Raw genomic sequence first — 53,691 nt, 5'->3', positions numbered from 1 at the left:
CGTCCTGCGGACGCGCCTTTGGGCCGCCGTCCCGCCGCGCGCCCTCGCCCGCCGCACCACCCGGAACACCGGCACCCTGCGTACCGCCGGCCACCGGACCGTTGCCCACCCCCGCAGCCGGTGCGCCCGCGGCTGCGTTCACTGAGTTCTCTGCGTTCTGTTCCGCGCCCGCGCCCGCGCGCCGGGCCCGCCGACGACCGGTCGGCTGCGCGAGGGGCTCACCGGCCCCGCCCGTGGCACCGTCACCCTGCGCCCGGCCCTCGGCGCCCGCGCCCTGGCCCCCGGGCACCTGGCCACCGTCCGCCGCATCGCCCTGCGTGCCGCGCGCACGGGCCGCCGGAACCGGCATCACCGTCGTCTCGTTGCCGACCGGCCCGTCCGCCCGGTCCACGCCGGCCGTCGCCGTGCCGTCCGCCGACACCGGCAGCTCCAGCACATACGCGCTGCCGCCCGCACCGGGCCCACCGCCCTGCGCCCCCGGCACCTCGTGTGTCTGCATCAGCCCGCCGTGCTGCCGCACGATCCCGCGCACGATCGGCTCATGGACCGGGTCACCGCCGTCGAACGGCCCGCGCACCTCGATCCGTACGACATCGCCGCGCTTGGCCGCCGCCACCACGATCGTCGAGTCGCCGGGGATCGCCCCCATGCGCCCGCCCGCGCCGGGCCCGGCCTCACCGACCGGCATCCGGCCCGTGGAGTCCACCCCCGCGACATCCGCGATCAGGTGCGACAGCGCCTGCGCGATCCGCTCCGGGTCCACCACCGCCTCTATCGGCGGCGCATGCACCGCGAACTGCGCCCGGCCCGGCCCGATCAGCTCGACCGCGCCCTCCACACCCGCGGCGACCACCGCGTCCAGCGACACCTTGGTGCGGTTGAGCTTCTCCTTGCCCGAGTCCAGCCGCTGGTAGCTCAGCACGTTGTCCACCAGCGTCGTCATCCGGGCGTGACCGGCCGCGAGGTGGTGCAGGATCTGGTTCGCCTCGGGCCACAGCTGGCCGGCCGGATCGGACGCGAGCGTGCCCAGCTCGCCCTTGAGCTCCTCCAGCGGCCCGCGCAGCGCCTGGTCGAGTACGGCGAGCAGCTGGGCGTGCCGGGCCGCCAGCGAGTCGAGGGCGCGCCGGTCGGTGAAGGTCATCACCGCGCCGACCAGCTGATCGCCGTCCCGCACCGGCGCCGTCGTCAGATCGACGGCCACCGCGCGCCCGTCCTTCGCCCACAGCGCCTGACCGCGCACCCGGTGCTTGCGCCCGGACTTGAGCGTGTCGGCCAGCGGCGTGTCCTCCCACGGCAGCGCACTGCCGTCCGCCCGCGAGTGGTGAATGAGCGGGTGCAGCTCCTTCCCGCCCAGCTCACTCGCCCGATAGCCGAGGATCTGCGCGGCAGACGGATTGACGAGGACGACCTTCCCCTCCGCGTCGACCCCGACCACGCCCTCGGCCGCGGCCCGCAGGATCATCTCGGTCTGCCGCTGCTGGCGGGCCAGCTCGGTCTCGGTGTCCAGCGTGCCGGTGAGATCCCGTACGACCAGCATCAGCAGCTCGTCGCCCGTGTAGCCGTTGCGGTGATCGGCGTACGCGGCCTCGAAGGCGCTCTCGTACGGGGTCCGCCCGTCCTCCAGGTTGGCGCTGGTCACCTCGACCAGCAGCTCCGTGCCGTCGGTACGCCGCGCGACCATCCGCGTCGGCTTCGTCCGCGGCCCTTCGATCTCCTCGTCCCGGCGCCGCATGGAACCCGGGATGCGCTTGGAGTCGAAGGACGGCAGCAGATCGAGCAGCCCGCGCCCCACCAGGGCCGTACCGGGTGCCTCGAAGGTCTCCAGGGCGATGGTGTTGGCGTTGACGACCGTGCCGTTGCAGTTGACGAGCAACAGCGCGTCGGGGAGGGCGTCGAGTATGGCTGCGAGGCGAGCAGCGCCTCGGGATGGCCTGCTGCTCACGAGACGCTTCCCTCCTGTTACCGCACCGTGCCGACCCACCGTGGCGGATCGCTGGGATGGAGTCTACGGGCACTTGCCCGCGAAGCGGAGGCGGATGACGAGGAGGTAATGGCACGGCCGTGGGCGACTCACCGCACGCCCGACATGTGCCCCTCGTCCTGACCTGGCGCGCTACTGCGGCACGAAACAGGTCACAAAGTGGTCCGGGGGAGCAGAGGTTCGAAGCGGCTCCAGCGGCTGATCTCACATCCGTCGGTGCGCTTGAAGTCGGCGTCGACCGGACGCCCCGCCCAGGTTCCGGACACATGCGCGGTGGCCGGACCGCCGTACATCATCGTGCACTGCGCGCTCTGCGGAACGGGCGCGAACGGGTCTTTGCCCCACTTCGTCATCTCGTCCAGCTTGTCGCAGGCGCGCCTGGCGTCGAGGTGGCTGCCGCGGCCGGGGTGGCAGTACAGCTCGAAGGTGCCGTCGGTACGGACCGAGCCGGAGCCGTGGACGGTGACGGTGAGGTGGTCACTGGGCGCGCGATGGCGGCCCGCGCCGTGAACGGGACCCCGTCGCTTGACGATCCCCTGCTGCCCGTGCCGTCCAAGGTGCCCATGCTGTCCGTGCTGATCGACAACGCCGAGGTCGCCGATGCCGTCCGCGATGCGGGTGATGTCAGCGACGTTGGTGATGTTGTTGATGCTGCCGATTCCGGTGCCGTTGGTGATGTCGACGGGCGTCGGGTGGCCATCGTGCCCGCGGTGGCTCGCACCGCTCGCGCCGCCACCGGACCGGTGGTGCGGCAGCGGGATCGGGGCGGCCGACGCGGCGGACGACGCCAGGGCCAGTGCGGCGGTGGCGGCGGTGGCGGCCGCGGCGATGAGGGAGGGGGTCCGGCGGTGCGGCATCACAGGCTCCAGAGAGGCGAGTGCGGGGCGGTACGCGGTACGTACGCGCCGGGGGCGCACGACACGCGTGTCGCCACGGCCCCCACACTCCTAACGCGCCGCCGCCCCCGACGTTGCGCTGCAGGAACGTCTTTGCCGGGTGGCCCGCGCGCCTAGTACCGTAGGGGGCGATTGGTGACAGCCCTTGGAGCTGTGCCATCATCTGGACACACCACAGCGTGCGTGCGCGCATGTGGGGTGTGTGGAGGCGTCGCCTAGTCCGGTCTATGGCGCCGCACTGCTAATGCGGTTTGGGGCTTACCCCCCATCGAGGGTTCAAATCCCTCCGCCTCCGCTCTTCTTCGCTCAGGCCCCGGTCACTCCGACCGGGGCCTGAGCGCTTTTGCGTACGGGGGCGGGCGCGATGCCCGGGTGCGCGAGCGGGACGGGCTGGGTGGGCGCGATGCCCGGGTGCGCGAGCGGAGCGGGCCGGGCGGGCGCGCGAGGGGGGCGGGGCGGGTGCGGGGCACGGCGGGCACGGGGCCGACATCCCGCGCCGCACCACATGATCACCGTCGCCTGACACCGACACCCCGGACCGGCACCCCGGACCGGCACCCCGCACCGATACGCCCGCACCGATACGCCCGCACCGCGCGCACTACGAGTCCTGGCCTCTGGCACCTGAGACCTGACACCCGACGCCCTCGGGAGGCGCAACGTGATCACTGACTTCCGACGTCCCGGGCCGGGCGCTACGACCCCTGCCGCCCCGGACCGCCTCGAAGAGGACTACACCCGCCCGAACTTCGTCCGGATCATCGAGAACGCCCTCCGGCCCCCGCAGTCCCCAGCAGCCACCGCGAGCACATTTCCGCAGGTCAGAGGGGCTGCACCTAATGGATTTCGCCTCACGGCGCAGGTCATGTAATGTTGTTCCCGCAACGCCGACCGGCAAGAAAAACCGCCGGAAAGCCAAGCGCTCGTAGCTTAACGGATAGAGCATCTGACTACGGATCAGAAGGTTGCAGGTTCGAATCCTGCCGAGCGCACAGCAGATCAAAGCCCCCGCCGGGTCACTCGGACGGGGGCTTTGTCGTGCCGTACAGCAACGAAGTACAGCAACCAGGTCAGCCGGTCCACCCATCGCCTCGGAGAGCTGGCCCAGGGCGGAGCGCGCCTCTTCCTCACTCGCCTCCGCGTAGACCTCCATCGTCATCGCGATCTGTGAGTGCCGCAGGATGCGCTGAGCGACCTTGGGGTGGACCTTCAGGGCGACCGGGAGCGGAGCTGCAGGTGTGCCGGGTATTCCGCAGCGGGATGACCCGGAGGCCGGCCCCGCGAGCACGGAGAGCGAACATCCGGGTGAGGTTCCCCGGCTCGATCGGGGTGCCGTGCTTCGTCGTGAAGACCAGCCCGTGACTGTCCTGCCAGAGATCACCAGCAGGGGCGTCGGCGGTGCCGGTGGTCTCGGCGGCTTTGGTGGCGTACTTGGCGACGAAGGAGGCGACGGCTTGTTCGGTGATGTCTTCGCCGTCGCCGAAGGTGCCGACGGCTGGGACTCCGACCTCGACGCGGGCTGCGGCGGCGCGGAGAGCGTCGGCAATTAGGTCGTGGGTGGCCCAGCCCGGAGGCGGGGTGTCGGGGCCGTCGGGCCCGTCGAAGCGGATGGCGACAGCAGTGAACGCCGGGGGACGCGAGGGATCTTCGGTGGCGTAGACAGGCCACCATCTTGGCGCCACCTCGGTTGCCTGGCTGAACTTGTAAGGCGGTGGTCGAGTCTGTCATGTCAGCCGCACCTGAACTCAGAGCCGAGCGTTGAGGGTCATGAACGACCGTCACTCGATGAAGCGGTAAAAGGCCGGCCGCACGTCGGACGCCGTCCAGCGCCAGTGAGCGGTGGGGTAGGTCTCGCCAGTCGATCCCGCTGCCTGCCCACGGGAGCGCGCTGAGGTAGGCATCAAACTGGGCCCGACAAGAGCACGGGCTGCGGGATCGCATCATGCTCATGGAGCCAGGGGCCGATCTGATCTATACGCATGCTCCAGAGGCCAGGCCGCCGGATCACACCGCACTTTGCCCTCCGGTAGTGGATCACCTTCGGTTGCTGGGCCGGTAGCGGGCTGCGGGGCAGTGGTTGCTGTACAGCAGCTGAGTACAGCCACCACTGCAACCCATCGCGGCTGTCGATGCAGATGGTGTGGGTGTCGGGGGGAGTTGGGGGGTGGTTCGGGGGCGTGCTGGGGGTGGGGTGAGGGTGGGGTGGGGGAAACGATTAGGCGTTGGGGCCGGAGTCGCGTAGTGTTCGGGGAACCGACGCGGGGTGGAGCAGCTCGGTAGCTCGCTGGGCTCATAACCCAGAGGTCGCAGGTTCAAATCCTGTCCCCGCTACTGATGCCGTAGGCCCAGTGGATTTGTATCCGCTGGGCCTACGGCCTTTTTGCGTTCAGTCGTGGGTCGGGGGTGGTGCGGAGGTGTAGTGGGCGGCCGGGCCGGTGGGGGTCGGGGCCAGGTGGGGGTGGAGAAGGAGGTCGTCGTCGTAGTCGCCGGTGTTCTGGTGCCGGAAGGGGAGCGGCTCGGTGGTGGGGAGGGTGTGCAGCCGCTCCCGTAGGCGGGTGGCGGCGGTCCCGTAGGCGGTGGGGGTGGCGCGGTCCGCGCCCGGGATCAGGAGGGGTGGGACGACGGAGATCCCCGTGTACCAGAGGGTGCCGTGCTGGAGGGGGAAGAGGAGGTCGTTGAGGTCGCCGTTGACGCCGCGCGGGCCGAGGGTCGCGGCGCGGGCGCCGGCGGTGGTGATGACCATGGCGCGCTTGCCGGTGAGTCTGCCGTCGCCGTAGCGGCGCGGGCGGCCGGTGGCGGGGTCGCTGAGGCCGAAGGCGAAGCCCTTGACGAAGACGCGGTCGAACCAGCCCTTGAGGATGGCCGGCATTCCGTACCACCAGAGGGGGAACTGGACGATCAGGGTGTCCGCCCAGGTGAGTTTGCGCTGTTCGGAGGCGATGTCGGGGCTCAAGTGGCCGTTGGTGTAGGCGCGTTCGGAGGCCTCGCCGACCAGGAGGCGGTCGGACGGGTCGTGGTCGTAGTCGGCGGCGTCGACCACCGGGTTCCACTTCATGGCGTACAGGTCGGAGACGCGGTACTGGTGGCCGTGGGCTTCGAGGGTGCGCAGGCCCTCCGTCTTGAGGGCGCCGCTCAGGGAGCGCTGGTCGGGGTGTGCGAACAGCCAGAGGACCTTCATGGCGTCCACTGTCCGGGGTGGGCGGGACGGCACACGAGTGGCCGGATGGTCATAGAGTGCAAGGATCGGGCCATGGGGGATCGGGGCATGGGGTGGAGGAGGCGGCGAGGGGTGTGGTGGGTGTGCGGGATGTGAGGGGCGTGAGTGGTGTGAGTGGTGTGAGGCGTATGCGTGGGGTGGTCGAGGGGCGTGGTGGGGGTTCGGAGGGGGCGGCGGGTGGTGAGGGGCGGCGGCACCGGGTGGCCGTGCTGGTGCGGGACGGGATGCTGCCGATCGAGGTGGGGATCGTGCACCGGATCTTCGGGGAGGCCCGGTCGGCTGCCGGGGAGCCGCTGTACGAGCTGGTGACCTGCGCGCTGGAGCCGGGCGAGGTGCGTACGGACACCGACTTCACGGTGAACGTCGCGCACGGTCCGGAGGCGCTGGCGGAGGCCGACACCGTGGTCGTGCCGGCGGCCAACGCGGACTACGGCCCGGGGGAGGAGCAGCGTGCCGGGCGGCTGGGCGCGGCGATGGCCGACGCGCTGCGGCGGATCCGGCCTGGGACCCGGGTCGCGTCGATCTGCACGGGGGCGTTCGTGCTGGCCGCGGCCGGGTTGCTGGACGGGCGGCGGGCGACCACGCACTGGCGGTCGGTGGACGACTTCCGCCGGCTGTTCCCGGCCGTCGAGCTGGACGCGGATGTGCTGTACACGGACGAAGGGGATGTGCTGACGGCGGCCGGGGTCGCGTCGGGGATCGATCTGTGTCTGCACATGGTCCGGTGTGACCACGGGGCGGCGGTGGCCAATGACGTCGCGCGGCGGACGGTCGTGCCGCCGCACCGGGAGGGCGGTCAGGCGCAGTACATCCGGCGGCCGATTCCGGAGCCGCAGGTGTCCTCCACGGGGGCGGCGCGGGCCTGGGCGCTGGAGCACCTGGACCGGCCGCTGAGCCTGCGGGAGCTGGCGGCGCGGGAGTCGATGAGCGTACGGACCTTCACCCGGCGCTTCCGGGAAGAGGTCGGGGTTTCGCCGCTGCAGTGGCTGACCCAGCAACGGATCGAGAGGGCACGGCAGTTGCTGGAGGAGACGGAGCTGACGGTGGACCGGATCGCGGCGGAGGCGGGGTTCGGGACGGCGGCCTCGCTGCGCGCGCATCTCCAGTCGGCGTTGGGGGTGTCGCCGCGGGCGTATCGGAGCACGTTTCGGGGGGCTGGGGACGGAGCCGCCGGTGGCGGCAGCGGCGGTGGTGGTGGGTTGGTGGCGTGAACCTGGGGGGGACCCGGCGCGGTCCGGGGCGGCGGGGGGGCAGGGGCTGGTCGGACGGGGTGAGGTGCGGTGGCGGGGCGCTGTCAGTGGGCGGTCGTACGCTGGCGATGTGTGGCGGTGTACGGGACCACGCTGGTCGGGCGGCGGGTCGGGCAGGGTGACGGGGTCGGTGCCGGGGCCGGAGGGGCCGTTCGGGCAGCGGCTCGGCTGGTACTGCGCCGAGCGGGGCGAGGAGCGGGTCAGCATGCTCCCCGCGGGCAAACGGCTGGCGTTCGCCGCGCAGGGTGAGCGGCGTTGCCTGGGGGTGCGGCGGGCCGGGGGCTGGATCGTCTGCCCGTATGCGGCGGTGCTCGACGGTGCGAGCGCCAAGGACCAGTGCGCGCGCTGTGCCCAGCTGGACCGTTCGCGGTCGGTGGCCGCCGACACCATGGCCGACGATCCGCGCCCGTACGGCGTCTATCTCGCGTACTTCGGTCCCGGGCTGCTCAAGGTGGGGATCACGGCCGCCGAGCGCGGCTCGGCGCGCCTGGTGGAGCAGGGCGCGGTGGCGTATGCCTGGCTGGGGCGTGGGCCCTTGATGGCGGCGCGGCGGGCGGAGGCGCTGCTGGGGAGCGCGCTGGCGGTGCCCGACCGGTTCGCGAAGGCGGCGAAGCGGGCGGCGCGCGGGGCGCTGCCGCCGGTGGCGGAGCGGGCCGCTGAACTGGCCCAACTGCATGGAAGGGCAAGGGGGTTGGCGGGCTGGCCGGAAGCGCTGGAGCCGGTGGCGTTCGCCTGTACGGACCATTCGGAGCTGTTCGGGCTCGACCGTATTCCGCACGAGGTGGCGGAGCTGGGCGGGATGACGGCGGGCGCGGAGATCGTGGGGGAGGTGCTGGCCGGTGTGGGCTCGGATGTGTATGTGCGGCTGGCCGGGGAGGTCGAGGGGGAGGCGGCCGGGGCGGTCGGGGTGGTCGGGGGAGAAGCCGGTGGGGTTGTCGGCGGAGCGGCCGGTGGGGTGGTTGCGGTGCTGGATGCCAGGGGGTTGTCGGGGTGGGTGCTGGGGGCGGCTTCGGGGCGGGTGACGACCGTTCCGGTCCGGGCGGCGGCGTCCCGGATGAGGGAGCGGGAGGGGGAGCAGGAGGGATTGTTCTGATCCGCGGGAGGGGACGGGCAGGGTGCAGGGACTTTCCGGTGTCTGGTGGACCCAGTCGGCCTGATGGGCCGAGTGGGATGGGCTAGACCGAGTGGGGCTGGCTACGCCGAGCTGGACTGGCTTCGTCGAGTGGGACTGGTGGGCCTGGTGGTGGGCCTGGTAGGTCTGGGGCGTGGGCGGCCTGCGAGAGGGTCGGGAGCGTCGGGGAGGGGTCCTCAGTGGCGGACGGCGATGAGCGGGTCGGTGCGTTCTGGCGCGGGTTGGGGCTGCCGGGGCTGATCGATGTGCATACCCACTTCATGCCCGAGCGGGTGATGGCGAAGGTCTGGGCGTACTTCGACGCCGCCGGGCCGTTGGTGGGCCGCCGATGGCCGATCGAGTACCGCTTCGAGGAGGACGAGCGGCTGGAGGTGCTGCGCGGCTTCGGCGTACGGGCGTTCACGTCGATGGTCTACCCCCACAAGCCGGGGATGGCGCGGTGGCTCAACGGATGGGCTGCCGACTTCGCGGCCCGTACGCCCGACTGCCTGCGGACCGCGACGTTCTTCCCGGAGGACGCTGCCGCGGCCTATGTCCGCGACGAACTGGCCGACGGCGTGCGGGTCTTCAAGGCGCATGTGCAGGTGGGGGCGTACGACCCGGCCGACGCGCTGCTCGACCCGGTGTGGGGCGCCGTGGCGGAGTCGGGTGTGCCGGTGGTCGTCCACTGCGGGTCGGGGCCCGTGCCGGGGAAGCACACCGGGCCCGAGCCGATCGCGCGGCTGCTGGCCCGGCACCCTCGGCTGCGGTTGATCATCGCGCACATGGGGATGCCGGAGTACGCCGACTTCCTGGACCTCGCGCAGCGCTATCCGGGTGTGCACCTGGATACGACGATGGCCTTCACGGATTTCTCCGAGCGGGACGCGCCCTTTCCGCGGGCGGAGCGCGGCCGGCTCGCGGACCTCGGCGACCGGGTGCTGTTCGGCAGCGACTTCCCCAATATCCCCTACGGGTACGCCCATGCGCTGGAGGCGCTGACCCGGCTGGAGATGGGGGACGAGTGGCTGCGAGGGGTCTGTTACGGGAACGCGGCGCGGCTGTTCGGCGTGTGAGGGGCGGGCGGGCAGGGTCCGCTGCTTCGGCGCCCGATCACCCGAAGCGTCAGGCTGGAGCAGAGGCGGACGGGGCGGTGACGGCCGCGGCGAGTTGAGCCATGGCTGTCGCCAGGTCGGCGAGGGTGGGCTCGTCGGTGACCCGTTCGGTGGCGGCGTCGATCTTCGGGCCGATGGCGGGGATTTCGCGGCAGGCGGCTGTGACGACCTCACCGGTCATCATGCGCAGGGTCTCGCGGAGTTGGGCGTTGGCATGGTCGCCGCCGGTGGGAAACGGGGAGGCGGTGAGCACCGCGACCGGCTTGTTGACGCATTCGCCGCTGCTGACCAGCCAGTCGAGCGCGTTCTTGAGGACGCCGGGGACCCCGTGTGCGTACTCGGGGCTGACGAGGAGCAGCGCATCGGCACCCGCAACGGCCCCCCGCAGGGCGGCGACGGGGGCGGGGGGAGTGGCGTCCTCGCCGTCCAGGTCGGGGTTGAAGTGCGGCAGCACGCCGATGTCCGCGGTGGTGGCCGGCCCGTCCCAGAAGCCGAGGGCGGAACGCAGTACCGCCCCGTTGGAGGAGCGGGCTCGCAGGCTGCCGGAGAGGGCGAGGAGTCTCATGGGGTGACGGTACGGGGCGCGGCGGAGCGCGGACGGGGAGGGGCCTCGGATGAGGGGAAAGCGCAGGTCAGGGGGATTGTCAGTGGTGGGTGCGAAGCTTGGGAAGTGGTGATCGACCTGGACCGCGCGGGGGGCGGCCCAGGTCCGTTGCGGCGGGGGACAGGGTGACGGGGAGACAGGGGACTGACAGGGGAGAGGGGGGCCGACGGGGGAGAGGGACGCGGGGAGGAACAGGGGGAGGAACACGAGCGAGTTGGTTTCTCAGGAGATTCACAGAAAGGGGAAAGGAAGCTCTCACGAGGGTGCGTCACGCTCGGGGACATGACCGTGACTTCGTCGTCCTCAGCTCCCCTTCGTGCGCCGGCAGCGGCCTCGTCTTCCAGGGGCGCGCCCGGCAAGCAGCGGGAGCTGTTGCGGGCCGACGGCAGCCCCGTACGGGTGCTGGTCGTGGACGACGAGTCATCGCTCGCCGACCTGCTGTCCCTCGCGCTGCGCTACGAGGGCTGGGACATCCGCTCGGAGGGGGACGGCGCGGGTGCGCTGCGCTGCGCGCGCAGCTGGCGGCCGGACGCGGTGCTGCTCGACGTGATGCTGCCCGACATGGACGGGCTGACGGTGCTGGGGCGACTGCGACGCGAGCTGCCGGACGTGCCGGTGTTGTTCCTGACCGCCAAGGACGCGGTCGAGGACCGGATCGCCGGGCTCACGGCGGGCGGCGACGACTACGTCACCAAGCCCTTCAGCCTGGAAGAGGTGGTGGCCCGGCTGCGGGGGCTGCTGCGGCGGGCCGGGGCGGCCGCCGCACGCAGCGACTCGCGGCTGGCCGTGGGCGATCTGGTACTCGACGAGGACAGCCACGAGGTGTGGCGGGACGGCCAGGAGATCCACCTGACGGCCACCGAGTTCGAGCTGCTGCGATACCTGATGCGCAATCCGCGGCGGGTGCTGAGCAAGACGCAGATCCTCGACCGGGTCTGGAGCTATGACTTCGGCGGCCAGGCGAACGTCGTGGAGCTGTACATCTCGTATCTGCGGCGGAAGATCGACGCGGGGCGGGAGCCGATGATCCACACCCGGCGGGGTGCGGGCTATCTGATCAAGCCGGCTGGGTAAGGCGGGTGGTGAGCGGCACGTCCCGTCCCCGGCGCCGTTGGTCGCTACGGGCGCGGCTCGTGGTGTCGGCCGTGGCGCTGATCGCCGTCGTCGGGGCCGTCATCGGGGTGGTGACGACGATTGCGCTGCACTCCTATCTGCAGGGGGAGCTGGACAAGCAGCTGGGCGAATCCGTCGGGCGGGCGCAGGGGTTTCGGCTGCATGCTCCGCCACGCGGCGGGCCGCTGGACTTCGTGGCGATGGGGGGCCAGCCGCTGGGGACGGTGGGGGCGCTGGTCGGACCCGACGGCACGGTCGACCTCGCGGCGAAGCTGAGCGATTCGACGAGCCGGGAGCCGGGCGAGCGATTGGCGGGGCTGACCCGGGGCCAGGTCAGGGCGCTGAGCGCGGTGCCGCGGGACGGTGCGCCGCACACCGCCGAGATCCCCGGGCTCGGTGACTACCGCGTGCGGTCCGCCAAGGACGGCTCGCTGCTGCTCGGACTGCCCCTCGCCCGTGTCCAGGGCACGGTCGGCCGGCTCGTGGTCATCGAGGAGTGTGTGACCGTCGCCGGGCTGATCGCGGCCGGAATCGCCGGCTCCTCCATGGTCGGCTTCGCGCTGCGGCCGCTGCGCCGGGTCGCCGCCACCGCCACCCGCGTCTCCGAACTCCCCCTCCACCAGGGCGAGGTGGTGCTGCACGTCCGTGTGCCGGACTCCGAGGCGGACGGGCGTACGGAGGTGGGACAGGTCGGTGCGGCGCTGAACCGGCTGCTGGGGCATGTCGGCTCGGCGCTCTCGGCCCGCCAGGAGAGCGAGACGCGGGTCCGGCGGTTCGTCGCCGACGCCAGCCATGAGCTGCGTACGCCGCTGGCGTCGATCCGGGGCTATGCCGAGCTGACCCGGCGCGGGGACGAGCGGCCGGGACCGGTGACCCGGCACGCCCTGGGGCGGATCGAGTCGGAGGCGGAGCGGATGACGGGGCTGGTGGAGGACCTGCTGCTGCTCGCCCGGCTCGATTCCGGGCGCCCGCTCTCGTATGAGAGCACTGATCTCTCACCGTTGGTGGTGGATGCGGTCAGCGATGCACGAGTGGCCGGGCCCGGCCATCGGTGGCGGTTGGAGCTGCCCGACGAGCCGGCGTTGGTGTACGGCGACGGCGGCCGGCTGCACCAGATATTGGTGAACCTGCTGGCCAATGCCCGTACGCACACCCCGGAGGGGACGACGGTCACGGCGCGGGTGCGCGGCGCGGGGCAGGGGGATGCGTACGGAGGCGCTGACCGTGATGCCCCCAAAGGCGGTGGCAGGGGCGTCCATGGCGGCGTTCGTGGAGGCGCGGTGCGGTTGGAGGTGCAGGACGACGGGCCCGGTATTCCGGCCGAGCTCCTCCCGCATGTCTTCGAGCGGTTTGCGCGCGGTGACGCCTCGCGGTCGCGTGCCGCCGGAAGTACCGGCCTCGGGCTGGCGATCGTGCAGGCGGTGGTGGCCGCGCACGGTGGCACGGTCGAGGTCGAGAGCGTGCCGGGCCGGACGGTGTTCACGGTGACGCTCCCGGTGGCGGGCTCCGGCAGCCGTCCGGTCGTCGCCGCGGTGTGATCGGCCCGGCGGCACCGCCGACTCACAGGACCGGCACAGGCTCAGCACACGGCCGTGACAGCGGGGTTGGCGAGTGTCGTTGCCATGACGACGACTCAGCCGCCCCGTGCTCCACTGGGCTCCCTGCCGCCACGCGAGCATCTGCCTCTCGGGCGGATCGCGACCGTCCTCGATGTGGTCATCCCCGTCCACAACGAGGAGAGTGATCTTGAGCCGTGCGTCCGGCGCCTGCACGAGCACCTCGCCCGGACCTTCCCCTACGGGTTCCGGATCACCATCGCCGACAACGCGAGCACCGACCGTACGCCGGACGTCGCCGCCCGGCTCGACGACGCGATCGACGAGGTCACGGCGGTACGGCTGGAGCAGAAGGGGCGCGGCAGGGCGCTGCACACCGTGTGGTCGCTCTCCGAGGCGCCGGTGCTGGCCTATATGGACGTCGATCTGTCCACCGACCTCAACGCCCTGTTGCCGCTGGTCGCGCCACTGATCTCGGGGCATTCGGACCTGGCGATCGGCTCCCGGCTCAGCCGCAGCTCGCGCGTCGTTCGCGGGACGAAGCGGGAGTTCATCTCCCGTACGTACAACCTCATCCTGCGGGGCTCGCTCGCCGCGCGCTTCACTGATGCGCAGTGCGGGTTCAAGGCCATACGGGGAGACGTGGCGGAACGGCTGCTGCCGATGGTCGAGGACACCGGGTGGTTCTTCGACACCGAGATGCTGGTGCTCGCGGAGCGGGCCGGGCTACGGATCCACGAAGTGCCGGTGGACTGGGTCGACGACCCCGACAGCACCGTGCACATCGTGCGGACGGCCATGGACGACCTCAAGGGCGTATGGCGGGTGGGGCGGGCCCTGGCGACCGGGGCGCTGCCGCTGGACCGGCTGGCCCGGCCGTTCGGGGACGACCCGCGGGACCGCGAGCTGTCCGGGGTGCCCGGCGGTCTGGCGCGTCAGCTGGTCGGCTTCTGTGTCGTCGGCGGGCTCAGCACGCTGTGCTATCTCGCCCTGTACTCCCTCTTCCGGCTCGGTCTGGGGCCCCAACCGGCGAACGCGGCAGCACTGTTGGTGTCGGCCGTCGGCAACACCGCCGCCAACCGGCGGCTGACCTTCGGCGTACGGGGGCGGGACCGGGCACTGCGCCATCAGGCCCAGGGGCTGGTGGTCCTCGCCATCGGGCTGGCGCTGACCAGCGGCTCTCTCGCCGCCCTCGACGCCGCCCGCGGCAACGCCTCGCACGGTACCGAAATCGCGGTGCTGGTCGCGGCCAACCTCGCGGCGACGGTGCTGCGGTTTCTGCTCTTCCGCGCCTGGGTCTTTCCGGAGCGTGAGCGCGGGGACGACTACGGCACCCCCGCGGGCGGCGAGCCGCGGACCCAGGGCGCGCTGCGCGACCGGCACGACCTGAACGACACCCCCAGGAGCACCCGATGACCCCGCACCCGTCCCCCACGCCGTCCGCGCCCGCGCGGATCCTGCGCGGCCACCCCACGGATCCGCGCTGGGCGCGACCCGCGCTGCTGGCGTTGTTGCTGGTCACGGCGGTGCTCTACCTGTGGAGCCTGTCCGCGTCCGAGTACGCCAACCAGTTCTACTCGGCCGCCGTACAGGCCGGCAGCGAGAGCTGGAAGGCGTTCTTCTTCGGCTCCTCCGACGCGGCGAACTCCATCACCGTCGACAAGCCGCCGGCCGCGCTGTGGCCGATGGCGCTGTCCGTACGGCTCTTCGGGCTCAGTTCCTGGGCGATCCTGGTACCCGAGGCGCTGATGGGCGTGGCGACGGTCGGCGTGCTGTACGCGGCCGTACGGCGGCGGTTCGGCGCGGGCGCCGGCCTGCTCGCGGGCGGGGTGCTGGCGGTGACGCCGGTAGCGGCGCTGATGTTCCGCTTCAACAACCCCGATGCGCTGCTGTGCCTCCTGATGGTCTGCGCGATCGCCGCCGTGCTGCGCGCCCTTGAGGACGGCCGTACGAAGTGGCTGGTGCTGGCCGGGGTCTGCTTCGGGCTGGGGTTCCTCACCAAGACGCTCCAGGCGTGGCTGATCCTGCCGCCGCTCGCCGTGATCCATGCCTGCTGTGCGCCGGTAGCGCTGCGCCGGCGGCTCGGACAGCTGCTGCTCGCCGGGCTGGCGATCGTGGTGTCCGGCGGCTGGTGGGTGGCGATCGTCGAGCTGTGGCCGGCGGCCTCGCGCCCGTACATCGGCGGCTCGCAGCACAACAGCTTCCTGGAGCTGACCTTCGGCTACAACGGCTTCGGACGGATCACCGGCGAGGAGACCGGCAGCGTCGGCGGGGGCGGCGCCCGTCCCGGCGGAGGCGGCGGAGGCGGATGGGGGGAGACCGGCCTCACCCGGCTCTTCTCGGCCGACATGGGCGGACAGATCGCGTGGCTGCTGCCCGCCGCGCTGATCCTGCTGGTCGTGGCGGTGTGCGTGCTGTGGCGGGCCCGCCGGGCGAGCGCCGCCGAACAGGCCGGACAGGTTGGACAGGCAGTACAGGCCGAAGACGCCGAACGGGCGGGACAAGCCGAACAGGCCGCTCAGCGGGCGGAGTTCCTGGTCTGGGGCGGCGCGCTGCTGATGACGTTCACGACCTTCAGCTTCATGTCCGGGATCTTCCACCAGTACTACAACATCGCACTGGCCCCGTACATCGCGGCGCTGGTCGGAATGGGCGTGGCGCTGCTGTGGCGGCGCGGCGGGCGGCTCGCGTCGATCGTGCTGGCCGCGACGGTCGCGGTGACCGCCGCCTGGTCGTACGTGCTGCTGGACCGTTCACCGGACTGGCTGCCGTGGCTGCGCTGGACGGTGCCGGTGCTCGGGACGCTGGCGGCGCTGGGCCTGCTGGTGCCCCTGCGGCGGGCGGGAGCGGCGGTACGGAGTGAGGCGCCGGTGCGGGCGGGCCGCGGGGTCGCCGTGTTCGCGGCCGGGGCCGGGCTGGTGGCGGCGCTGGCCGGGCCGGTGGCGTACACGCTCGATACGGTCATGACGCCCAAGGGCGGTTCGATCATCACGGCCGGGCCTTCGGTGCGGGGCGGTATGGGCGGACCTGGAGGCGGGGGCTTCCCCGGTGGCCGCGGCCGCGGCATGGGGCCGGGTATCAACGCCGGAGCCAACGGCAACCCCAACGCCAACGGCAACGGAAGCAACAACGGAAGCAACAACGGAAGCAACAACGGCAACCCGGCAGGCCAGGCGCCCCCGGGCCGGAGCCAGGGCGGGCCGGCCTTCCCCGGCCGTATCGGCGGAACCCCCGGCCGTATCGGCGGAATGGGTGAGCGCGGCGTCGGCCGGATGGGCGGTATGGGCGGTCTGCTCAACGGCAGCAAGGTCAGCGCCAAGGCCAAGGCCCTGCTGGAGAAGGACGCGGACAACTACACCTGGGCCGCCGCGGCCGTCGGCTCCCAGAATGCCGCGAGCCACCAACTCGCCACCGAGAAGCCGGTGATGGCGATCGGCGGGTTCAACGGGAGCGACCCGTCACCGACCCTCGCCCAGTTCAAGAAGTATGTCGAGGACGGGAAGATCCACTACTTCATCGGTGGCGGACGGGGCGGCTTCGGCGGCCCCGGAGGCGGCCAGGGCGGCTCGTCGAAGATCACCTCCTGGGTGGAGAAGACCTTCCAGAAGGTCACCGTCGGCAGCGCCACTTTCTACGACCTGACCCAGAAGGCCTAGCGAGCCCTCGCTCGGGGTCTTCCCCTAGGGGGCCGATGGCTCCCCCGGCAAAGCCCTCCCCAGACGGCAGGGCAGTAATTCAATTGTACGGCGTATAACTCTCCCTGTACGGTGTAAAGCATCCGCTCGCACCGTACAGGGAGCCCGTATGACCTCCGTGGCCTCCGAAGCCACCACCCTGCAGCCGACGGGCCGGCACTCCGCCCGCTGGCTGATCCTGGCCGTCATCTGTATCGCCCAGCTCACGGTCATCCTCGACAACACCGTCCTCAACGTCGCCATCCCCTCCCTGACCGAGGACCTGGGCGCGACCACCGCCGACGTCCAGTGGATGATCAACGCCTATTCACTGGTCCAGTCCGGCCTGCTGCTCACCGCGGGCAACTCCGCCGACCGCTACGGCCGCAAGAAGATGCTCGCCGTCGGCCTGGTGCTCTTCGGCGTCGCCTCGCTCGGTGCCGCACTCGCCCAGTCCCCCGGCCAGCTGGTAGCCGCCCGCGCCGGCATGGGCGTCGGCGGCGCACTGCTGGTGACCACCACCCTCGCCGTCGTCATGCAGATCTTCGACGACGCGGAGCGCCCCCGGGCCATCGGGATCTGGAGCTCGGTCAACTCCCTGGGCTTCGCCGCCGGGCCGCTGATCGGCGGCGCACTCCTCGACCGCTTCTGGTGGGGCTCGCTGTTCCTGGTCAACCTCCCCGTCGCGGTCATCGCGCTCGTGGCCGTCGTCACCCTCGTCCCCGAGTCCAAGAGCCGGACCGGTGAACTCCCCCAAGCTCTCCACAGCGTTCGAGCAGGGGGGACCCCCATGGATCTGCTGGGCGCCCTGCTGTCCACGATCGGCATGGTCGGAGTGGTCTTCGCGATCATCTCCGGGCCGGTCGAGGGGTGGCTGTCCGGACAGGTGGTGATCTCCGCGGCCATCGGCATCGCCGCGCTCGCCCTCTTCGTGGGGTGGGAGCTGCATGTCCCGCACCCCATGCTGGACATGCACTTCTTCCAGAACCGCCGCTTCATCGGTGCGGTCTCCGGCGGCATCCTCGTCGCCTTCGGCATGGGCGGTTCGATGTTCCTGCTCACCCAGCACCTCCAACTGGTGCTCGGCTACGGACCGCTGGACGCGGGACTGCGGATGGCGCCGCTCGCCGTCACCGTCATCCTGATCAACTTCACCGGCCTGAGCGCCCGCCTGCTGCCCAAGTTCGGCACCCCCGGAATGATCGTCTCCGGCATGTCCCTGCTCGCGGCCGGCCTCGCCGCCATCTCCCTGCTCGGCGGCCACAGCTACGGCGGCATGCTGACCGGCCTGATCGTGATGGGTGTCGGCGTCGCGTTCGCCATGCCGACGATGGCCAACGCCATCATGTCCGCCATCCCGCCGGCGAAGGCCGGAGTGGGCGCCGGCGTCAACGGCACGCTGATGGAGTTCGGCCAGGGCCTGGGCGTCGCCGTCCTCGGCGCGGTCCTCAACTCCCGCTTCGTGGCGCTGCTCCCACTGGTCGCCGCGGGTGCCGGCTCGCTGCCCGCCGCCCTCGACCGGACCCGTACCGACGCCGAACGCTCCGCCGTCCAGGACGCGTTCGCCTCCGGCATCGGCACCAGCCAGCTGGTCGGCGCGACCGCGGTGTTCCTCGGCGGACTGCTCGCGGCCGTACTGCTGCGCCGGGCGGAGCGCACCGCCCAGCAGCCGACGGCACCGGGGACGGCCACCGGCCCGGAGCCGGCCGCCGCCACGGCCGAATAGCATCGACGGTGTACGTGATCGTGAACGGCGCGTACGGGCGGTCCGCAGCACCCGGAGGCACCCGGAGGCAGTCGGAGGCAGTCGGAGACGGCCGGAGAAACCGGGACGAGACCCGGAAGACCCGGACGACGCCCGGACGGCACCCGTACGCACCGTTCACCGGCCACGACACCGACCCAGCAACCCAGCAACCCAGCCACCCCCGTCGGCAAGGACTCCCGCCGGGACCGGCACCGGCACCAACGACGCTCAGGAACAAGGAGGGGCGCCATGGCAGCGACGGACGGCCGCGCCAGAAAGCGGCCGAGCAGCGTCTGGCTGACCGAACGGCCCCCGCTCAAACGGAAGGCGGACCAGCCGGCCGGACTCGACCTCGACAAGATCGTCGCGACCACGGTCCGGCTGCTGGACACCGAAGGCCTGGCGAAGTTCTCGATGCGCCGGCTCGCCGCCGAGCTGGGCGTCACCGCGATGTCCGTCTACTGGTACGTCGACACCAAGGACGACCTGCTGGAACTCGCCCTGGACAGCGTCATGGGCGAGATGCGGATGCCGGACGAGGACGCCGCGGACCGGGACTGGCGCGACCACCTGCGCTCACTGGCCGGCGAATACCGCGCCCTGCTGACCGGCCACCCCTGGGTGGTCCGGCTGCTGGGCACGTACATCAACATCGGCCCGCACTCCATCGCCTTCTCCAATGCCTCCATGCGGGTGATGAAGGAGAGCGGGCTGTCCCTGGAGCAGATCACCGGCGGGCTGTCCGCCGTCTTCCAGTTCGTCTACGGCTTCGCCACCATCGAGGGCCTGTTCGACGCCCGCTGCGCGGAGGCGGGGGTGCCCGTCGACGAGTACTTCCACCAGGTGATGTCCGCGGTCCAGGGCCGTCCGGAGTTCGCGGAGACGATGGAGAACTCCACCAAGGTCATGGAGGCCCGCGGCGGGTCCACCGTGCGGGAGATGCGCGACCGGGACTTCGCCTTCGCGCTGGATCTGCAGATCGCGGGGATCGAGGCGCTGCGGGACCGGGGCGACGACCCCGGGCCGGGCCCCCGGTAGGAGGCCCGGCCCGGCGGAAACCGCGAAACCGCGAAACCGGAGCGCGTGCGATGGGGGTCGGAAAGGGCGCTTCGTGGATCGGCGCGCATCCACGAGAGCCCACACGACCGGCCCACGGGGCAGCCCACACGACCGCCCACACGCGAGCCCGAAAAAAATTCCGGCGGCGATGTCGAGAACCCGTGGCCGGCTCCGTCCCCGAGGTGAACGCGACCACAATGGGTCGCACCAGCACCGAGGAGAACCATCATGGCCAAGTACTTGCTGCTCAAGCACTACCGCGGCGCCCCGGCTCCGGTGAACGACGTGCCCATGGACCAGTGGACGCCCGAGGAGATCTCGGCGCATGTGCAGTACATGCAGGACTTCGCGGCCAGGCTGGAGAAGACCGGCGAGTTCGTCGACGGTCAGGCGCTCGCCCCCGAGGGGACGTGGGTCCGCTACGACGGCGAGGGGCGCCCGCCGGTCACCGACGGCCCGTTCGCCGAGACCAAGGACCTCATCGCCGGCTGGATGGTGATCGACGTCGACAGCCACGAGCGCGCCGTCGAGCTGGCCGGGGAGCTGTCGGCCGCCCCCGGGGCGGGCGGGAAGCCGATCCACGAGTGGCTGGAGGTGCGCCCGTTCCTGGCCGCGCCGCCCACCGTCCCGGAGTGCTCCTTCCATGGATGAGGCCCTGCTTCGGGGCCTCACGCCGAGCGTGCTCGCCGTCCTCGTCCGCCGCGGAGCCGACTTCGCGACGGCCGAGGACGCCGTGCAGGACGCGCTGGTCGAGGCGGTCCGCGTCTGGCCGGCCGACCCTCCGCGGGATGCGAAGGGCTGGCTGGTCACCGTGGCCTGGCGCAGGTTCCTCGACGCCACCCGCGCCGACACCGCCCGCCGCCGGCGCGAGGACCACGTCTACCAGGAGCCGGCCCCCGGGCCCGCGCCCTCCTCGGCGGACGACACGCTCCAGCTCTACTTCCTGTGCGCCCACCCGTCGCTGACGCCGTCGTCCGCCGTCGCGCTGACGCTGCGCGCCGTCGGCGGACTGACCACCCGCCAGATCGCCCAGGCCTACCTGGTGCCCGAGACGACCATGGCGCAGCGCATCAGCCGGGCCAAACGCACCGTCTCCGGCGTGCGCCTGGACCAGCCCGGCGACGTCGCCACCGTGCTGCGCGTCCTCTACCTGGTCTTCAACGAGGGCTACTCCGGCGACGTCGACCTCGCCGCCGAGGCCATCCGGCTCACCCGGCAGCTGGCGGCCGCGACCGACCAGCCGGAGGTGGCGGGGCTGCTCGCCCTGATGCTGCTGCACCACGCCCGGCGCGCCAGCCGGACGGCACCCGACGGCAGCCTGGTGCCGCTCGCCGAGCAGGACCGCGGCCGGTGGGACACCGCCGCGATCGCCGAGGGCGTCGCGATCCTGCAGGCGGCCCTGGCCCGCGACCGGCTGGGCGAGTTCCAGGCCCAGGCCGCCATCGCGGCGCTGCACGCCGACGCGCCCACCGCCGAGGAGACCGACTGGGTGCAGATCGTCGAGTGGTACGACGAGCTCACGCGCCTGACCGACAGCCCGGTCGTCCGGCTCAACCGCGCGGTGGCCGTCGGCGAGGCCGACGGACCGCGCGCCGGGCTGGCGGCACTCGCGGCGCTGGACGCCGCACTGCCCCGCCACGCCGCGGTGGCGGCGTACCTCCACGAGCGCGACGGCGACCCGGCGACGGCGGCACGGCTGTACGCCGAGGCGGCCCAGAAGGCGCCCAACCTCGCCGAGCGCGACTACCTGACGCGCCAGGCCGCCCGGCTCAACGCCCGCCGGCGCCGCTGACGGGTCGCGCGCGGACAGCGACCACCGGCGCGCCGGCCCGCCCGCCGCGCCCTCACCCCATCGGCAGCGTCTCGCCCTGCACCGCCTGAATGTCCAGCTCCACCTTCAGCGTCGTCCCGATCGCCGCGATGCCCGCCGCCACGACCTGGTTGTAGTTCATCTTGAAGTCCTCGCGGCGCAGCTCGGCGGTGGCGCGGAAGGCGGCGCGCACCCCGCCCCACGGGTCGGGGCCGGTGCCGAGGTAGCTCAGTTCGAGGTCCACCGGCCGTACGACGCCGTGCAGCGCCAGCTCGCCGTGGACCGTCCAACGGTCCGGGCCGGCCGGGCGCAGGCCCGAACTGCGGTAGGTGATCTCCGGGTACTCCTCGACGTTGAGGAAGTCCTCGGAGCGCAGATGCCCGTCGCGCATACCGTTGCCGGTGTCGATCGAGGAGGCCTTGATGGCGGCCTCGACCCGCGACTCCGCCAGGTCCTCGGCGATCTCGATCCGGCCGCTGAACTCGGTGAACCGGCCGTGCACGCTGGAGATGCCCAGGTGCTGGGCGACCGCGGCCACCGTCGAGTGCATCGGGTCGATGGTCCACGGTCCGGGCGGCGGCAGCTCGGCCCCGCCCTGCCGGGCCAGTACGACGCTGCCCACGTCCATCCGGCCGCTCGCCGTCACGATCGCGCTGGAGGCGACCGGCGCGTAGCCGACGGCCGTCACGATGACCGTGTAGGGGCCGGCGGGCAGCGGCTGCCCGCTGCGGACGGCGCCTTCCTCGTCCGCCGCCGCGCGCAGCACCTGCGCGCCCGTCATGTCGGTGACGGTCAGTACGGCGTGCTGGACCGCCCAGCCGTCCCGTGTGCGGACCTGCGCCCTTACGCCCGCAGCTCCCGCGCCCGTCGAATGCATTGCCTCTCCCGTTTGTTGCCTGGTGTGGGTCTCCCCTGCGCTGGGGGCTGTCCGATGGGTCAGGTCGGACAAGCCCTAGGGGCGAGTGTCGGGCTCCGGACGGCGGCGTGCAGGCCGTCCCCTGCCTGTGCGCAGCGCCGCCGCCGGAGCCCTGGTGGCCGGTCCGGGGCGCGTCTCCGCTCAACGCGCGCCCCGGACCGGGGTCTTGCCGCCCCGGAGGTGGTCCTCCGGGCGCTCCTTCGGGGTCAGTCCCCGGGGTGTGCGAGCTCGACGTCGTAGCCGTCGACCCCGCGTGCGTCGACCGAGAGGCCGTTGGCGACCGGCGGGTAGCCGCTCGCGATGACCGTGTAGTCGCCGGCGTCCAGGTCGGTGAAGGCGTACGCGCCGTCCTCCCCGGTCGTCGAGGTGGCCACGACGTTGCCCGCCGCGTCCACCAGCGTGACCCGCGCGTCGGGCAGCGGCCGGCGGTCGGCACCGGCGCGCACGACGCCCTGCACCCGAGCCCCGGACAGCAGCTCCACCTCGATGCGGGTCGTGCCCTGCCCGCCGACCTCGACCGGCAGCGCGGACGGGCGGTGGCCGGCGGCGTTCACGGCGACGGTGAAGGTCCCCGGTGCCAGCTCGTCGAAGGCGAAGTAGCCCTCGGCGCCGGTCTTTCCGGTGGCCAGCACCTCGCCGCGGACGTCGGTGACGACGACCATCGCACCGTCGACCGGCTCGCCGGTCACCGCGGCGCGGACCTGGCCGGCGAGGCCGCTGGTGCCGCTGAGCAGGATGTCGTAGCCGTAGGGCTGGTCGCCGACGACGACCGTGGACGCCTGCGGCTGGTGCCCGTCGGCCGCGGCGATCAGCACATACGAGCCGGCGCCGGGGGCGTTGAGCGCGTAGGAGCCGTTGGCCTGGGCGACCGCGCGGGCCAGCTGACGCCCGCTGAGCGAGATCAGCGTCACCGCGGAGCGCGGCACGGGGCTGCCCTCCGCGTTGCGGACGAAGCCGTGCACGGACGGGCCGGCCGGGGCGGCGTCGGAGCCGCCGGCGGAGGCGTAGGCCTGGAGCGGCTGGGCGGCCGGCGCGGCGGCGGGCTGCGCCCAGGACGGCGTGTGGGCGTCGTCGTCCGAGGTGAGCGAGGCGCCCACCAGCGCGGGCTCGCGGTCGGCGGCCGGTGCCGGGGCGGCGGCCGCGGCCGGGACGCCGGCGTCCGACGCGGTGGCCGCGGCGGCCTCGCTCTCGGAGCTCTGGGACAGTCCGCCCCGGGTCTTCAACGCGACCTCCTTGATGAACAGGGTGAAGAGGAAGGCGAGCAGCGCGCAGGGCGCCGCGTACAGGAAGACATCGGCGACGCCGTGGCCGTAGGCGCTCTCCATGACGGTGCGCAGCGGCGCCGGGAGGGCGTCCAGGTCCGGGATGCCGCCGCCGCTGTTGCCGGCGCCGTGCGCGGCGGCCTTGGCGGCCTTGGGCCCGAGTTCGGCCAGGCCGTCCTTGACGTAGTGGGTGACGCGGTTGGCGAGCACCGCACCGAGGGCCGAGACACCCACCGCACCACCGAGGGAACGGAAGAAGGTCACGACGGACGAGGCGGAGCCGAGGTCCTCGGGAGCGACCTGGTTCTGCGTGGCCAGCACCAGGTTCTGCATCATCATGCCGATGCCCAGGCCCATCAGGGCCATGAAGATCGCGATGTGCCAGTACTCGGTGTCGTAGCGGATGGTGCCCAGCAGGCCCAGGCCCGCGGTCACCAGCACACCGCCGCTGACCAGCCAGGCCTTCCACTTGCCGGTCTTGGTGATGACCTGGCCCGACACGGTCGAGGAGATGAACAGCCCGCCGATCATCGGGATGGTCATGACGCCGGACATCGTCGGCGACTTGCCGCGCGCCAGCTGGAAGTACTGGCTGAAGAACACGGTGCCGGCGAACATCGCGATACCGACGAACAGCGAGGCCAGCGACGCCAGGGTGATCGTCTTGTTGCGGAACAGCCGCAACGGGATGATCGGCTCCTTGGCCTTGGACTCGACGAAGACGAAGATCGCGCCGAGCACGATCGCGCCGCCGACCATCGCGGCGGTCTGCCACGACATCCAGTCGTACTTGTCGCCGGCCAGCGTCACCCACACCAGCAGCAGCGAGACCGCCGCGCTGATGAAGAAGGCGCCCGCCCAGTCGACCTTGACGCCCTCGCGCCGGACGACGGGCAGCTTCAGGGTCTTCTGCAGCACGATCAGCGCGATGACCGCGAACGGCACGCCGACGTAGAAGCACCAGCGCCAGCCGAGCCAGCTGGTGTCGGTGATGACGCCGCCGAGCAGCGGACCGCCGACGGTGGCGACGGCGAAGACCGCGCCGAGGTAGCCGCTGTAACGACCGCGCTCACGCGGCGAGATCATCGCGGCCATCACGATCTGGGCCAGTGCCGACAGGCCGCCCACGCCGATGCCCTGCACCACACGGCAGGCGATCAGCATGCCCGTGTTCTGCGACAGGCCGGCGACGACCGAGCCCGCGACATAGATCACCAGCGCGAACTGCACCAGCAGCTTCTTGCTGAACAGGTCGGAGAGCTTGCCCCACAGGGGTGTGCTCGCCGTCATCGCCAGCAGCGCGGCGGTGACCACCCAGGTGTAGGCGCTCTGTCCGCCGTCCAGATCATGAATGATCTCGGGCAGTGCGTTCGAGACGATCGTCGACGAAAGAATGGCGACGAACATGCCGAGCAGCAGCCCGGACAGCGCCTCCATTATCTGACGGTGCGTCATGGGCGCCCCGCTGGAGGTGCTGTGTCCGCCCCCTCCGTGCTTGGCGTGGCCGCCCCGCACACCTGCCGGTGTGGTCGTAGCCATGTGGTTCCTTTTCATCCTGCGGGTGTACGGGTGGTGAAGTCGTGAGGGGCCCGGGTGCGGCAGTCGCCGAAGCTCGTACGGAGCCTGCCGAGCAGTTCGATGAGGTGCCCGACGTCGGTGTCGGTCCAGTCACCCAAGTACCGGGCGAGTGCTGCCGTGTAGCGCTCGGCGAGCTCCTCCAGGAGCGCCCGCCCGCTCGGGGTCAGGCGCAGTAGCCGCGAGCGTTTGTCCGCCGGGTCGGGCTTGCGCTCGACCCAGCCGCGCTCGCAGACGTGCGCGACGTGTCGGCTGGTCACCGACATGTCGATCGCGAGCAGCTCGGCGAGCTGGCTCATCCGCATCTCGCCGTGCCGGTCGAGCAGGGTCAGCACGCCGGCCGAGGCGGGCGGGCAGTCCTGGGGCAGCATCCGCCCCATCTCGCGCTTGACGGCGCCGATGGCGCTGAGTTGCCTGGCCAGCTCCTCGTACTGACTCTGAGCGGCCATCGGCTCCTCCACGCGTCCGTCGGACATCTCGCATCTTTGTTGCTTGAGGCAACCATGCGACTGTACGCAATGTTGGTTGCTGAAGGCAAACGATTCGAGAGTCCCGCGCTTAAAAGGGGCGAAAAGTCTGGACCGGGCATTGGTCAACGGCTGCCCATGGCGTACGCAAAGCCGCAGGTCGAGTGGGGGGCTTGCGGTGTGCGCTTTTCGGTCAACTTGTGGCGCGCCTCACGAGGGGCGGGTGCCCGGGGGCTGCTCCGTCGATCCCGCCCGCCGCCCGCTTGACGCGGCCATATCGTTTATCGATAACATCGATAAACGATATGGCCTCGGAGGGGTGAGCAGGAACATGAACGACACGTCGTCCTGGTGGACGCGGGCAGTGGATCACGTGCTGGAGCTGGTCCTGGGACTGGCACTGCTGCTGGTGGGGCTCTTCCAGGTCCTCTTCCCGATCCTGGGGGTGACCGGCCCGCTGCCGCCCGTGGCCTCCCGCGAGGTGCGGGTCGACGCCGCCGCGCGGCTGTCCGGCGCCACCGCGTCCGGACCCGTGACGCTGCACGGCACCGACCGCGCCGAGCTGGCCTTCCACGACCCCGGCTTCGGGCAGCGCGTGCTCCTGGCCCTCCCGGACATCGCGGGCGGCCTGCTGGTCGTCGTGATCCTGATGGTGCTGCTGCAGATGGCCCGCACGTTCCGGGCCGGCGACTTCTTCGTGCCCGAGAACACCCGGCGCCTGACCGTCGTCGCCGTCGCCCTCGTCCTGATGGGCACTGTCGTACCGTTGCTGGACATGATGACCACGAACCTCCTGGTCCGCGGAGAGGCGATGGCGGAGGCGGTCTCACCCGCCACGGACTATGCGGTCGGGCCCGTGTTCCTGGCGGTCCTCGTCGGCGCCGCGGCCGGAGCGTTCCGCGGCGGCACCCGCCTGCGCGCCGACACCGAAGGGCTGGTCTGATGCCACCGGAGGAGGCGCACCAGATCGAGTGCCACCTTGCCCGCCTGCTGGACGAACGCGGCATGACCCTGGCCGAACTGGCCGCGCGGGTCGGTGTGACCGTCGCCAACCTCTCCATCCTGAAGAACGACCGGGCCAAAGCGATCCGCTTCAGCACACTCAGTGCCATCTGCCGCGAACTGAACTGCCAGCCCGGGGACCTGCTCACCTTCGCCGCGCGGTGAGACGGCATCCGGCGGCCGCTTCGTACGCGCCCCAGGGGTGCCCCCGCAGCACCGGTTCGCTAGGGTCCTTCCCCATGGCGACCAACCCGCAGAACCACGCCGAGGGCAACTACGACCCGGCGGGCAGCACGCAGATGTTCCGGGCCTTCGTGGACGAGGGCGGCACCCCCCAGGCCGGCGGCCGCCGCGCCCCGGCCCCCCAGCAGTCGGCAGGCCCCCGAGTGGGCGTCATCCTCGGCGTGATCGTCGCCGTTCTGGTCGTCGCGGGCGCGGCCTGGCTGGCGCTGTCGTAACGAGCGGACGTTCCACCGGCTCGAAGTCCGGATCTCCGGCCCACCCCGCGCCGGAACCCGCATCTCCCGCTTCGGCCCCCGTGTGTCCCACCGCCTGACGGCGACGGGACACACGGGGGCCGGCCAGGTGACCTCGGTGCCGCCGTGCGACGGCCCCGCGGTCAGTGCCGCGAGCTCTTGGAGCCGGTCTGCCCGGGCTCCTTGGGGGCCCAGGCGGGCTTGCGGGTGGCCTCCTTGAAGCCGGTCTCCTTCATCAGGACCCGCCACCCGTCCTCGCCCGCGTCACCGTCGAGGCGCATGCTGAACTCCTTGACCTGCTTGGTGTCGTGGAAGTACAGCACGACGACCTGGCGCTCGGAGCCCCCGTCGTAGAAGTCGGCCGTCACCTTGCCCTGGGCGCCGTCCTCGAAGCCCTTGACCCAGTTCTCGGCCGTCTTCCTGCTCTGGGTGTCGTCGCTGTCGCTGGTGGCGAGGGAGCGAAGGTCGTCCGTCTTGCCGTCGGCGATGCGCCACACGAGTTCCTGGGTGACGCCGAGAGAGCCCGTGGAGGGGTAGCCGACCACGTGCAGCGGTTCATGGTTGGCGTAGGCCTGCTCATAGGCCGCACCCGATCCCCTGGCGTCGGCGGAGTCACCGCACCCGGACAGGGCCAGCATGGCCAGTGCCAGCGTGGCGGCTGCTCCGTGGGCCCGCTTTGTCCTCGTCATTTCACTTCCTGTCCCTGACCCTGACGATCGTGACCTTCTCGATCGGGTTCTTGGTGTGCTTGTAGCGTTCGATCACTTCGCGGAGCCTGGTCTGGTTCTTCAACCCGTGCTGGACCAGGCCGGCGTAGCCGTGGTTGACCGAGAACACGATCGCCACGTGGTTGTAGATCTTCTCCTTCTTCCACTTGAAGAAGACGAGGTCTCCGGGCTTGGCGTAGTACTCCTCGGAGATGGTCCTGGCGTGGCGCCACTTGGTGACATGGCGGCGCAGATAGTCGGCGCTGGTCCACGCCCAGCTCTTGCCGAACCCGTACTTGCCCTGCCACCAGGCGTTGTCGGCCTTCCGGCCCCCGGGACGCATCTGCATGCCGCCGCCCTTGTAGAGGGCCTTGGACACGAAGTTGGCGCAGTCCTGCTCGTACTCCCACTTCGTGTCGAGGTTGTTGAACGCCCAGCTCGCGGTTCCGCTGCCGCTGACCGTCCCCGCGGCAGCGGCCTTGGCGGAGGGCGACGGCGACGGCGCGGGGAGCTCCGGCCCGTAGTGGGCCGCCGGGTTGAGGAGCTGCGGCGCCTCGTCCTGGTTGGCGGGGATGTTCCCGTTGGCGTCGGGAAGGTGCGGATCGATGTACTGCGCGGGCTGCGCGGTCTGCTGCGTCGTGTGCGCGGCAGCCGTGGGCGAGGTCTGGGCGGCGGTCCCCGTACCGCCGAGACAACCGGCCCACACGGCGGCGCTCACGCCCCCGGTTATGCACAGTCGGGCCGTGCGGCTCTGGATCAACGATGACATGCCGAATGCCATGTGCGGTTCCCCCTGTTTGGTCTGGTCACCGTCCTGCGGTGACCGCGCAAACCTACCCACGCGGAGGTCGGCGGGCCCGCCCCACGACGAAGGCAGCGACATCTTCCAACGGCCGCCGGTACGTTTCCTGAGGACTGCCCCGACGCCGCGCATACTGGGAAATATGCGGCGTACGGATCCCGGCCGCTACGGCGAAGAGGTGTTCCGTCCGGGAGAGAGCGGCGAGGCCGAGCGCATCGATCTGGGAGCGCTCGCCTATGACGAGGTGAGCGCCGCGCGGCTGACGGCGCTGGGCGTCGGCCCCGGCTGGCACTGCCTGGACGTGGGCGCGGGGACCGGCACCCTCGCGCGGTGGCTGCTGGAGTCGGCGGGTGTCACGTCCGTCCTCGCCGTGGACCGTGACACCCGGTTCCTCGCCGGCGACCACACCCCGGGACTGGTGGCGCAGACCGCCGACATCACGGCGCCGGACTTCGACCCGGGCCGGTTCCACCTCGTGCACGCGCGCTTCGTGCTGATGCATCTGCGGTCCTGGCGCCGCCTGATCTCCGTGCTCGGTTCACTGCTCGCCCCCGGCGGTGTGCTGGTGCTCAGCGACGCCGTCGACCTGACCACCGCCGACGCGCCCGCCTCCCCGTACACCGCCGTGATGCGGGCGATGTGGCAGGGGTTGCGGGAGACCATCGGTACGGACGTCTCCTGGGTGCCGGACTACCCCCGGCTCCTGTTGCAGGAAGGCCTGCGCTCCGTGGCCGCCGAGATCCACGTCCCCCCGCTGGTCCCCGGCAGCCCGGTCAGCCGCTTCTGGGCCGACACCTGGGAGCGGTCGCGGGCGGCCATGCTGGCGACGGGGCGGGTGGACGACGCGCAGATCGACCAGGCCCTGCGCGATCTGTCGTCCCCGGAGTCCGCCGGTCTCGCCCCCGGGATGATCACCGCCTGGGGCTGGAAGCCTCCGCTCACGGCCGGCGCGGGGCCGGGAGCCCCGGGACACCGCTGACCCGGAACTCCCGGCAGACCCCCACTAGGGCCTGTCCGATGGGTCAGGGTCGGAAAGGCCCTAGGCCGCGTCCGCCGCCGCCCGCAGCGCCGCGATGTCGATCTTCTTCATGCCGAACATGGCCTTCATGGCGCGGGCCGCGCGCTCCTGGTCCGGGTCGTTGAGCAGCTCCGCCATACCGCCGGGTGCGACCTGCCAGGACAGGCCGTACTTGTCCTTCAGCCAGCCACAGGGGCCCTCCTCGCCGCCCTCGGAGAGCTTGGCCCAGTAGTAGTCGATCTCGTCCTGGTCGGCGCAGTTGACCAGCAGCGAGATCGCCTCGGTGAAGGTGAACTCCGGACCGCCGTTGATGGCGATGTACTCCTGGCCGTCGAGCTCGAATTCCACGGTCAGTACGGTGCCGGCCGGGCGCGGGCCCGCCTCGTTGTAATGGGTGACGTTCTTGATCGTCGAGTTCGGGAAGACCGAGCAGTAGAACTCGGCGGCCTCCTTGCCCTGGGTGTCGAACCAGAGGTTGGGCGTGATCTTGGGCATGGCGCTCTCCTGGCGTCGTCTGCGGGCCGGCCTCGTGTCGGGATGGGCCACTGTGTGTATTGACCGTGGCGGCGCGCGGAAGTCATCGGTGTTCGCCGAACGGGTGCGACCGGCTGGCGCGGCACGCCCACCGACCCGCATCGCCCGCACCGACCCGTCAGTTCCCCTGGTCCCCCACCGGAACGCTCGCGGTCACTTCCAGGCGAAGGCCACGTCCCTGGTGTCGAGGTGCATGCCCGCCGGCACCCGCCAGGCGTCGACGCACACCCGCCAGCTGCCGGTCCTCCGCCGGCCGGGGGCGAGCGGCAGCGGGAGGCGGTGGCTGGAGGTGATCGTTGCCCAGTCGATGCCGAGCGCGCCGATGACGTGGGCGCCGAAGGTGACCGTGCCGGAGGTGACGGGGCGGTCACCGGTGTTGAGGAAGTCGATACGCACCTTCTCGCACCAGCGGACGTCGCTGTCGGCGAGGACCGGCTTGCCCACGAGGAGGCCGGCGGGGGCGTCCGGGCCGGCGGGGACGGTGGGCGAGGGCGGCTCGGGCGCGGGAGAGCCGTGCGGTGGGGTGGATGTACCCGACGGGGAGGGCGAGTTGGGCGAGGCCGTGCCGTCCGTACCGGAGGGCGGGGGAGGCGGTGCGGCGGCACCGGAGGGGCCCGGGGAGCTGCCGGGGGTGGGAGCCGGGCGGTCGGAGCGCGTGGCATTGCCGCCGCTGCTGTCGCCGCTGCGGGTTCCCCGGGCTCTGGGGGCTTCATGGCCGTCCAGCGGGGTCAGTACCACGCCGTCTCGCGGCGGTACGGGCCTGACCGGCGCGCGCCCGTCGGCGGGGCCTGCCGCGCCCACCGCGACATAGCCCTCTTCGGCCGCGCCTGCGCAGCCGGTGAGCAGGACACCCAGACACAGTACGGCCGCCGAGGCGGAGGCGTAGGTCGTTGTCGTCCGTCGCATCGGGACAGTGTTGCTGACGAGGCGTCAGCTGTATAGGTCGAGGATGCGTCAGCTCTACGGGTCGCCCTGCGAAGGTCCTGCGACTGTCCGCGAAAGTCCTGCAAGTGTCCGCCGAGCGGCGCGGAGCATCTGACGGCTGCCCCTCGGCGGACCGTTCCTCAGTCGGAGATCAGGCCCTCGCGCAGCTGCGCCAGGGTGCGGGTGAGCAGACGGGAGACGTGCATCTGGGAGATGCCGACCTCCTCGCCGATCTGGGACTGCGTCATGTTGGCGAAGAAGCGCAGCATGATGATCTGGCGCTCACGGGCCGGGAGTTTGGCCAGCAGGGGCTTGAGGGACTCGCGGTACTCCACGCCCTCCAGGGCGCTGTCCTCGTAGCCCAGGCGGTCCGCCAGGGAGCCCTCGCCGCCGTCGTCCTCGGGGGACGGGGAGTCGAGCGAGGAGGCGGTGTAGGCGTTGCCGACGGCCAGGCCGTCGACCACGTCCTCCTCCGACACCCCCAGGCACAGGGCCAGTTCGGGAACCGTCGGGGAGCGGTCCAGCTTCTGCGAGAGCTCGTCGCTGGCCTTGGTGAGGGCGAGCCGGAGCTCCTGGAGCCGGCGCGGGACCCGCACCGACCATGACGTGTCACGGAAGAAGCGCTTGATCTCGCCGACGACGGTCGGCATCGCGAACGTCGGGAATTCCACCCCGCGTTCGCAGTCGAAACGGTCGATCGCCTTGATCAGGCCGATCGTGCCGACCTGGACGATGTCCTCCATCGGCTCGTTGCGGCTGCGGAAGCGGGCCGCCGCGTACCGCACGAGCGGGAGGTTGAGTTCGATGAGCGTGTCACGCACGTACGTACGCTCCGCGCAGTCCTTGTCGAGCGAGGCCAGCCGCAGGAACAGGGAGCGGGAGAGCGTGCGGGTGTTGATGGCGTCGTCGTCATGCACGTGCGGTGCAGGCGCGGGAATCGCGGAAAGCACCTTCGAGCTGCCCAGTTCTACGGACATGCCACCCCCTTGAGGTCGCGGACGGGTCGCTGCGGCGTCCTCGGCCCGGGGCGGGCCGAGGAGTGATACCTCCACCTGAATACCGGAGGCAGCGCTACGGCAAACGCGGTTCCTGCAGAATGTCACATGTCGGCAACACGCTGTAGCGCCATGTCGATATATCTGCGCAGGAACGGGTCGTCCGTCCCGGTTATGTGTCGATCCTGTTTGCGGATCGCAGGCGGGCGAAGCTCCGCGACAGTAGCCGCGACACATGCATCTGCGACACCCCCAGTTCCGCACTGATCTGTGACTGCGTCAGATTGCTGTAGTACCGCAGCAGAAGGATCCGTTGCTCGCGTTCGGGGAGCTGGACGAGGAGGTGGCGTACGAGGTCGCGGTGCTCGACGCCGGCCAGCTCCGGGTCCTCGTAGCCGAGGCGGTCCAGCAGGCCGGGGAGGCCGTCGCCCTCCTGCGCGGCCTCCAGCGAAGTGGCGTGGTACGACCGCCCGGCCCGCAGGCAGGCCAGCACCTCGTCCTCGCCGATCTTCAGTCGCTCGGCGATCTCGGCGGTGGTGGGGGAGCGCCCGTGCAGCACCGTCAGATCCTCGGTGGCGCCGTTGACCTGCACCCACAGCTCGTGGAGGCGGCGCGGCACATGGACCGTACGGACATTGTCTCGAAAGTAGCGTTTGATCTCGCCGACGACGGTGGGCATCGCGAAGGTCGGGAACTGCACACCCCGGTCCGGATCGAAGCGGTCGATCGCATTGATCAGACCGATCGTGCCGACCTGGATGACGTCCTCCATCGGCTCGTTGCGGCTGCGGAAGCGCGCCGCGGCGTAGCGGACCAGCGGCAGGTTGGCCTCGATCAGCGCGGCGCGGACGCGGGTGTGCTCGGGGGTGCCGGGCTCCAGGTCCGCCAGCTCGGCGAACAGCACTTGTGTGAGCGCCCGCGTGTCCGCGCTACGGCTCTCGCGGGATGGAGCCTTGGGCGCAGTACGGGCCGTCACGGTCACGCCACCCTTTCACGGTGCTCACAGTGCAAGAATCCGGCAAAAGCGGTCATAGCATTACAAGACAGATGCACAGTGCGCAAGGACCTCATAACGCCGTGTTGAACAGAGAGTTGGGTGGTCGGAGCGGGCCTTGGGGGAGGCGCGCGGGGCGGGCGGGTGGCGTACCCGGGGTGGGGTACGGCAAAGCCCCCCGCCCGGTGGGGCGAGGGGCTCGGTGTACGGCGTACGGGGAAGTGTGCGACTCAGAATTCGTAGTCGGCGATCACCCAGGTGGCGAATTCGCGCCACTGGGTGGCGGCTGCCTGGTGGGCCGGGTGCTCCAGATAGCGCTTGAGGGCGTCCGCGTCGGCCACGGCCGCGTTGATCGCGTAGTCGTAGGCGATCGGGCGGTCGGTGATGTTCCAGGCGCACTCCCAGAACTCCACTTCCGGGATCTCGTCCTTGAGGACCTCGAACGCGTGGACACCGGCGCGCACCCGCTCGTCGTCGCGGGCGACGCCGTCATTGAGCTTGAACAGGACCAGGTGGCGGATCACGGGGGCCTCCGTACGACGGGCGATCACCGGGGGCCGCCCGGTCGGGCGGCGGACCCCTAGTTGATCAGCTGGGTCATGAACTCGCCGACGCCCTGGGCGGCGGACGAGATGCCCTCGAAGCCTATCTGGACCAGGTCGGCGGCCCGTTGTGGGGACGTGATGATCGTGTACAGCACGAAGACGATGATCAGGTACATCGCGATCTTCTTCGCCTGCGCCATCAGTCCCGTCTCCCCTACGGCAGTCCCCTACGGCAGTCCCGGCAGTTCCCGGTTGCAGTCGGGTGAGTGTAACCACACGTGTTCGAGCGCGGGAGTCGCGACGGCGGGGGAACCGGGGTACTGATCCGGACTTTATGGACCAAAGGCCCGCCAAAGGAGGCCCTTTGTCGGCCTGTTGAGACGCTTCGGGGGAGCACCATGAGTGAGTGGCCCAGTGGATCTGGCAGGAATTCCCGGGCCCGGACCAGGGCCTCACTGCGGGGTCCGCGCCGTGCGCCCCCCCTGACGCGGCGTGGACTTTGGGGTTCGGTCCTCGTCGGGGGAAGCGGCCGTCCCCCGACCCCGCTTCCCCCGACCATAATGGCGGGACGCCTGACCCGAGGGGGGACCCAGAATGCCCATGAACTCCGCACGGCCCGAGTCCGATCCGTCGTACCCGGCCGGCCACCTGCCCGCTCCGGCGCGTCGCCGCCCGGCGGGCCCCGCGCGGCCCGCCGTCGTGCTGGCGCTGCTGCTCGGCCTGCTGGCCGCGGCGGTCGCACCCGCGGCGGCAGCCGGCCGCGGTACGGGGGAGGCCGCCCGGGCGGCGGCCGCCACGAGCACGGTGAGCCGCGCGGTCGAGGTGTCCGGCGCCGCCGCGGCCCCCGCGCAGGCCGCCTCGTACGGCCACCACGGCGCGCACCACGGCGTGCACCAGGCCACGCACCACAAGACGGCCTTCAAGTCCAAGAAGGGCAAGTGGAAGTCGAAGGTCAAGAAGAAGAAGGGCTTCTTCAAGAAGCTCGGCATCTTCCTGATCGTGCTGTTCGTCGTCTTCCTGATCGTCCTGATCCTGGTGATCTGGCTGCTCGTCCGCTTCGTCCGCCGCGCGGTGAGCCGGCGACGCGACGCGTAACAGCGCCGGGTCCCCGCGGGCCCGGACACGACGAAGGCCCCGATCCCTGAGGGATCGGGGCCTTCGTTCGAGCGGTAGCGGTGGGATTTGAACCCACGGAGGAGTTGCCCCCTCACGCGCTTTCGAGGCGCGCTCCTTCGGCCGCTCGGACACGCTACCGAGAGAGAGCTTAGCCCACGGGTGGCCGTGCGCCGAAATCGGATTCCGGGGAGCGGGCCGAGCACGGTCCGCGCGGGCCCGTGCCGCCGGTCAGCGGTCGCGGAAGAACGCGGTGAGTTGAGCGGCGCACTCGGCTTCGAGGACGCCGGTGACGACCTCCGGGCGGTGGTTGAGACGCCGGTCACGCACGACGTCCCACAGGGAGCCGGCCGCGCCCGCCTTGGCGTCGCGGGCGCCGTAGACGACGCGGTCGACGCGGGAGAGGACGACGGCGCCGGCGCACATCGTGCAGGGTTCGAGGGTGACGACGAGGGTGCAGCCGGTCAGCCGCCAGCGGCCCGCCGGCCGCCCGCCGCCCGGGCCGGCGTCCTCCGCGGACCGCGCCGGGAAGGCCCCCGTGCGCGCGGCTTCCTCCTGGAGGGTGCGGGCGGCCGCCCGCAGGGCGAGGATCTCGGCGTGCGCGGTGGGGTCGCCGGTGGCCTCGCGTTCGTTGTGGCCGGTGCCCAGCACCCGGCCGTCCGCGGACAGCACGACGGCGCCCACCGGGACGTCACCGGTCCCGGGGGCGCGGGCGGCCTCCTGAAGTGCCTGCCGCATCGGGGCGATCCAGGGATCGCGCAGCGGGTCGGGCTCGGGGGAGGAGGGGGAACCGTGCAGCGGATCGGACTGGGGGGCGCTCATGCCCCCCAGTGTCGGTGACGGGGCTACCGGACGGCCTCCAGGATGTCCGTGCAGCCGAGGGCCTCGGCGATCGCGCCCAGGGCGTCGCCGTCGAGGATGAGCAGTTCCTTCTCCCCGATGCCGAGGTCCTCCAGGAGCCGGGCGTCGCCGAGCGGGCCGGTCGGGACGGGGGTGTCCGCCTCGTCCTCGCCCTGCTGCGTCTCGGGTTCGCCGTCCTCCGTGCCGTCCAGGTCGAGGCTTGCGAGTTCGTCCTCGACGTCCTTGTCGCGGCCGAGCAGCTCGTCGGTCAGCATCGCACCGTACGAGCTGCGGGCCGCCACGGCGGCGTTCGAGATGAAGACACGGGGGTCGTCGTCGCCGTCCAGCCGGATGACGCCGAACCAGGCGTCCTCCTGCTCGACCAAGGCCACCACCGTGTCGTCGTCCACCGCCGCCTCTCGGGCCAGATCGGCCAGATCGGTCAGCGTTTCCACATCGTCGAGCTCCGTATCGCTCGCTTCCCACCCGTCTTCGGTGCGCGCGAGCAGTGCGGCGAAGTACACCGTGACTCTCCCACTGGTCATAGGCGTGCCGGGCCGGGGCGGGGCGGCGCTGCACGCCGTTGGTCCCGCCCCTTCGGAATCGTGGCAGAAACATGGCGTTCGCGCGGGGTCTTCGACGCTGCGTCGTGCGGCGGTTGTGCGAGATGTCGCTCACGTGCCGCAGCGCGGGCGGGTGCGCGACGGATTTCCGCTACCGGCGGAACGGCCTGCGCTACCAGCGGAAAGTGCGCATCCGCATGGCCGTGCGCATGCGCTCGGCCCGCACCCGGCGCGGCTGGACGCGGTCGCGCAGCTCCTTGGCCTCGTGCAGTTCACGGAGGAATTGTGCGCGGCGCCGTCGGCGCGCCGCCGCGCTGTCCTCGCCCGGCTCGGTGCCGGAGGCCGGCCCCGGATCGCCGTGGACGGCGTCGTTCGAGTCGTCGGTCCGCTTGTGGTCGGGCACGCTGCACACCACCTTGGGCGCGATCTTTCGCCCGATGACGGGACGGCCGATCGGGCGTACGTGCCCACTTTCCCTCCTTTCGGTGCGGTCATGCCAGCCGGGCCGGGCGACCGTGGCCGGCAGCCGGGCGCCGCACGGCGGGCGTCGGGGCCCGTCGGCTCGGTTACTGTCGATGTCATGCGGATCCACGTCGTCGACCACCCGCTGGTGGCGCACAAACTCACCACACTGCGCGACAAGCGCACCGACTCCCCCACCTTCCGGCGGCTCGCCGACGAGCTGGTGACCCTGCTCGCCTACGAGGCCACCCGTGATGTGCGCACCGAGCAGGTCGACATCGAGACCCCGGTCACGGCGACCACCGGCGTGCGGCTCTCGCACCCGCGCCCCATGGTCGTACCGATCCTGCGGGCCGGTCTGGGCATGCTGGACGGCATGGTCCGGCTGCTGCCCACCGCCGAGGTCGGCTTCATGGGCATGGTGCGCAACGAGGAGACGTACGAGGCGCACACGTATGCCACGCGGATGCCCGACGACCTCTCGGGGCGGCAGGTCTACGTCGTGGACCCGATGCTGGCCACCGGCGGCACGCTGGTCGCGGCGATCCGTGAGCTGATCAAGCGCGGTGCGGACGACGTCACGGCGATCTGCCTGCTGGCCGCGCCGGAGGGCGTCGCGGTCATGGAGAAGGAGCTGGCCGGGACGCCCGTGACGGTGGTCACCGCGGCCGTCGACGAGCGGCTGAACGAGGACCGCTACATCGTGCCGGGCCTCGGCGACGCGGGCGACCGGATGTACGGCACCGCCGGCTGAGCGAGCGCCTCTCCCCCTGATCACTGTCGGGCCCCGCACCACCGGTGCGGGGCCCGCGCGCGTGCGATCAGCAGGTGTCCTCGGCGGGGGCGGGGGACGGGTGGGCCAGCACGGCCAGGGACTTGGCGGCGGCCTGCTGGGTGGCGAGGTCCTTGAAGGCGTCGCCGAGGATCAGGTCGAGTTCGGCGCTCTTGCGGTCGTCGGTCTTCTGCTGGGCGCCGGCGAGCTGGGTGGCCAGCACCTTCAGCGGGCCGTCGACCGCCGCCTTGGGGCCGAGCAGTATCCCGGCGCCCTTGACCTTCTTGTCGTAGGCGGCCGGGGCGTTGCCCACCTTTCCGATCTTGAAGCCGCGCTTCTTGAGCTCGTCGGCGGTGCGCTTGGCGAGACCGGCGCGCTGGGTGGCGTTGAAGACGTTGACGGTCAGGGTGCCGGGCGCGGGCGGCTTCTGCGCCGCGGTGCCGGCCTGTGCCCCGTTCGCCCGGCCGCTGTCCTGGCAGTGCTTCTTGCCCGGGGAGGCCTGGGCGGTGTCGCCCTTGCCGCCGAAGACGTCGATGAGCTGCAGCGTGCCCCAGCCGACCAGCCCGAGGGCACAGACGGTGGCGACGAGGGTGAGGACGATCCGGCGACGGTGCCGGGGACGGCGCATCCGCGGATACCTGTCGCCCGTGACGCGGTACTTCTTACCGCCCATGCCTGGAGGCGTCAGCATGCTCATGGGCGCAGCGTAGTGCGGACGGCGGTCCGTGCCTACTAAATGATCAACGCGTGGCGCAAGACCCAACCCAAAAGGATCAATTCGGGCGGTGGGTGGTCCGGGGCGCCGGGAAAACGCGGCACGCGGGCCGGGGTGTCAGTCCAGTTCGAGGACGCGGGCGTGCAGCACCTGGCGCTGCTGGAGCGCGGCGCGCACCGCGCGGTGCAGGCCGTCCTCCAGGTAGAGGTCGCCGCCCCACTTCACGACATGCGCGAAGAGGTCGCCGTAGAACGTCGAGTCCTCGGCGAGCAGCGTTTCGAGATCGAGCTGCTGCTTGGTGGTCACCAACTGGTCGAGGCGTACCGGGCGCGGGGCGACATCCGCCCACTGGCGGGTGCTCTCCCGGCCGTGGTCGGGGTACGGCCGCCCATTTCCGATGCGCTTGAAGATCACACGGAAAGCCTACCGGGCGAGCGGCACCGGGCGCAGCCATGCCGCGGCAGTGCAAAAGGATCATTGGCGGCAAATTTGGATCATTGGCGGGCGACACTCCGGGGGATATGGCCGGATGCGACCCGAACGGACTACGGCGCGCCCCGCCCCGCCGGTCGCGCTCCGTTCCGCGCCGGCGCCCGCCGCACCCTCCGGACGCCGTCACCACTTCCGGGCCGCCGCCAGGCTCGCCTGCCAGTACGTGACCCTGGCGGTGTGCGGGTCGACGGGGACCGGGGCGCGGTCGTCCAGGCCGACCTGGGTGGGGTGGGCGCGGGCGGTCAGCGCGACACCGAACTGGGAGATCTTCCTGCCGTCCCGGCGCCTTCCGTAGTGCGGGCCGCCGTCGGCCGAGGTGGTGATCGTGGCGTACGCGGTCGCGCGGGGCGCGAGGGTGACCGCGGACGGGGGCCGGCTGTCCTCGATCGCGGGGAGCGCGGGCTGCCGGTCGTCGCCGAAGCGCAGCAGGGGGTAGCCCTGGGCGGCGAAGTCGCAGGTCCGGTCGGAGTCGTTGGTGACCGTCAGCAGCATGCGGTGGGCGGGGTAGGGCAGCGCGCCCGCGTGGAAGCGGAGCATCTCGGGCGTACAGGCGACCCGCCCGCCGGGGCCGGGGCGGTCGCCGCCGTCCGGCGGGGCGGGGGCCGGTGACACGGCGGTGGCCGGCGCGTCGGCCCGGGTGCCGTAGCCGTCGTGGCAGCCGGCGGTCAGCGCCAGCGCGGCGGTGGCGGTCAGGCCCGCGGCGAACGCCCGGCGGGCGGTGACGGCGGTGATGGGCGGCATAGGAGACTCCCCCCGGGACGATGGCTGCACACGAACCTTCGGTGCGGGCGCTGATGATCGGCTAACGCGCCGCTAACGCCTGTCCGGGGGCGCACGGGTGCCGGAGCACCGACGCGCGGCCGGCGTCGGCGCCCCGGAATCGGCCGTGTCCCTGCCCGGGGCCGTCAAAGCGACGAGGGCGAGGGGGAGTTGCTCCGTTCGGGGGTGGCCGACGGCATCGCCGAGGAGGGCGGCCGGGTGGTCTCCACCGGGCGGCCGCCCGTAGGGGAGGTGGGGGTGGCGCTGGGGGCGCGCCCGGGTGGGCGCGCGGGGTCGGCGCCGGTCGACGGGGAACCGGAGGGGCTCGCGGTGCGGCCGGGGCCCGTCGGTGTGTCGGGCGGCGTCGGCTCGGGGGGTGGGACGCTGCGCGTCGGGGACGGGGTGGGCAGGGGGCTCGGTGAGGTGGCGGGGGGCGCGGGGCGGACCGGCGGGCCGTCCGGGGCGGTCGCCAGATAGCCGAGCGCGACGGCGGCGGCCGCGGCGGCCGCCGCCAGCGGCAGGCCGAAGCGGCGCAGCCAGGGCCGCTGCGGGCCGGCCGGCCGGCCGCGGCGCAGCGCCGGCCCCGGGGGCGCGGCGGGCCGCAGGTCCCGGATGCCGATGCTGTCCGCGCGGGCCGCGAGAGCCCGCCGCAGCCGCTCCTCGACGCGCCGTTCGGGCTCCGTGCCGGGGCCGTTCATGACCGCGCCTCCAAGGTCTTCTCCAGTGCGTCCAGGGCCCGGCTGGCGAGGGATTTCACCGCGCCGCGGCTGATGCCCAGCGTCGTCGCGATCTGCGCCTCCGTCAGATCGCACCAGTAGCGCAGTACGAGGACCTCGCGGCGCCGCGCGGTCAGCCCGCTCAGCGCGGCGAGCACCTCGCGGTGCTCCTCGTCCAGCACGATCCGCTCCTCCGCGGACGGCGCGTCGGCCTCGTACGGCGGGGTGTAGGCGCGCGCGGTGCGCCGGCGCCGCAGCACCGAGCGGGCGGCGTTGACGACCGCGGTGCGCAGATAGGCCAGCGCGTTGTCGACCTCGCCGAGCCGGTCGCCGTGCCGCTTGTAGAGCGCGGCGAAGGCGTCCTGGACGACGTCTTCGGCGGTGGCGCGGTCGTCGACGAGCAGAACGGCCAGCCGGACCATGGAAAGCCGGTGCGCGTGGTAGAGCTCGCTGATCGTGGGGCGGGGGTCGGGCGGCGGGGCGGTCGCGTCGTCGGGCAGGCGGTGCCCGTAGGGCGGGTGGCCGTCCCCGGGCGGCCGGGCGAAGGGCCCGGGGCGGTGCGGTGCCTCGCGGTGGATGGCCGCCGGGCGGGCGGCGCGCAGCAGCCGCCGCCACAGGGCGTGCCGGGGCCCCGGCAGGGCGAACCGTACCGGGGCGCTGTGCGGGCCGACGGAGTACTCCATGTGTTCCTTCGGGACGGCCGGGCGCCGGTTCAGCCGCGCCGGCGCCGGACGGCGTAGACCGTGCCGCCGCCCGCGGCGATCAGTGCCGCTGCCCCGCCACCGAAGGCCATCGTGGTCGCGGACGAGGCGCCGGTGTGCGCGAGCTCCTTGCCCTTCCCGCTCTGGGGGGCCTTGGACGGCTCGGCGCCGGGGCGGGGCGAGGCGGTGGTGCTCGGCCGCGGCCCGGGGAGGGTGGGCGAGGCGGACGGCCGGGGGCCGGCGGGCGAGCTGGGCGGGGCGGTGGGGGACGGGCTGACGCTGGTGTCCGGGGCGGGCGTCGGCCGCGCACTGCCGTCGGTCGGGCGCGGTGCGGGCGACGGGGTCGCCTGCCCGGGCCGGGTGTGCTGCGGCTGGGGTGTGCGGTCGTCGGCGTGCGCGGTGCCCGCCGCCGACAGCGCGGTGAACGCCAGCGCCGCGAGCAGCCCGGCGCCGGCCGCGCGGCGCAGAGCGGGGCGGTCGGCGGAACGGGCGGCGCGCCGCGGGGCGGCATCGGCCGCGTACGGCGAAACGGCGCGGGGGGCGCGGATGAGGCGGGGAAGGTGCTTCACGGTCGGCTGCTCCACGTTCTTCGACGGGCGGCGCCTGATGGCGCCCTCACCCGTCACGACGTGCGGCGGACGCGGGGGTTGCCGGGCGGCGGCGAGAATCTTTCGCGGGCCGGCTCATCCGGTGGCCGTCCCGGACGACGGGAGCGCGTGCCGGGACCGGGACCGGCCGGGCGCGCCGCGCCGCGCCGCGGCAGGCGAACGCCCGGGGCGGCCGGTGGCGGGCCGCCCCGGGCGTGCCGGCGGTCGACGGTCGACGGCCGGCGGCCGGATCGTGGACGCTCAGCCGGTGGCCGTCTCAGATGGTCGCCGTGTCGATCACGAACCGGTAGCGCACATCGCTCGCCAGCACCCGCTCGTACGCCTCGTTGATCCGGTCCGCGCTGATCACCTCGATGTCCGCGGCCAGCCCGTGCTCACCGCAGAAGTCGAGCATCTCCTGCGTCTCGGGGATGCCGCCGATCATCGACCCGGCCAGCGACTTCCGCCCCGGGATCAGCGCGAACGCCGCGACCGGAAGCGGCCGTTCGGGCGCCCCGACCTGGACCAGGGTGCCGTCGGTGCGCAGCAGGCCGAGGTAGGCGTTCAGGTCGAGGCCGGCCGAGACGGTGTTGAGGATCAGGTCGAAGGTGCCCGCCAGTGCCTCGAACGTGGCCGGGTCGGAGGTCGCGTGGTAGTGGTCCGCGCCCAGCCGCAGACCGTCGTCCTTCTTGCGCAGCGACTGGCTCAGCACGGTGACCTCGGCGCCCATGGCATGCGCGATCTTCACGCCCATGTGGCCGAGGCCGCCCAGGCCGACGACGGCGACCCGCTTGCCCGGACCGGCCTTCCAGTGGGCGAGGGGGGAGTACAGGGTGATACCGGCGCACAGCAGCGGGGCCGCGGCGTCCAGCGGGATGCTGTCGGGGATGCGCAGCGCGTAGTTCTCGTCGACGACGAGGTGCGTGGAGTAGCCGCCGTAGGTGGGCTCGCCGTCGCGGCCGGTGGCGTTGTACGTACCGACGTTGCCGAGCTCGCCGGTGCAGTACTGCTGCAGGCCGGCCCGGCAGTTCTCGCACTCCCGGCAGGAGTCGACGAAGCAGCCGACGCCGACGCGGTCGCCCGCCCGGTAGCGGGTGACCTCGGAGCCGACCTCGGCGACCACACCGGCGATCTCATGGCCGGGGACGATCGGGAAGTTCCCGCCGTCGCCCCACTCGGCGCGCACGGTGTGGATGTCGGAGTGGCAGATGCCGGCGTACTTGATCTCGATCAGGATGTCGTGGGCACCCAGCTCGCGGCGCGGAATCGTGATCCGCTCCAGGGGGGCCTTGGGGGCGGGCGCGGCGTACGCGGAGACAGAGGTGTGGGTCATGCCATCGAGAATCCGTCGTTCCGGTTGTCGTAACCAGTGCCCTGTTCAACCTGGGCACGCCGTGCCTACCCCTGCTAGAACCACCCTCCGCTTCGGCCGGCCGCCAGCCGCCAGCCGCCGGCCGCCGGCCGAGGAGGCGGGCAGGGACATCCCTAGGGCTGTTGAGGAACGGTGCTGCGCTCCCTCAGGACGCCCGCGATCCGCTCGCACCAGTCCCGGGTCTCCCGTTCGAAGCCGAGGCCGCGCAGGCAGGTCAGATACGGGCCGATGCGTACGCCGTGGGCCAGGAACTCCGCCTCGTCCCGCTCGCCGCGCAGCCGGGCCAGCAGCTTTTCGAAGATCTCGACCTTGGCGGCGGCGGTCCGGGCCCGCTCGTCGAGCTGCTCGATCACCGGTGCGGCGTCGATCCGGTCCACGGCCTGCACCTTCACCAGCAGATCGTCGCGGATGAACGACGGCTTGGCGGTGGCCGCCGCGAACCGCTCCAGCTCGGCCAGGCCCTCGTCGGTGACATGGAACAGCCGCTTGTTGGGCCGGGTCTCCTGCACCACCTGCCGGCCGCCGACCAGCCCCGCCGCCTCCAGCCTGGTCAGCTCGGCGTAGAGCTGCTGCGGCAGCGCGTGCCAGAAGTTGGCGACGCCGACGTCGAACGCCTTGGCCAACTGGTATCCGCTGTACTCGCCGTCCAGCAGTGCCGCCAGTACCGCGTGCTTGAGAGCCATCGCCCCGGGTCGTCCCTTCCCCGCTCTTCCCATACTCAAGAATATGACTAATCATATCCGTGACTAGGAAGCGGCGAGAGGGGACAACCATGGCGACGGTGGCGCGGACCGCGCAGGCCACTGCGGAGCGGTTCAAGGCAGCGGTGGAAGCGGGCGAACTCGGCGCGCTGGAGGAGCTGTTCACCGAGGACATCCGCCTGTACAGCCCGGTGAAGTTCACGCCCTTCGAAGGGCGGCCGATGGTCCTCGGGCTGTTCGGGGTGCTGCTGCGCACCTTCGAGGACTTCCATTACGTGGGCGAACTGGCCGGCAGCGCGGAGACGGCGGCCGGGGCGGCGGCCGGCCCCGCCGACTCGGCGATCCTGATCTTCCGGGCCACCGTGCGCGGCAAGCAGATCCACGGCATCGATCTGCTGCAGTTCGACGAGGCGGGCCTGATCAAGGAGTTCACGGTGATGGTGCGTCCCCAGTCCGCGGTGCAGGCGCTGGGGGAGGCGGTGCTGGACGGCCTGGTCGCCGCCGGGCTGGCGCCGCAGCCGTAGGGGTGTCCGCGCCGGGCGGGGGCCTCGGTGGCGACGCCGGCTGGCGCGCCGGTCCGAGGCCCCCGCGGGCGGCGGCTCACACCCGCTCGGTCTGCTCCGTCGAGATCGCGGCCGCCGGGCAGAGGGCGGCCGCCTCGCGTACCGCGTCGTGCAGCTCGGCCGGCGGTTCGGCGTCGACGAGGACGACGATGCCGTCCTCGTCGCGCTGGTCGAACACGTCGGGTGCCGACAGCACACAGCTTCCGGCGCCGCAGCACTTGTCCTGGTCGATGTGGACGCGCATGGTTCTCCCCGTAGGTGGGTGTCGGGTGGCGGGTGTTGGTGCTGGGCCTTGGGGTGCCAGGGTGGCGGGTGGAGCGGAGTGAGGTCGAGGTGATGTCGAGAGCCGGGGGTCCGGTTCCGGGCATCAGGTTCCGCGCTCCGGGCTCCGGACAATCTGGTGACGGGTATGGGGTGTGCGCTACGGAGCCCGGGGCGCGTTCACCAGGCGACCGGGAGCGCGTGCACCCCGTAGATCCCCATGTCGTGGCGGAACGGGACGTCCTCGAAGGGAACGGCCAGCCGCAGGTCCGGTAGCCGGCGCAGCAGGGTTTCGAGGGCGATCTGCAGTTCCACCCGGGCCAGTGGCTGCCCCAGGCACTGGTGGACGCCGAAGCCGAAGGCGACATGGCGGCGGGCGTCGCGGCCGACGTCGAGCGCGGCGCCGTCGGGGAAGACGTCCTCGTCACGGTTGGCGGTGTTGATCGTGCACAGCACGCCCTCGCCGGCGCGGATGGTGGCGCCGCCGACGGTGAGGTCCTCGGTGGCGACCCGCGGCAGGCCGTTGTGGACGATCGTCAGATAGCGCAGCAGCTCCTCGACGGCGCCCTTGATCAGCGTCGGGTCCTCGCGCAGCCGCGCCAGCTGGTCGGGGTTGCGCAGCAGGGTGAGGGTGGACAGGGCGGTCATGTTCGCGGTGGTCTCATGGCCGGCGATCAGCAACAGCCGTCCCATGGAGGCGATTTGGAGGGGGTCGAGTTCGCCGCGGTCGACCAGCCGGCTGACGATTCCGCCGTCCGGGAACCGCCGCTTGGACTCGGCGAGCTCACTCAGATAGCGCTCCAGGTCCGCCTGCGCGGTGCGTACGTCCTCGGGCGCCGAGCCGAGGTTGAGCAGGATCCGGCTGCACTCCTGGAAGAAGCCGTGGTCCTCATACGGGACGCCGAGCAGCAGGCAGATGACCAGGGACGGCAGCGGAAGCGCGAACTCGGCCACGAGATCGGCCGAGTCGCGGCCCTCGGTCATCCGGTCGAGCAGCTCGTCGGCGAGGCGCTGCACCTCGGGGCGCATCGCCTCCATCTTCTTGATCATGAAGTCGGCGGTGAGCATCCGGCGCTGCCGTGCGTGCTCGGGGTCGTCCGTGCGGATGAAGGCCGGGGAGCTGGTGAACAACTCCCGTGCGCCGGCGGTGAGGAAGGGGAATCCGGGGCGGGTCGCGTCGGCGCTGAACCGCGGGTCCCCGAGCACCGCCCGTACGTCCTCGTACCGGGTCACCAGCCAGCAGGAGGAGCCGTCCCACAGCGTCGCCCGGGTGACGGGCTCCTCCCGGCGGGCGCGTTCGACGCCGGGTGCCGGGTCGAAGGGGCAGCCGCCGGCCCGGGAGGCCGGGAGGGTGAGGGCGGCGGGGCCCTCGCCCGGGCCGGCGTCGCGCTGCGCCTCGGTGCGTTCTGCGGTCGTCATGCGGCTGGTCCTTCCGCGATCGGGACACGGCACTGCCGTGGTGAACGGTGTGCGGGTGGCGCCACTCCTCGGCGGTCGTCTGCGGCTGCGGGGCAAGGGGTCGACGTAATTAGTTACCTAAGTTAAGCAACTAAGTGACGCCACGTTAACTCACCCCGAGCGGGGCCGTGAAGGGGCGTTCATGGCCGCCGTGAGGTTGGCTCAAAGCGAGCGGGCAGGCGTACGGAGCGTGCCCGGAGCATCCCGTTCCCGTGGTCACCGGGACGGTTAAAGTGCCTGCATGCCGGAGCCCGGAAGAGACCAGGACCCCACCGCCGCACTGCAAAGAGTGCTGGCCACGCTGTCCTACCTGCTCACCCGATCCCGGGCGCACGAACGCCAGGCGGCCAGGGCGGGCGTCACGGCGGCCCGCTCCGACCTGTGGCTGCTGATGGCCCTGGAGGACAGCGGAGGGGTCAGCAGGGTCGGCGACCTGGCCGACCTGCTGATGGTCGAGCCCCCTCATGTCACCCGTCAGATCGGCCGGTTGGAGTCCCAGAACCTGGTCGAACGCACCCCGGACTCGGCCGACCGGCGCGCCCGCCAGATCGCCATCACCCCGCACGGCAAGGCCGTCCTGAAGCGCCTCCAGCACACGAGCCAGGCCGGTCTGAACGAGGCGCTCGACGGTTTCGACGACACCGATATCGCCACCACCGTCGCCGTCCTCAACCACCTGGTCGCCTGGGCCCGCCACCGGCACGCACAGGAGGAACGGCAGCGGGGGCGGGGCGGCACCGACACGACCTGAGGCGGGGGCCGGTGGCGCCGGATCGCGGTGCTCCGCGCTCTCGGCGCGGGCTACTCGATCTCGACGCGGCCGCCGGGGGCCTGGCCGTTGGGGGAAGCGGCGGTGTCGGTCCTGTCGGGGGTGCCGAGGTTGCGGCGGACGGAGTCGAGGATGGTCAGGCCCTGGCCGACCAGGCCGGCGGCGATCTCGCCGAGGCCGTCGGTGCCGTTGAGGACGTTGACGTTGGCGTTGGCCAGGCCCGCGGAGGCCTCCTTGACGATCTGCGGGAGCTGGTCGATGAGCATCCGGTCCAGGGCGACCCGGTCGTAGGAGGCGGCGGCCTCGGCCTGGATCTTCATGCGCTCGGCCTCGGCCGTGGCCAGCAGCTTGATGCGCTCGGCCTCGGCCTCGGCGGGCTTGACCACCTCGGCGACCAGTTCCTGCTGACGCAGCTGGGCCCGGCGCTGGGCCAGCTCGGTCTGCGCGGCGAGGACTTCCTGCTGCGCGTGCGCCTGGGCGAGCGGGCCGGCCTGGGCGGCGTGGGCCTGGGCGCGGTCCACCTCGGCGGAGTACTCGGCCTGGACCACGGCGGTCTGCCGGGAGTATTCGGCCTGATTGCGCGCGGCCTCCTGCTGCGCCTCGACCGATGCCTGGGTGGCCTGGGCCTGCGCGATCTGCGCCTGGCGCTGGATGGCTGCCTTGTGCGGGGCGGACATCGCCTCGATGTAGCCGGTGTCGCCGTCGTCGATCGACTGGATCTGGAGGGAGTCGACGATCAGGCCGATCTTGGCCATCTCGGTCTTGGAGGTCTCCAGGACCTCGGTGGCCAGCTTCTGCCGCTCGGTGACGATCTCCTCGACCGTCATCGAACCGATGATGGAGCGCAGATGACCGGCGAAGATGCGGCCGGTGAGGATCGACATCTGGTCCTGGTCGGACAGGAAGCGCTGACCGGCGTTGACGATGCTCTCGGTGTCGTTGCCGACCTTGAAGGCGATCACGGCGCGGACCGTGAGGGTGATGCCCTGTCGGGTCACGCACCGCTCGGCCACCTCGGCCTCACACATCGCCAGGGTCAGAAAGCGGACCTTGCGGAAGACCGGGAGCACGAACTTGCCGTGGCCGGTCACCACTCGAAACGGCGCGCCACCCTGTCCACGCCTGCCACCCGAGATCAGCATGGCTTGATCGGGGGAGGGAACGCGGTAACCGAACATCTGGTGTCTCCTCAACGGGCGTCGCCGGCGTCGCCGGTCAACGCGTCCAACGGATCGGCCCACTCCATGACGTCGACCTGGCGATGGCCACGGGACTCGGTCACGAGCACGGTCGCCCCTACCGGAAGGGGCTGGGCGGACCAGGCGACAAAGGCCTCCGAACCACCTCTGATCCGCACCAGGACCTCACCGGGGCCGGCAGCCCCGCGAGTGCCGATCAGCAGCACTCCCGTACAGCCGATCACGGCATCGTCCTGTGCCATCGGCGGCTGTCCTCCCCCGTAACGTTCCTGGAAAAGCGACCATAGCGCCCTGGCGCGCGGCGGCCTATGGGGGGATGGCGGCGAGTTGGGGTGCCGGTTCGCGGTGCGCCGCCGGGGGCACCCCCGCGCGTCGGATGGCCGTGGGAGAACGGCCGGAACTCCGGCGGAATCAGTGTGCGGAGGGTAGTGCGTCGAGGGCGGCGAGGATGTCGGAGGGCTCGGCGCGGGCGACGTAGTCGGTGTCTATGAAGGCCCAGCGGATGGTGCCGTCGCGGTCGATGACGTAGGTGGCGGGCACCGGCAGGGTGCGGGGATGGCCGCCGTTGACGCGCTGCAGGTCGAAGCCGAAGGAGTCGTACACGGCGGCCAGCTCGTCGGTCAGGTCGAAGGCGAGGCCGTACTGCTCGGCGGTGTCCGAGCCGAGGTCGCTGAGGACGTCGAAGGCCAGGGAGTGCTTCTCGGCGAGGGTGAGGGACTCATCGGGGATCTGGGGCGATACGGCCACCAGGTGGGCGCCGCGGGCGGTGATCTCGGCGTGGTGCTGCTGGAGGGCGCGCAGCGCCAGATTGCAGAAGGGGCACCAGGCGCCGCGGTAGAAGGTGAGCACGACGGGGCCGGTGGACAGCAGGGTGTCCAGACTGACGGATTCGCCGGTGGCGGTGGGCAGACGGAAGCCGGGGGCCGTGTCGCCGACCTGCCGGGCCCTGGCCGCCCGGCCCGACGCGGCGAGATCGCGGCCGGCGCGCTCCATCACGGCGCGGGCGGCGGCGGGGAGTTCGGGGTAGCCGGCGCGGAAGAACGCGGTGAGTTCGTCGTTGAGGCTCATGGGCGGGTCTGCTCCTGGGGTGAGGGTCGGGCGCGCAGCGGGGCGAGGGCGGCGGTCACCGTGTCGGTCAGGGACTGTGCGTCGGCGCCCGCGCGGGAGCGCAGATTGACGCCGTACGCGAGGGTCGCCAGCACCGCGGCGGCGTCGTCGAGGTCGGTGGACGGCTGGAGTTGGTCCCGTTCGGCTGCGGATTCCAGGGCGGACCGCATGGCCGACCGGAGCGCGCCGTGATGCTCTTCGAGCAGGCCGCGGACAGCGGGATCGGCGCACTCGGGACCGGCGTAGGCGTTGGTGACCATGCAGCCCCAGCCGGCGACCGGCCCGGCGCAGCGGACGCCGATCAGTCCGCTGAAGAACTCCTCGACGGCGGTCAGGCCCGATCCCGCCGACGCGAGCTGGGCGAAGGCCGGTGTGGAGTGCCGCTCTATATAGCGGCCCAGCGCCGCGGCGTAGAGGCCGTCCTTGTTGCCGAAGGTCGCATAGAGGCTGGAGCGGCTGACTCCGGTCGCGGTCACCAGGGCCTGGATTCCGGTGGTGGGCAGGCCCTGGCGCCAGAAGATCTGGAGGGCGTCGTCGAGCACGATGTCGGGGTTGAAGTGTTTGATGTCGGGCATGGCGGCCTGCTCGTCTCGCGCTGCGGAGTCCTCCCGCAACTCATCTTGGAACGGTTATTCCAAGATACTCCGACTCGGCCCACACGCAAGGGAGTTGGGGTAGCCGCTGTGGAAAACATCCGGAGCCGGCACCTCCGGAAACCTGTGGGGCCCGCCCCTCGGCGCCGGGCGTGCGGGCAGGGTCCGGCCCTGACGGGGTGAGGCGCCGGCGCCGGGCGAACGGTCAGTGGAAGGGGAGGGGGTGGCCCCGCTGCGCCTCCGGGCGCGGGCCGAAGATCCGCCGCTCCGCCGCCGTGATCGCGACATCGTGGATGCCGGCCTCCCGGCGGCGCATCAGCCCCTCCTCGTCGAACTCCCACAGCTCGTTGCCGTAGCTGCGCCACCACTGGCCGTCCGCGTCGCGGCTCTCGTACTGGAAGCGCACCGCGATGCGGTCGCCGCTGTAGGACCACAGCTCCTTGCGCAGTGCGTAGTCCAGCTCCCGGGACCACTTCCGGCGCAGGAAGGCCACGATCTCCTCCCGGCCGGTGAGGAAGGTGTCGCGGTTCCGCCAGACCGAGTCCTCGGTGTAGGCGAGGGCGACCCGCTCCGGGTCCCGGGTGTTCCAGGCGTCCTCGGCCGCCTGCACCTTCCGCAGTGCGCTCGGCTCGTCGAACGGGGGGAACGGGGGGCGTGGTGCCATGGCGGGCTCCCTGTCTCGGTGGGGCGGTCCCGGCCCTTGGCCGGACTGCCTCGGCGTGAAGGAGAACGATCGTTCTCCCCCTGGTCGGCTAGTGTAGAGAACGCCCGTTCTCCTGAAAAGTCGTGCCCGAGAAGAGCCACGGAGGTGTCATGGACCACGACGAGGCCCGCGCACAAGCCCGCACGCGGATACTCGACGCCGCGGAGAAGCTGTTCTACGACCGCGGGATCCAGGCCGTCGGCATGGACGAACTCCGCACCGCCGCCGGGGTGTCGCTCAAGCGCCTCTACCAGTGCTTCCCCGCCAAGCACGACCTCGTCGAGGCGTATCTGCGCCGACGCGACGAGCGCTGGCGCGCCGCCCTCGCCGCCTACGTCACCGAGCACGCCGACGACCCCGCGCACCGGCCGCTGGCGGTCTTCGACTGGCTGCACGAATGGTTCTCGGCGCCGGACTTCCGCGGCTGCGCGTTCATCAACGCGTTCGGTGAGCTGGGGGCCGTCTCCGACGGGGTCGGCCAGGTCGCCCGGGAGCACAAGCGGGCGCTGCTGTCCTACCTGACCGGGCTGGTCCAGGCCGTTCCGGTCCGCCAGCCCACCCTTGTGGCGGGCCAGTTGGCGCTCCTGGTCGACGGTGCGATCACCACCGCCGCGGTCTCGGGCGGGCCCGACGCGGCCCGGCACGCCCGCACCGCCGCCGAGAGCCTGCTGGCGGCGGCATGCGCTGCCCGGACGTAGCCACGCGGCCGCGCCGTCACTCATAGGGGCGGATTGCGCGGGGCCCGCGCATGGCCGGGCGCCGCGCGGGCCAAACCTGTCTGCGGCTGCCGCGCCGCCCGGCCGGTCCCACCGGGCCCGCCGGGGACGACGGTCCGCACGGCAGGCACGGTGCTCGAAGGAGAAGGAGAACTTCCGATGCCCAGGGGTCCGCGTACCTGCGCCGCCGTTCTTTCCGCAGCGGCCGGCCTGCTGCTGGCCACGGCACCCGCCGCCCACGCCGTCGCCCCGGCCGCCGCCCCGTCCCCCGCCGCCGCACCGCAGCAAGTCCGCGGCCACTGCGGCTACTACGACGGTCAGGCCACCACACGGCGCGGCGACTCGGGCGACGGGGTCAGGGAGGTCCAGTGCCTGATCAACTACTGGAGCGGCCGCAGCGTGCTGGACGGCGACGGCGACTTCGGTCCGCAGACCGAGAGCTGGGTGGCGCACTTCCAGGACGTGCACGGCCTGCTGGCCGACGGGGTGGTCGGTCCCCAGACCTGGAAGACCCTGCGGTCCGCCTAGGGCCTGACCCATCGGACAGGCCCTAGGGGCGGACCGCCCCACCCGCCTCGCTCCTAGGCCAGCACCCGCTCCAGGCAGGCCAGCGCCGAGGCCAGTTCCTCGCCGGTGATGGTCAGCGGCGGGGCGAGCCGGATCGTCGAGCCGTGGGTGTCCTTGACCAGAACGCCCTCCTTGAGCAGGCGTTCGCTGATCTCGCGGCCGGTCCCCAGGGCGGGGTCGACGTCGACGCCGGCCCACAGGCCGCGGGCGCGGAAGCCGGTCACGCCCTTGCCGACCAGGGCGGCCAGACCGGTACGCAGGACCTCGCCCAGGTCGGCCGCGCGGCGCTGGAACTCGCCGGTGGCCAGCAAGGCGACGACGGCCGAACCGACCGCCGCCGCCAGCGGGTTGCCGCCGAACGTCGAGCCGTGCTGGCCGGGACCCAGCACACCGAGCACCTCGCGACGGGCGACGACCGCGGAGACCGGGACGATGCCGCCGCCGAGCGCCTTGCCGAGCAGCAGGACGTCGGGGACGACGGACTCGTGCTCGACGGCCAGGGTGGTGCCGGTGCGGCCCAGGCCGGACTGGATCTCGTCGGCGATGAGCAGGCACCCGGCCCGCCGGGTCAGCTCGCGTACGCCGGTGAGGTAGCCGTCGTCGGGGATGACCACGCCCGCCTCGCCCTGGATGGGCTCGATCAGCACCGCGGCCGTGGTCTCGTCGACGGCCGCCTCCATAGCGGCGAGGTCGTTGTACGGGACGGTGCGGAAGCCAGGTGCGAAGGGGCCGAAGCCGACCCGGGCCGTCGCGTCGTCGGAGAAGCCGACGATCGTGGTCGTACGGCCGTGGAAGTTGCCGCCGGCCACCACGATCGTGGCCTGGTCCGCGGGGACGCCCTTGACGTCGTACGCCCACTTGCGGGCGACCTTGATGCCGCTCTCCACCGCCTCGGCGCCGGTGTTCATCGGCAGCACCATGTCCAGGCCGGTCAGCTCGGCCAGACCCTCGGCGAATCCGGCGAGCTGGTCGTTGTGGAACGCGCGGGAGGTGAGGGTGAGCTGGTCGAGCTGGCGGTGCGCGGCCTCGACGAGGTCCGGGTGGCGGTGGCCGAAGTTGAGCGCCGAGTAGCCGGCCAGCATGTCGAGGTAGCGGCGGCCCTCGACGTCCTCGACCCAGACGCCCTCGGCGCGCGCGACGACCACGGGCAGCGGGTGGTAGTTGTGCGCCAGGACCGGGCCCTCGGCGTCGATCAGCTCGGCGGACGAACGGGGCGCGCCTACACGGAGGGTGCGGGTGGGAGCAGTCATGAACGGATCTCCTGGGTACAGCACTTGATGCCGCCGCCGGCCTTGTGGAACTCCGACAGGTCGACGGGGACGGGGACGTAGCCGCGGGCGGTGAGTTCGTCGATCAGGCCGGTGGCCTGCGGGGCGATGAAGACATGGCGGCCGTCGCAGACGGAGTTCAGGCCGAAGGCCATGGCGTCGTCCCGGGTCGCGGTCACCGCCTTGGGGAAGAGCCGCGCGAGCACCTCACGGGACCCCGGCGAGAACGCCCCCGGGTAGTACGCGATGTTCGGCTCCCCGTCGTCTCCGCCGAGGACGAAGAGCGCGGTGTCCAGGTGGTAGAAGTGCGGGTCGACCAGCTGGAGGCTGATGGTCGCCGCGCCGAAGAACTCCTGCACCTCCCGATGGGCGGCCCGTGTCGTGCGAAAGCCGGTGCCGGCCAGCAGAAAGCGGCCCGCCGGGACCAGGTCGCCCTCGCCCTCGCACACGGACTCCGGCCGGTAGACGTCGAACCCGGCGGCCTTGAACCAGGTCTCGTACGCGGTGGACTCCGGCCGCCGCTCCGGCGCGTGGAAGTGCGAGCCGAAGACCCGCCCCTCCATGACGACCGCCGCATTCGCCGCGAACACCATGTCCGGCAGACCCGGCACCGGAGGCACGGACTCCACCGTGTGCCCGTACTCGCGGTAGGCCTCGGTCAGCGTCGTCCACTGGCGGCTCGCGAGGGCCGTGTCGACCGGCACGTCCGCCCGCATCCAGGGGTTGATGGCGTAGCGCACGTCGAAATGCCGGGGCTCGCAGACCAGATAGCGCCGGGGGCTCGGCGCACGGCTCGTCGGCACAGAAATATCCCTCCGCTTCCGTGAGGACGTGCGGGAATGACCAGTTGTCACTGATCGTCACCCGCGGTGCACTCCACGGTAAGAAGGGACCCATTCCGGTCACAAGAAACGAATGCTGCTCATCCACGCAGGAATGCTGCGTCCGAAGGGCCGCTACGGCCGGTTTGCTGCGCCGCCTTCCGTCGAGGGGCGGCTCGCGCCCGCCTCCGGGCTGTCCGGCAGCAGGTGGGACAGCACCATGTAGCTGATCGTCTTGCGGATGAACGGCTCGGTCCGGATCCGCTCCAGCACCTCCTCGAAGTGCTCGACGTCCCTCGCCCGTACGTGCAGCAGCGCATCGGCGCCACCGGTGACGGTCATCGCCGCCGCGATCTCCGGATGGTTGCGCACCACCTCGGCGAGCCGCCGGGGCGGCGCCGCGCTGTCGCAGTACACCTCGACGTACGCCTCGGTCAGCCACCCCAGTGGGGGGGGGGGGGGGGGGGGGGTGAAGCACCCTCGCAAGCTGTTTCCCCTCACCCCGTTCACCCCAAGACTGAGC

56 protein-coding genes, 4 tRNA genes and 2 pseudogenes (1 of these 62 running past the window's edge) are annotated in these 53,691 nt (G+C 72.0%); 24 read left to right on the top strand and 38 right to left on the bottom strand.

From position 1 onward, the window contains the following. Together ACZ5XZ_RS08995 and ACZ5XZ_RS08990 are read right to left on the bottom strand one after the other, a co-directional pair. Positions 1-1,942, bottom strand: partial view of a PAS domain-containing protein gene (locus tag ACZ5XZ_RS08995; protein ID WP_468975580.1) — the beginning only. It extends 2,348 nt beyond the left edge of the window; only the first 1,942 of its 4,290 coding nucleotides appear in the window; its start codon is at positions 1,940-1,942; its stop codon lies beyond the left edge, outside the window. Between the two features lie 191 nt (positions 1,943-2,133). Continuing rightward, positions 2,134-2,838, bottom strand: a complete 705-nt coding sequence (locus tag ACZ5XZ_RS08990; RefSeq protein ID WP_468975578.1) for an SSI family serine proteinase inhibitor — start codon at positions 2,836-2,838, stop codon at positions 2,134-2,136. 243 nt (positions 2,839-3,081) lie between these two features. Between ACZ5XZ_RS08990 and ACZ5XZ_RS08985 the strand changes: the two genes are divergently transcribed. Both ACZ5XZ_RS08985 and ACZ5XZ_RS08980 read left to right on the top strand, forming a co-directional pair. Then, positions 3,082-3,172 (top strand) — tRNA-Ser (locus ACZ5XZ_RS08985). A 624-nt stretch (positions 3,173-3,796) separates the two neighbouring features. Next, positions 3,797-3,869: transfer RNA gene (locus tag ACZ5XZ_RS08980), tRNA-Arg, on the top strand. Between the two features lie 86 nt (positions 3,870-3,955). Here ACZ5XZ_RS08980 and ACZ5XZ_RS08975 read toward each other — a convergent pair. Then, positions 3,956-4,487, bottom strand: a pseudogene (locus ACZ5XZ_RS08975) (replication initiator); the annotation flags it as partial. Positions 4,488-5,134: 647 nt separating this feature from the next. Here ACZ5XZ_RS08975 and ACZ5XZ_RS08970 point away from each other — a divergent pair. Continuing rightward, positions 5,135-5,208, top strand: a tRNA-Met gene (locus ACZ5XZ_RS08970). 55 nt (positions 5,209-5,263) lie between these two features. On the opposite strand, the gene ACZ5XZ_RS08965 is transcribed toward ACZ5XZ_RS08970, so the two are convergent. Beyond that, positions 5,264-6,055 (bottom strand): NAD(P)H-dependent oxidoreductase, encoded by a 792-nt coding sequence (locus ACZ5XZ_RS08965; protein ID WP_468975576.1) that lies wholly within the window; start codon positions 6,053-6,055, stop codon positions 5,264-5,266. Between the two features lie 167 nt (positions 6,056-6,222). Here ACZ5XZ_RS08965 and ACZ5XZ_RS08960 point away from each other — a divergent pair, with 167 nt between their 5' ends. From ACZ5XZ_RS08960 to ACZ5XZ_RS08950, 3 genes are all read left to right on the top strand, one after another. Further along, a complete protein-coding gene (locus tag ACZ5XZ_RS08960; protein WP_468975972.1) occupies positions 6,223-7,305 on the top strand; it encodes a GlxA family transcriptional regulator in 1,083 nt (360 codons plus the stop codon). Positions 7,306-7,549: 244 nt separating this feature from the next. Next, complete coding sequence (locus ACZ5XZ_RS08955) at positions 7,550-8,437, top strand: DUF2797 domain-containing protein (protein ID WP_468975969.1); 888 nt, start codon at positions 7,550-7,552, stop codon at positions 8,435-8,437. Positions 8,438-8,655: 218 nt separating this feature from the next. Then, entirely contained in the window at positions 8,656-9,531 is an 876-nt protein-coding gene (locus ACZ5XZ_RS08950) for an amidohydrolase family protein (RefSeq protein WP_468975574.1), read from the top strand. 49 nt (positions 9,532-9,580) lie between these two features. On the opposite strand, the gene ACZ5XZ_RS08945 is transcribed toward ACZ5XZ_RS08950, so the two are convergent. Continuing rightward, complete coding sequence (locus ACZ5XZ_RS08945; RefSeq protein WP_468975572.1) at positions 9,581-10,135, bottom strand: NADPH-dependent FMN reductase; 555 nt, start codon at positions 10,133-10,135, stop codon at positions 9,581-9,583. 411 nt (positions 10,136-10,546) lie between these two features. Here ACZ5XZ_RS08945 and ACZ5XZ_RS08940 point away from each other — a divergent pair, with 411 nt between their 5' ends. The 8 genes from ACZ5XZ_RS08940 to ACZ5XZ_RS08905 all read left to right on the top strand — a co-directional run bounded on the left by ACZ5XZ_RS08940 (position 10,547) and on the right by ACZ5XZ_RS08905 (position 21,115). Continuing rightward, positions 10,547-11,248: a response regulator transcription factor gene (locus ACZ5XZ_RS08940; RefSeq protein WP_468975967.1), complete on the top strand. Its 702-nt coding sequence runs from the start codon at positions 10,547-10,549 to the stop codon at positions 11,246-11,248. A gap of 8 nt (positions 11,249-11,256) precedes the next feature. Next, positions 11,257-12,825 carry a sensor histidine kinase gene (locus ACZ5XZ_RS08935; protein ID WP_468975570.1) on the top strand — a complete coding sequence of 523 codons (1,569 nt, stop codon included), beginning with the start codon at positions 11,257-11,259 and terminating at the stop codon, positions 12,823-12,825. An 84-nt stretch (positions 12,826-12,909) separates the two neighbouring features. Further along, the gene (locus tag ACZ5XZ_RS08930) at positions 12,910-14,259 is read left to right on the top strand and encodes a bifunctional glycosyltransferase family 2/GtrA family protein (protein WP_468975568.1); all 1,350 of its coding nucleotides are present in this window, start codon (positions 12,910-12,912) and stop codon (positions 14,257-14,259) included. Next, positions 14,256-16,499: an ArnT family glycosyltransferase gene (locus tag ACZ5XZ_RS08925; protein ID WP_468975566.1), complete on the top strand. Its 2,244-nt coding sequence runs from the start codon at positions 14,256-14,258 to the stop codon at positions 16,497-16,499. The genes ACZ5XZ_RS08930 and ACZ5XZ_RS08925 overlap by 4 nt, the downstream gene beginning before the upstream one ends. 148 nt (positions 16,500-16,647) lie before the next feature. Continuing rightward, positions 16,648-18,243 carry an MFS transporter gene (locus ACZ5XZ_RS08920; RefSeq protein WP_468975564.1) on the top strand — a complete coding sequence of 532 codons (1,596 nt, stop codon included), beginning with the start codon at positions 16,648-16,650 and terminating at the stop codon, positions 18,241-18,243. A 270-nt stretch (positions 18,244-18,513) separates the two neighbouring features. Next, positions 18,514-19,302 (top strand): TetR/AcrR family transcriptional regulator, encoded by a 789-nt coding sequence (locus tag ACZ5XZ_RS08915; protein WP_468975563.1) that lies wholly within the window; start codon positions 18,514-18,516, stop codon positions 19,300-19,302. Positions 19,303-19,551: 249 nt separating this feature from the next. Further along, positions 19,552-19,974, top strand: a complete 423-nt coding sequence (locus tag ACZ5XZ_RS08910; protein ID WP_468975561.1) for a YciI family protein — start codon at positions 19,552-19,554, stop codon at positions 19,972-19,974. Further along, on the top strand, positions 19,967-21,115 hold the full coding sequence (locus ACZ5XZ_RS08905) for an RNA polymerase sigma factor (protein ID WP_468975559.1): 1,149 nt from the start codon (positions 19,967-19,969) through the stop codon (positions 21,113-21,115). Before ACZ5XZ_RS08910 ends, ACZ5XZ_RS08905 begins: the two co-directional genes overlap by 8 nt. A 52-nt stretch (positions 21,116-21,167) precedes the next feature. On the opposite strand, the gene ACZ5XZ_RS08900 is transcribed toward ACZ5XZ_RS08905, so the two are convergent. The 3 genes from ACZ5XZ_RS08900 to ACZ5XZ_RS08890 form a co-directional block, all read right to left on the bottom strand. Then, positions 21,168-22,010: a YceI family protein gene (locus ACZ5XZ_RS08900; protein ID WP_468975557.1), complete on the bottom strand. Its 843-nt coding sequence runs from the start codon at positions 22,008-22,010 to the stop codon at positions 21,168-21,170. A 245-nt stretch (positions 22,011-22,255) separates the two neighbouring features. Then, the gene (locus ACZ5XZ_RS08895) at positions 22,256-24,766 is read right to left on the bottom strand and encodes an MFS transporter (protein ID WP_468975964.1); all 2,511 of its coding nucleotides are present in this window, start codon (positions 24,764-24,766) and stop codon (positions 22,256-22,258) included. A 95-nt stretch (positions 24,767-24,861) separates the two neighbouring features. Next, the gene (locus tag ACZ5XZ_RS08890) at positions 24,862-25,335 is read right to left on the bottom strand and encodes a MarR family winged helix-turn-helix transcriptional regulator (RefSeq protein WP_468975961.1); all 474 of its coding nucleotides are present in this window, start codon (positions 25,333-25,335) and stop codon (positions 24,862-24,864) included. A 349-nt stretch (positions 25,336-25,684) separates the two neighbouring features. On the opposite strand from ACZ5XZ_RS08890, the gene ACZ5XZ_RS08885 reads away from it, so the two are divergent. The 3 genes from ACZ5XZ_RS08885 to ACZ5XZ_RS08875 all read left to right on the top strand — a co-directional run bounded on the left by ACZ5XZ_RS08885 (position 25,685) and on the right by ACZ5XZ_RS08875 (position 26,813). Further along, complete coding sequence (locus ACZ5XZ_RS08885) at positions 25,685-26,296, top strand: DUF2975 domain-containing protein (RefSeq protein ID WP_468975555.1); 612 nt, start codon at positions 25,685-25,687, stop codon at positions 26,294-26,296. Then, the gene (locus tag ACZ5XZ_RS08880) at positions 26,296-26,520 is read left to right on the top strand and encodes a helix-turn-helix domain-containing protein (RefSeq protein WP_468975553.1); all 225 of its coding nucleotides are present in this window, start codon (positions 26,296-26,298) and stop codon (positions 26,518-26,520) included. The genes ACZ5XZ_RS08885 and ACZ5XZ_RS08880 overlap by 1 nt, the downstream gene beginning before the upstream one ends. Before the next feature lie 74 nt (positions 26,521-26,594). Then, positions 26,595-26,813: a hypothetical protein gene (locus tag ACZ5XZ_RS08875; protein WP_468975551.1), complete on the top strand. Its 219-nt coding sequence runs from the start codon at positions 26,595-26,597 to the stop codon at positions 26,811-26,813. 161 nt (positions 26,814-26,974) lie between these two features. Here the strand turns inward: ACZ5XZ_RS08875 and ACZ5XZ_RS08870 are convergent, their stop codons facing one another. Continuing rightward, positions 26,975-27,520, bottom strand: coding sequence for a hypothetical protein (locus ACZ5XZ_RS08870; RefSeq protein ID WP_468975549.1), 546 nt, complete (start codon positions 27,518-27,520; stop codon positions 26,975-26,977). Between the two features lies 1 nt (position 27,521). Then, on the bottom strand, positions 27,522-28,256 hold the full coding sequence (locus tag ACZ5XZ_RS08865; RefSeq protein WP_468975547.1) for an amidase domain-containing protein: 735 nt from the start codon (positions 28,254-28,256) through the stop codon (positions 27,522-27,524). A gap of 226 nt (positions 28,257-28,482) precedes the next feature. Between ACZ5XZ_RS08865 and ACZ5XZ_RS08860 the strand changes: the two genes are divergently transcribed. Continuing rightward, positions 28,483-29,319: a class I SAM-dependent methyltransferase gene (locus ACZ5XZ_RS08860; RefSeq protein ID WP_468975545.1), complete on the top strand. Its 837-nt coding sequence runs from the start codon at positions 28,483-28,485 to the stop codon at positions 29,317-29,319. 60 nt (positions 29,320-29,379) lie between these two features. On the opposite strand, the gene ACZ5XZ_RS08855 is transcribed toward ACZ5XZ_RS08860, so the two are convergent. The 6 genes from ACZ5XZ_RS08855 to ACZ5XZ_RS08830 all read right to left on the bottom strand — a co-directional run bounded on the left by ACZ5XZ_RS08855 (position 29,380) and on the right by ACZ5XZ_RS08830 (position 33,550). Further along, positions 29,380-29,853 (bottom strand): VOC family protein, encoded by a 474-nt coding sequence (locus ACZ5XZ_RS08855; RefSeq protein ID WP_468975543.1) that lies wholly within the window; start codon positions 29,851-29,853, stop codon positions 29,380-29,382. A 192-nt stretch (positions 29,854-30,045) separates the two neighbouring features. Further along, entirely contained in the window at positions 30,046-30,798 is a 753-nt protein-coding gene (locus ACZ5XZ_RS08850; protein WP_468975541.1) for a hypothetical protein, read from the bottom strand. A 158-nt stretch (positions 30,799-30,956) separates the two neighbouring features. Then, on the bottom strand, positions 30,957-31,793 hold the full coding sequence (locus tag ACZ5XZ_RS08845; protein WP_006604265.1) for an RNA polymerase sigma factor SigF: 837 nt from the start codon (positions 31,791-31,793) through the stop codon (positions 30,957-30,959). 190 nt (positions 31,794-31,983) lie between these two features. Further along, a complete protein-coding gene (locus tag ACZ5XZ_RS08840; protein WP_384424516.1) occupies positions 31,984-32,793 on the bottom strand; it encodes an RNA polymerase sigma factor SigF in 810 nt (269 codons plus the stop codon). Between the two features lie 242 nt (positions 32,794-33,035). Beyond that, positions 33,036-33,329, bottom strand: a complete 294-nt coding sequence (locus ACZ5XZ_RS08835; RefSeq protein ID WP_468975538.1) for a Dabb family protein — start codon at positions 33,327-33,329, stop codon at positions 33,036-33,038. Positions 33,330-33,385: 56 nt separating this feature from the next. After that, a complete protein-coding gene (locus tag ACZ5XZ_RS08830; RefSeq protein WP_384424520.1) occupies positions 33,386-33,550 on the bottom strand; it encodes a hypothetical protein in 165 nt (54 codons plus the stop codon). Positions 33,551-33,950: 400 nt separating this feature from the next. Between ACZ5XZ_RS08830 and ACZ5XZ_RS08825 the strand changes: the two genes are divergently transcribed. Continuing rightward, on the top strand, positions 33,951-34,445 hold the full coding sequence (locus ACZ5XZ_RS08825; RefSeq protein WP_468975536.1) for a hypothetical protein: 495 nt from the start codon (positions 33,951-33,953) through the stop codon (positions 34,443-34,445). 72 nt (positions 34,446-34,517) lie between these two features. Here ACZ5XZ_RS08825 and ACZ5XZ_RS08820 read toward each other — a convergent pair. From ACZ5XZ_RS08820 to ACZ5XZ_RS08805, 4 genes are all read right to left on the bottom strand, one after another. Beyond that, a tRNA-Ser gene (locus ACZ5XZ_RS08820) sits at positions 34,518-34,604 on the bottom strand. Positions 34,605-34,694: 90 nt separating this feature from the next. Further along, the gene (locus ACZ5XZ_RS08815; RefSeq protein ID WP_468975534.1) at positions 34,695-35,285 is read right to left on the bottom strand and encodes a nucleoside deaminase; all 591 of its coding nucleotides are present in this window, start codon (positions 35,283-35,285) and stop codon (positions 34,695-34,697) included. 23 nt (positions 35,286-35,308) lie between these two features. Then, on the bottom strand, positions 35,309-35,827 hold the full coding sequence (locus ACZ5XZ_RS08810; RefSeq protein ID WP_468975959.1) for a tRNA adenosine deaminase-associated protein: 519 nt from the start codon (positions 35,825-35,827) through the stop codon (positions 35,309-35,311). 211 nt (positions 35,828-36,038) lie between these two features. Beyond that, positions 36,039-36,269, bottom strand: a complete 231-nt coding sequence (locus ACZ5XZ_RS08805) for a hypothetical protein (protein WP_468975532.1) — start codon at positions 36,267-36,269, stop codon at positions 36,039-36,041. A 177-nt stretch (positions 36,270-36,446) separates the two neighbouring features. On the opposite strand from ACZ5XZ_RS08805, the gene upp reads away from it, so the two are divergent. Beyond that, positions 36,447-37,082 carry a uracil phosphoribosyltransferase gene (upp, locus tag ACZ5XZ_RS08800; protein WP_384424530.1) on the top strand — a complete coding sequence of 212 codons (636 nt, stop codon included), beginning with the start codon at positions 36,447-36,449 and terminating at the stop codon, positions 37,080-37,082. 67 nt (positions 37,083-37,149) lie between these two features. Here the strand turns inward: upp and ACZ5XZ_RS08795 are convergent, their stop codons facing one another. From ACZ5XZ_RS08795 to ACZ5XZ_RS08760, 8 genes are all read right to left on the bottom strand, one after another. Beyond that, a complete protein-coding gene (locus tag ACZ5XZ_RS08795; RefSeq protein WP_468975956.1) occupies positions 37,150-37,791 on the bottom strand; it encodes a LytR C-terminal domain-containing protein in 642 nt (213 codons plus the stop codon). A gap of 141 nt (positions 37,792-37,932) precedes the next feature. Next, the gene (locus tag ACZ5XZ_RS08790; RefSeq protein WP_362912149.1) at positions 37,933-38,229 is read right to left on the bottom strand and encodes a type II toxin-antitoxin system VapB family antitoxin; all 297 of its coding nucleotides are present in this window, start codon (positions 38,227-38,229) and stop codon (positions 37,933-37,935) included. Between the two features lie 201 nt (positions 38,230-38,430). Further along, positions 38,431-39,048 (bottom strand): DUF4232 domain-containing protein, encoded by a 618-nt coding sequence (locus ACZ5XZ_RS08785; protein ID WP_468975530.1) that lies wholly within the window; start codon positions 39,046-39,048, stop codon positions 38,431-38,433. Between the two features lie 164 nt (positions 39,049-39,212). Continuing rightward, positions 39,213-39,764 (bottom strand): hypothetical protein, encoded by a 552-nt coding sequence (locus tag ACZ5XZ_RS08780; protein WP_468975528.1) that lies wholly within the window; start codon positions 39,762-39,764, stop codon positions 39,213-39,215. Then, entirely contained in the window at positions 39,761-40,465 is a 705-nt protein-coding gene (locus ACZ5XZ_RS08775; protein ID WP_468975526.1) for an RNA polymerase sigma factor, read from the bottom strand. The genes ACZ5XZ_RS08780 and ACZ5XZ_RS08775 overlap by 4 nt, the downstream gene beginning before the upstream one ends. Positions 40,466-40,494: 29 nt before the next feature. Further along, positions 40,495-41,052: an LAETG motif-containing sortase-dependent surface protein gene (locus ACZ5XZ_RS08770; RefSeq protein WP_468975524.1), complete on the bottom strand. Its 558-nt coding sequence runs from the start codon at positions 41,050-41,052 to the stop codon at positions 40,495-40,497. Positions 41,053-41,347: 295 nt separating this feature from the next. Then, complete coding sequence (locus tag ACZ5XZ_RS08765; RefSeq protein WP_468975522.1) at positions 41,348-42,403, bottom strand: NAD(P)-dependent alcohol dehydrogenase; 1,056 nt, start codon at positions 42,401-42,403, stop codon at positions 41,348-41,350. 152 nt (positions 42,404-42,555) lie between these two features. Then, a complete protein-coding gene (locus ACZ5XZ_RS08760; RefSeq protein WP_468975520.1) occupies positions 42,556-43,125 on the bottom strand; it encodes a PadR family transcriptional regulator in 570 nt (189 codons plus the stop codon). Between the two features lie 89 nt (positions 43,126-43,214). Here ACZ5XZ_RS08760 and ACZ5XZ_RS08755 point away from each other — a divergent pair, with 89 nt between their 5' ends. Then, positions 43,215-43,667: a nuclear transport factor 2 family protein gene (locus ACZ5XZ_RS08755; protein ID WP_468975518.1), complete on the top strand. Its 453-nt coding sequence runs from the start codon at positions 43,215-43,217 to the stop codon at positions 43,665-43,667. 76 nt (positions 43,668-43,743) lie between these two features. Here ACZ5XZ_RS08755 and ACZ5XZ_RS08750 read toward each other — a convergent pair whose 3' ends face one another. Both ACZ5XZ_RS08750 and ACZ5XZ_RS08745 read right to left on the bottom strand, forming a co-directional pair. Continuing rightward, positions 43,744-43,950, bottom strand: coding sequence for a ferredoxin (locus ACZ5XZ_RS08750; RefSeq protein WP_384424548.1), 207 nt, complete (start codon positions 43,948-43,950; stop codon positions 43,744-43,746). A 197-nt stretch (positions 43,951-44,147) separates the two neighbouring features. Next, positions 44,148-45,386, bottom strand: coding sequence for a cytochrome P450 (locus tag ACZ5XZ_RS08745; protein WP_468975516.1), 1,239 nt, complete (start codon positions 45,384-45,386; stop codon positions 44,148-44,150). Between the two features lie 280 nt (positions 45,387-45,666). Between ACZ5XZ_RS08745 and ACZ5XZ_RS08740 the strand changes: the two genes are divergently transcribed. Further along, positions 45,667-46,176 carry a MarR family winged helix-turn-helix transcriptional regulator gene (locus ACZ5XZ_RS08740; RefSeq protein WP_468975514.1) on the top strand — a complete coding sequence of 170 codons (510 nt, stop codon included), beginning with the start codon at positions 45,667-45,669 and terminating at the stop codon, positions 46,174-46,176. 50 nt (positions 46,177-46,226) lie between these two features. On the opposite strand, the gene ACZ5XZ_RS08735 is transcribed toward ACZ5XZ_RS08740, so the two are convergent. From ACZ5XZ_RS08735 to ACZ5XZ_RS08715, 5 genes are all read right to left on the bottom strand, one after another. Beyond that, on the bottom strand, positions 46,227-47,372 hold the full coding sequence (locus tag ACZ5XZ_RS08735; RefSeq protein WP_468975513.1) for a flotillin family protein: 1,146 nt from the start codon (positions 47,370-47,372) through the stop codon (positions 46,227-46,229). A gap of 11 nt (positions 47,373-47,383) precedes the next feature. Continuing rightward, on the bottom strand, positions 47,384-47,635 hold the full coding sequence (locus tag ACZ5XZ_RS08730) for a hypothetical protein (RefSeq protein WP_393486117.1): 252 nt from the start codon (positions 47,633-47,635) through the stop codon (positions 47,384-47,386). Between the two features lie 169 nt (positions 47,636-47,804). Continuing rightward, on the bottom strand, positions 47,805-48,461 hold the full coding sequence (locus ACZ5XZ_RS08725; RefSeq protein WP_468975511.1) for a peroxiredoxin-like family protein: 657 nt from the start codon (positions 48,459-48,461) through the stop codon (positions 47,805-47,807). After that, on the bottom strand, positions 48,458-49,075 hold the full coding sequence (locus tag ACZ5XZ_RS08720) for a TetR/AcrR family transcriptional regulator (protein ID WP_468975509.1): 618 nt from the start codon (positions 49,073-49,075) through the stop codon (positions 48,458-48,460). The genes ACZ5XZ_RS08725 and ACZ5XZ_RS08720 overlap by 4 nt, the downstream gene beginning before the upstream one ends. Before the next feature lie 223 nt (positions 49,076-49,298). After that, positions 49,299-49,757, bottom strand: coding sequence for a nuclear transport factor 2 family protein (locus tag ACZ5XZ_RS08715; protein WP_468975508.1), 459 nt, complete (start codon positions 49,755-49,757; stop codon positions 49,299-49,301). Between the two features lie 149 nt (positions 49,758-49,906). Here ACZ5XZ_RS08715 and ACZ5XZ_RS08710 point away from each other — a divergent pair, with 149 nt between their 5' ends. Continuing rightward, a complete protein-coding gene (locus tag ACZ5XZ_RS08710; RefSeq protein ID WP_468975506.1) occupies positions 49,907-50,494 on the top strand; it encodes a TetR/AcrR family transcriptional regulator in 588 nt (195 codons plus the stop codon). Positions 50,495-50,671: 177 nt separating this feature from the next. After that, the gene (locus ACZ5XZ_RS08705) at positions 50,672-51,040 is read left to right on the top strand and encodes a peptidoglycan-binding domain-containing protein (protein ID WP_468975504.1); all 369 of its coding nucleotides are present in this window, start codon (positions 50,672-50,674) and stop codon (positions 51,038-51,040) included. A 53-nt stretch (positions 51,041-51,093) separates the two neighbouring features. Here ACZ5XZ_RS08705 and rocD read toward each other — a convergent pair whose 3' ends face one another. The 3 genes and pseudogenes from rocD to ACZ5XZ_RS08690 all read right to left on the bottom strand — a co-directional run. Next, positions 51,094-52,329 carry an ornithine--oxo-acid transaminase gene (gene rocD / locus ACZ5XZ_RS08700; RefSeq protein ID WP_468975503.1) on the bottom strand — a complete coding sequence of 412 codons (1,236 nt, stop codon included), beginning with the start codon at positions 52,327-52,329 and terminating at the stop codon, positions 51,094-51,096. Then, the gene (ddaH, locus tag ACZ5XZ_RS08695; RefSeq protein ID WP_468975501.1) at positions 52,326-53,150 is read right to left on the bottom strand and encodes a dimethylargininase; all 825 of its coding nucleotides are present in this window, start codon (positions 53,148-53,150) and stop codon (positions 52,326-52,328) included. The genes rocD and ddaH overlap by 4 nt, the downstream gene beginning before the upstream one ends. Positions 53,151-53,303: 153 nt before the next feature. Further along, positions 53,304-53,624, bottom strand: a pseudogene (locus ACZ5XZ_RS08690) (Lrp/AsnC ligand binding domain-containing protein); the annotation flags it as partial. Positions 53,625-53,691 lie beyond the last annotated feature (67 nt).

The sequence above is a fragment of the Streptomyces sp. NPDC033270 genome, from assembly GCF_055576575.1.
Note: the sequence above shows the minus strand (reverse complement) of the source record. Positions and strands in the feature narration are given on the sequence as shown.

Bases quoted from the DNA above. Each gene is read 5' to 3' on its own strand.
- ACZ5XZ_RS08710 (WP_468975506.1), top strand. From the start codon at position 49,907: ATGGACCACGACGAGGCCCGCGCACAAGCCCGCACGCGGATACTCGAC.
- ACZ5XZ_RS08875 (WP_468975551.1), top strand. From the start codon at position 26,595: ATGGCGACCAACCCGCAGAACCACGCCGAGGGCAACTACGACCCGGCG.
- ACZ5XZ_RS08780 (WP_468975528.1), bottom strand. From the start codon at position 39,764: ATGAACGGCCCCGGCACGGAGCCCGAACGGCGCGTCGAGGAGCGGCTG.
- ACZ5XZ_RS08755 (WP_468975518.1), top strand. From the start codon at position 43,215: ATGGCGACGGTGGCGCGGACCGCGCAGGCCACTGCGGAGCGGTTCAAG.
- ACZ5XZ_RS08890 (WP_468975961.1), bottom strand. From the start codon at position 25,335: ATGGCCGCTCAGAGTCAGTACGAGGAGCTGGCCAGGCAACTCAGCGCC.
- upp (WP_384424530.1), top strand. From the start codon at position 36,447: ATGCGGATCCACGTCGTCGACCACCCGCTGGTGGCGCACAAACTCACC.
- ACZ5XZ_RS08900 (WP_468975557.1), bottom strand. From the start codon at position 22,010: ATGCATTCGACGGGCGCGGGAGCTGCGGGCGTAAGGGCGCAGGTCCGC.
- ACZ5XZ_RS08920 (WP_468975564.1), top strand. From the start codon at position 16,648: ATGACCTCCGTGGCCTCCGAAGCCACCACCCTGCAGCCGACGGGCCGG.
- ACZ5XZ_RS08715 (WP_468975508.1), bottom strand. From the start codon at position 49,757: ATGGCACCACGCCCCCCGTTCCCCCCGTTCGACGAGCCGAGCGCACTG.
- ACZ5XZ_RS08785 (WP_468975530.1), bottom strand. From the start codon at position 39,048: ATGCCGCCCATCACCGCCGTCACCGCCCGCCGGGCGTTCGCCGCGGGC.
- ACZ5XZ_RS08830 (WP_384424520.1), bottom strand. From the start codon at position 33,550: ATGGCGCAGGCGAAGAAGATCGCGATGTACCTGATCATCGTCTTCGTG.
- ACZ5XZ_RS08885 (WP_468975555.1), top strand. From the start codon at position 25,685: ATGAACGACACGTCGTCCTGGTGGACGCGGGCAGTGGATCACGTGCTG.
- ACZ5XZ_RS08955 (WP_468975969.1), top strand. From the start codon at position 7,550: ATGCTCCCCGCGGGCAAACGGCTGGCGTTCGCCGCGCAGGGTGAGCGG.
- ACZ5XZ_RS08945 (WP_468975572.1), bottom strand. From the start codon at position 10,135: ATGAGACTCCTCGCCCTCTCCGGCAGCCTGCGAGCCCGCTCCTCCAAC.
- ACZ5XZ_RS08720 (WP_468975509.1), bottom strand. From the start codon at position 49,075: ATGCCCGACATCAAACACTTCAACCCCGACATCGTGCTCGACGACGCC.
- ACZ5XZ_RS08910 (WP_468975561.1), top strand. From the start codon at position 19,552: ATGGCCAAGTACTTGCTGCTCAAGCACTACCGCGGCGCCCCGGCTCCG.
- ACZ5XZ_RS08845 (WP_006604265.1), bottom strand. From the start codon at position 31,793: ATGTCCGTAGAACTGGGCAGCTCGAAGGTGCTTTCCGCGATTCCCGCG.
- ACZ5XZ_RS08905 (WP_468975559.1), top strand. From the start codon at position 19,967: ATGGATGAGGCCCTGCTTCGGGGCCTCACGCCGAGCGTGCTCGCCGTC.
- ACZ5XZ_RS08740 (WP_468975514.1), top strand. From the start codon at position 45,667: ATGCCGGAGCCCGGAAGAGACCAGGACCCCACCGCCGCACTGCAAAGA.
- ACZ5XZ_RS08925 (WP_468975566.1), top strand. From the start codon at position 14,256: ATGACCCCGCACCCGTCCCCCACGCCGTCCGCGCCCGCGCGGATCCTG.
- ACZ5XZ_RS08850 (WP_468975541.1), bottom strand. From the start codon at position 30,798: ATGCGACGGACGACAACGACCTACGCCTCCGCCTCGGCGGCCGTACTG.
- ACZ5XZ_RS08960 (WP_468975972.1), top strand. From the start codon at position 6,223: ATGCGTGGGGTGGTCGAGGGGCGTGGTGGGGGTTCGGAGGGGGCGGCG.
- ACZ5XZ_RS08915 (WP_468975563.1), top strand. From the start codon at position 18,514: ATGGCAGCGACGGACGGCCGCGCCAGAAAGCGGCCGAGCAGCGTCTGG.
- ACZ5XZ_RS08815 (WP_468975534.1), bottom strand. From the start codon at position 35,285: ATGAGCGCCCCCCAGTCCGATCCGCTGCACGGTTCCCCCTCCTCCCCC.
- ACZ5XZ_RS08860 (WP_468975545.1), top strand. From the start codon at position 28,483: ATGCGGCGTACGGATCCCGGCCGCTACGGCGAAGAGGTGTTCCGTCCG.
- ACZ5XZ_RS08825 (WP_468975536.1), top strand. From the start codon at position 33,951: ATGAACTCCGCACGGCCCGAGTCCGATCCGTCGTACCCGGCCGGCCAC.
- ACZ5XZ_RS08765 (WP_468975522.1), bottom strand. From the start codon at position 42,403: ATGACCCACACCTCTGTCTCCGCGTACGCCGCGCCCGCCCCCAAGGCC.
- ACZ5XZ_RS08880 (WP_468975553.1), top strand. From the start codon at position 26,296: ATGCCACCGGAGGAGGCGCACCAGATCGAGTGCCACCTTGCCCGCCTG.
- ACZ5XZ_RS08930 (WP_468975568.1), top strand. From the start codon at position 12,910: ATGACGACGACTCAGCCGCCCCGTGCTCCACTGGGCTCCCTGCCGCCA.
- ACZ5XZ_RS08895 (WP_468975964.1), bottom strand. From the start codon at position 24,766: ATGACGCACCGTCAGATAATGGAGGCGCTGTCCGGGCTGCTGCTCGGC.
- ACZ5XZ_RS08990 (WP_468975578.1), bottom strand. From the start codon at position 2,838: ATGCCGCACCGCCGGACCCCCTCCCTCATCGCCGCGGCCGCCACCGCC.
- ACZ5XZ_RS08760 (WP_468975520.1), bottom strand. From the start codon at position 43,125: ATGGCTCTCAAGCACGCGGTACTGGCGGCACTGCTGGACGGCGAGTAC.
- ACZ5XZ_RS08745 (WP_468975516.1), bottom strand. From the start codon at position 45,386: ATGACGACCGCAGAACGCACCGAGGCGCAGCGCGACGCCGGCCCGGGC.
- ACZ5XZ_RS08855 (WP_468975543.1), bottom strand. From the start codon at position 29,853: ATGCCCAAGATCACGCCCAACCTCTGGTTCGACACCCAGGGCAAGGAG.
- ACZ5XZ_RS08735 (WP_468975513.1), bottom strand. From the start codon at position 47,372: ATGTTCGGTTACCGCGTTCCCTCCCCCGATCAAGCCATGCTGATCTCG.
- ACZ5XZ_RS08730 (WP_393486117.1), bottom strand. From the start codon at position 47,635: ATGGCACAGGACGATGCCGTGATCGGCTGTACGGGAGTGCTGCTGATC.
- ACZ5XZ_RS08965 (WP_468975576.1), bottom strand. From the start codon at position 6,055: ATGAAGGTCCTCTGGCTGTTCGCACACCCCGACCAGCGCTCCCTGAGC.
- rocD (WP_468975503.1), bottom strand. From the start codon at position 52,329: ATGACTGCTCCCACCCGCACCCTCCGTGTAGGCGCGCCCCGTTCGTCC.
- ACZ5XZ_RS08775 (WP_468975526.1), bottom strand. From the start codon at position 40,465: ATGGAGTACTCCGTCGGCCCGCACAGCGCCCCGGTACGGTTCGCCCTG.
- ACZ5XZ_RS08725 (WP_468975511.1), bottom strand. From the start codon at position 48,461: ATGAGCCTCAACGACGAACTCACCGCGTTCTTCCGCGCCGGCTACCCC.
- ACZ5XZ_RS08795 (WP_468975956.1), bottom strand. From the start codon at position 37,791: ATGCTGACGCCTCCAGGCATGGGCGGTAAGAAGTACCGCGTCACGGGC.
- ACZ5XZ_RS08750 (WP_384424548.1), bottom strand. From the start codon at position 43,950: ATGCGCGTCCACATCGACCAGGACAAGTGCTGCGGCGCCGGAAGCTGT.
- ACZ5XZ_RS08870 (WP_468975549.1), bottom strand. From the start codon at position 27,520: ATGACGAGGACAAAGCGGGCCCACGGAGCAGCCGCCACGCTGGCACTG.
- ACZ5XZ_RS08705 (WP_468975504.1), top strand. From the start codon at position 50,672: ATGCCCAGGGGTCCGCGTACCTGCGCCGCCGTTCTTTCCGCAGCGGCC.